This is a genomic window from Kitasatospora sp. NEAU-CNBT7 (genome assembly GCF_057220535.1).
Genome location: NZ_JBXQQB010000003.1, coordinates 113,910 through 169,623, shown reverse-complemented (window position 1 = coordinate 169,623; position 55,714 = coordinate 113,910). Strand labels below are relative to the sequence as shown.

The window sequence follows — 55,714 nt, the reverse complement described above, 5'->3', positions numbered from 1 at the left end:
CCGCCGCACAGGAACGAACCCCGTGACCCCAGCACCCTTCCCCCGCCCGGACCACCGCGCGCACGTCCGCGTCCACGCCGCCGACCCCCGCGAACGCGGACGCGCCCGCGGCCGGCAGCTCGCCGACACCCTCCACCTCGCGCTCGACGGCTACGACCGCCTCTTCGCCCTCGCGGGCGTCGGCCCGGCGACCGTCCGCGACGACGCCGAGCGGGCCCTCGAAGCGATCGACGCCTTCCGCCCCGCCCTGAGCGCGCAGATCGAGGGCATCGCCGCCGGCGCCGCCGTCGAGCCCTGGCGGATCGCCGCGCTCAACGCCCGCACCGAGATCCTCGCCCGCAGCCGTACCGTCCCGCCCGGGGAGTGCTCCACCCTCGTACGGCGCCTGCCGACCGCCGCCGGGGGCACCACCCACCTCGGCGTGCAGACCTGGGACTGGCACGTCGAACTCAGCCACGCCTGGCACACCGTCGACTCCGGCGGCGCCGCGCACCGCTACACCGGGATCACCGAACACGGCATCCTCGCCAAGATCGGCGTCAACAGCGCAGGCGTCGCCCTGCACTTCAACATCCTCGGCCACCGGGACGACCGCGTCGGCGGCCTGCCGGTCCACGTCCTGGCCGCGCTCGTCCTGGAGGAGGCCGACAGCGCCCGGCACGCACGGGAGCTCCTGCGGGAGGCGCCCCTCACCTCGTCCGGGTCCTTCCTGCTCTTCGACGAGCGGGAGGCCCTGCTCCTCGACCTCAGCCCGGCCGGCATCTTCGAGGCGCCCGGAATCGCCCCGGGCACCTTCCTGCGCACCAACCACTTCCTCACCGCCGTACCCGCCGGGCAGGAGAAGACCTGGCTGTACCAGCCCGACTCGGGCGAGCGGTACGCCTTCCTCCGCGACCGGATCGCCCGCGAACCCGTCGAGCGGGCACAGGACCTGGTCGAGCGGCTGGTGACCGGCGCCGGGGAACCCCCCGTGACCTGCGTCCCCGACCCGGACGGGCCGCCGGGACACCGCTGGGCGAGCCTGGCCACCGTGGTCCTCGACCCGGCCGCCCGCACCGCCCGGGTGCTCGACGGCACTCCCGCCGAGCACGCGACGCGGCCCTGGCACACACTGCACGCGTGACCGGCCCCCGCCACCCCGCGCGGGGTGGCGGGGTGGCGGGGGCGGGGGCGTCCCACGGGGCGGGTCAGGCCCACCCGGCCGCCGCGGCTCAGACCGGCAGGTCCACCGTGTCCAGGCCGCGGGCCGCGACCACGTGGGCGCTGCCGTCGACCAGCCGGTAGGACAGGCCGACCACGGCGGCCCGGCCCGCCTCGACGGCGTCGGCGAGCGCGCGGGAGCGGTCGAGCAGCAGGTCGACGGTGTGCCGTATGTGCTCGGCGATGAAGTCGGCGTCCTCGGTGTGTCCGGCGGCGCGGGAGGCCAGCACGCTCGGGGTCACGCGCTCGATCACGTCCCGGACGTACCCGTCGGCGGTGGTGCCGTCCTGAACGGCGGCGCGGGTCGCCGCGACGGCGCCGCAGGAGTCATGGCCCAGGACGATCACCAGGGGGGCGCCGAGCACGCCCACGCCGTACTCGATGCTGCCGAGCACCTCGGATCCCACCACGTGCCCGGCGGTCCGGACCACGAACAGGTCGCCCAGGCCGCGGTCGAAGATGATCTCCGCGGCCAGGCGGGAGTCGGAGCAGCCGAACAGCACCGCGAACGGGCTCTGGCCCGGGGCGGTCTCGGTACGCCGGGCGGCGTCCTGGTTCGGGTGCTCGGGCGTGCCGTCGACGAACCGGCGGTTACCCGCCAGCAGCATCGCGAAGGCGTCGTCGGGCTTGGTGATCGGGGCGATGTCCATGGCGGCAGCCTACGATCCCGCTCGCGGCGCAGCCTGCCGGGGTCGGCTTCGGCCGCCGCCCCACCGCCGTCAGACCGCGGTGAGGTCGGCCGCCCCGAAGCCGACCGAGAAGCGCTTGCACCAGATGACCGCGCTGTGGACGGCGGCGAGATCGGTCCCCGGCGGGATGGCGTAGTTCTGGTTCCCGTGGTTGCCCTTGAGGCGGTCGAGCTCGATCGGCCCGTCGCCGAGGCTGCTCAGGTGGGACTGCTCGGCCGGCAGCGCCGAGAGGTACACCCGGACGTCAGGGCCCTCCGAGGTGTCGAGGTTCTCCAGGCGCAGCACCGCGGTGCCGTCGGCGAGGCGGACGATGCGCGCGGTCCCCGTGGTGGTGTGCTCGCCGGACCGGAAGCTGCCACGGGCCAGGTCGACGGGCTGCGCGGGGGCAGCGGACACCCCGGGCGCAGCGGGTGCGGCGGGTGCGGCGGCCGCAGTGGCGGGTGCAGCGGGAAGCGCCTCGTTCACGGTGGTGTCGGTGAACGCCTTCCACGGTGCGAAGAGGTACAGGCCGAGGCCGGCGCCGAGCAGGACCACGGCGGTCACCGCCGCCAGCGCGGGGCGGAGGAGTCGGCCGGGCGGGCGAGGGGCGTCGGACATCGTTGGCTCCTGGGTCGGTCGGTGGCGCGCGTACGGTGCCAGATCTACCGCAGCGCGACGGGTGCCCACCAGGAAGGCCGGGCACCCGTCAGGGACCCGTAAGACGTCGGACGTCGTCGCCGCGCTGCGGGCGGGGTTAGCAGTCCGTAAGACGTTCGGACCCGGTTGCGCGCCGGTCCCGTGCCTAGGGTGAGGCCATGAACGCTCGTCACCCCGCCCGGGGCGAGGCCGCCTGCGACGGGCCCGGTCCGCCGCACGGGGAGACCCGCCGGTACCAACTGACGCTGTACGCACTCCCCGAGGCTGTCAGGGCGCCCGGATCCGCCCGGTTCGTCACCTCGTGCACGCGGCGCTGACGGCGCTCCCCCGGTCCACCACCGCCCCACCGCCGTTCGGCACGCCCCGGGCCGGCTGCGCGCCCGCGCCCGCACCCGCTCCCTCCCCCGATCGAGAGGCTCACCATGGACACGCTCCTGACGGAGACCCAGGCCGAGGAGTACCTCCGCGGCATCTGCTTCAAGACCGGCCCGCCCGGCCGCGTCGGCATCGAACTGGAATGGCTGGTGCACGACCGCGCCGACCGCACCCGTCCGGTCGCCGCCGACCGGCTCGACGCCGCTCTCGCCGCCGTGGAGTCCGCCGGCGGACTGCCGCACCGGTCCGGCCTGACCCTCGAGCCGGGTGGTCAGATCGAGCTCAGCACCGGGGCCGCCACCGCCCTCGCCGACTGCGTCCGCTCCACGGCCGCGGACCTGGGGGCCCTGCGGGACGCGCTCTCCCGCACCGGGCTGGACCTCACCGGCCGCGGGCTCGACCCGCACCGGGACCCGGCCCGGCTGCTGGACCACCCGCGGTACCGGGCGATGGAGCAGCACTTCGACGCCGTGGGCCCGTGGGGACGGATGATGATGCGGGCCACCGCGTCCGTCCAGATCAACCTCGACAGCGGCGACGACACGGACGGCATCACCGGCTACCGCCGGCGGTGGACCCTGGCGCACCGGATCGGCCCGGTGCTGGTCGCCGCCTTCGCCAACTCCCCGCTGTGGCACGGCAGGCCCACCGGCTGGCGGTCCACCCGGCAGCAGGTCTGGGCGAACACCGACCCCGCCCGCACCCGGCCGCCCGGGCCGGACCCGGATCCGCGCGGAGCCTGGGCCCGTTACGCCCTGGACGCCCCGCTGTTGTGCCTGCGCCGCAGCGCGCCCGCCAGTTGGGCGGCGCCGCGCGGCCTCACCTTCCGCTGCTGGCTGCGCGGTGAGGCGGCCGAGCGGCCACCCACCCTCGACGACCTGGACTACCACCTGACCACGCTGTTCCCGCCGGTCCGCGCGCGCGGCTGGCTGGAGCTGCGGATGGTCGACGCCCAGGACGGTGACGGCTGGATCGTCCCGGCGGCCCTGGCGGCCACGCTGCTGGACGATCCGGCGGCGGCCGAGGCCGCCTGGCAGGCCACCGCGCCGCTCTGCCCGGACGGCGCCGACCGGCCCGACGACGGGACGTGGCTGCGGGCCGCCCGGCTCGGCCCCACCGACCCCGGGATCGGCAAGGCCGCCCGGCTCTGCTTCACCGCCGCCGTCGACGCGCTGGCCGACTCCGGCGCCGACCCCGACGGCCGGCTGCACGGCGCCCTCGCCGCGTACGCCGACCGCTACACCGAGCAGGGCCGATGTCCCGCCGACGACCTCCTGGAAGGACCGGACCACTGAACGCCCACCCCACCCGCGCCGACGCCGCCACCGCGCTGGCCTCCTCCCGGCGGCGGACCCTCGCCCTGACGGACTGCCTGGACGAGGACGAACTGCTGTCCCAGCACTCCCCGTTGATGTCACCGCTGGTCTGGGACCTGGCCCACGTCGGCAACCAGGAGGAGATCTGGCTGGTCCGCGCGGCGGGCCGACTGCCCGCGCTGCGCCCCGACCTCGACCGGCTCTACGACGCCTTCCGGCATCCGCGGGCCGCGCGTCCCGCACTCCCGCTGCTGGCGCCGGACGCCGCCCGCCGGTACCTCCGCCAGGTCCGCGAGCGGGCCCTGGAGGTCCTGGACACCGCGGTGTCCGACGGGGACGGCCGTCCGGCCGAGGGACAGGATCCGCTGCTCGCACGGGGCTTCGTCTTCGGGATGGTCGCCCAGCACGAGCAGCAGCACGCCGAGACCATGCTGGCCACCCACCAACTGCGCACCGGACCCGCCGTCCTGGACGCCCCGCCGCCACCGCCCGCCGGCTCCGGCGCGACGGCCCTGCCGCGCGAGGTGCTGGTGCCCGGCGGCCCGTTCACCATGGGCACCGACACCGATCCGTGGGCGCTGGACAACGAACGGCCCGCCCACACCGTGGACCTGGCACCGTTCTGGCTGGACACCGTCCCGGTCAGCAACGCCGACTACCAGGAGTTCATCGAGGACGGCGGCTACGCCGACCCGCGCCGGTGGACCCCGCAGGGCTGGGCGCACCGGCAGCGGGCCGGCCTGGAAGCACCGCTCTTCTGGCAGCGGGACGGCCGCGACTGGCTGCGCCGCCGCTTCGGCCGCACCGAACCCGTGCCGCCCTCGGAGCCGGTCCTGCACGTGTGCTGGTACGAGGCCGACGCCTACGCCCGCTGGGCCGGCCGGCGGCTGCCGACCGAAGCCGAGTGGGAGAAGGCCGCCCGCCACGACCCGGCCACCGGCCGTTCCCGCCGCCACCCCTGGGGCAACACCGACCCGACCCCGGACCGCGCCAACCTCGGCCAGCGCCACCTGCAGCCCGCCCCGGTCGGCAGCTACCCGGCGGGCGCCGCGCCGTCCGGCGCACGGCAGCTGATCGGCGACGTCTGGGAGTGGACCAGCAGCGACTTCCTGCCCTACCCGGGCTTCACCCCCTTCCCCTACCCGGAGTACTCCGAGGTGTTCTTCAGCCCGGAGCACAAGGTGCTGCGCGGCGGTTCGTTCGGCGTGGACCAGGTCGCCTGCCGGGGGACCTTCCGCAACTGGGACCTTCCGATCCGCCGTCAGATCTTCAGCGGTTTCCGCACCGCGCGCGACGTCACCCCGGCCGAGGGTGCCTGATGTGCCGCCATCTCGCCTACCTCGGGCCGGAGACCACCGCCGCCGCCCTTCTGCTCGGCCCACCGCACGGCCTGTACGCGCAGTCCTGGGCGCCCCGGCAGCAGCGGCACGGCACGGTGAACGCGGACGGGTTCGGGCTCGGCTGGTACCCGCCGTCCGCGGACGAGTTGCCGGCCCGCTACCGGCGGGCGGTCCCGGTCTGGGCCGACCCCAACCTGCCCGACCTCGCACGCAGTGTCCGCACCCGGGCACTGCTGGCCGCCGTCCGCTCGGCCACCGAGGGAACCGCTCTCGACGAAGCGGCGGCCGCCCCCTTCCGCGACGGGCCGTGGCTGTTCAGCCACAACGGGGCCGTCCCCGACTGGACCAGGCTGCCCGCCGCGCTGGGAGCGGCCTGCGGGCTCGGCCCGGCGGACCTGCTCGCCCTGGAGGCCCGCAGCGACGCCGCCCTGCTGTGGGCGGTCCTCGGTCAGCGCCTGCGCCGCGGCGAACCGGCCGCCGCGGCGCTGGCCACCGTGGTACGGCAGACCGCGGCCGTCCGCCCCGGCGCCCGGCTGAACCTCCTGCTCACCGACGGCCGCACGATCACCGCCACCCGCCACGGCGACACCCTCTGGTACCGGACGGCCCCCGACAGCGTGCTCGTTGCCTCCGAACCGGACGGCGAAGGGGCCTGGCACGAGGTTCCCGACCACTCCCTGCTGGTCGCCGTCCCCGGTCACGTCCGGGTGACCCCACTGCGGCCCGCCGCCCCACGCCCGTCCCGCACCACCGAAAACCCCAGCGCCGAGAACCGCACCGCCAAGGACCGCACCACCGAGGAGCGCAGCACGATGACGAACCGCTTCACGCTCGACCACCGGCTCCCCCACGACCACCTCGCCACCACGCTGCGCGCGGACGTCCTGCACGGCCTCTCCGAGGCGCCCAGGACGCTGCCGTCCAAGTGGTTCTACGACGCCCACGGCAGCGAGCTCTTCGAGCAGATCACCCGTCTGCCCGAGTACTACCCGACCCGGGCCGAGCAGGAGATCCTCGCCCGGCGGGCGCCCGAGATCGCCGCGCTGACCCGGGCCCGTACCCTGGTCGAGCTCGGCTCGGGTTCCTCCCGCAAGACCCGTCTGCTCCTGGACGCGCTCACCGCCGCCGGCACCCTGCAGCGCTACGCGCCACTGGACGTCAGCGACTCCGCGCTCGCCGAGGCCGGGGAGGCGCTCTGCCGCGACTACCCCGGCCTGCAAGTCGCCGCCACCGTCACCGACTTCGAACAGGACCTGGCACTCGGCGACGAACCCGGCCCCCGCCTGCTGGCCTTCCTCGGCAGCACCATCGGCAACCTGGACCCCGCCCAACGCCGGTCGTTCTACACCACGCTGCGGCACGGGCTCGGCGGCGACGACGCCCTGCTGCTCGGCGCTGACCTGGTCAAGGACCCCGGAACGCTGATCCGCGCCTACGACGACGGCCGAGGCGTGACCGCGGCCTTCAACAAGAACGTCCTGAACGTCCTCAACCGCGAACTGGGCGCCGACTTCGACCCGGCCGCGTTCGACCACGTGGCGGTGTGGAACGAGGCCGCGGAACGGATCGAGATGCACCTGCGTTCGCGCAACGCCCAGACGGTCAAGATCCCGGCCGTGGACCTGGTCCTCGAACTCGCGGCCGAGGAGAGCGTGCGGACCGAGATCTCCGGCAAGTTCCGCCGCGAGGCACTCACCGCGGAGCTCGCCGACGGCGGCTTCACCGTCAGCCACTGGTGGACCGACCGGTCGGCCCGCTTCGCGCTGCTGCTCGCCATCCCCACCCGCTGACCGCGGGTCACCACCGAGCTCCCCGGCCGCCGACGCGCCACGTCTCCGTCCTGCCGTTCGGCCGGAGGCGTCGGTGCCGTCGGTGCCGTTGTTGCCGTTGTTGCCGTTGTTGCCGGAACGGCAACGTTTCTCGCGTCGAGCGCCCGGTCCGACGCATGATCGGCGGGAACCCGTGGCCCCTGCACACCGAGGAGAAGCCCATGCAGCAGCGCACCGAGTCCTCCGGTCTCCGGCACCGCACCATCGACGCGCCCGCCGGGCGCCTGCACCTGGTCGAGCAGGGAACCGGCCCGCTGGTCCTGCTGGTCCACGGCTTCCCCGAGTCCTGGTACTCCTGGCGCCACCAGCTCCCGGCCCTCGCCGCCGCGGGATTCCGGGCGGTCGCGCCCGACGTGCGCGGCTACGGCCGCTCGTCCCGGCCGGCCGCCGCGGACGCCTACCGGATGCTCGACCTGGTGGAGGACAACGTCGCCCTGGTACGAGCCCTCGGTGAGGAGCAGGCGGTGATCGTCGGACACGACTGGGGCGCCACCATCGCCGGCGCATCCGCCCTGCTCCGGCCGGACGTCTTCCGCGCCGTCGCGCTGCTGAGCGTCCCCTACGCGCCGCCCGGCGGCCCGCGGCCCAGCGAGGTCTTCGGCCTGATCGGCGGCCCCGAGCAGGAGTTCTACGTCTCCTACTTCCAGGAGCCCGGCCGCGCCGAGGCGGAGATCGAGCCCGACGTCCGGGGCTGGCTCGCCGGCTTCTACGCCGCGCTGTCCGCCGACACCATGCCCGCCGGGGACCGGCCCGACCCGCACTTCGTGACCCGCGGCCACGGCCTGCTGCGCGACCGCTTCCCGGTGGGCGAGCTCCCCGCCTGGCTCACCGAGGACGATCTCGACGTCTACGCCGGGGAGTTCGAGCGCACCGGCCTGACCGGCGCCCTCAACCGCTACCGCTGCATGGACCGCGACTGGGAGGACCTCGCGCCCCACCGCGGGGCCCCGATCAAGCAGCCGTCCCTGTTCATCGGGGGCGCCCTGGACGCCTCGACGACCTGGATGGCCGACGCCATCGACGCCTTCCCCACCACCCTCCCCGCCCTGGCCTCCTCCCACCTCCTGGACGGCTGCGGGCACTGGATCCAGCAGGAGCGCCCCGACGACGTCAACCGGCTCCTGACCGGCTGGCTCGCCGCCCTCCCGGACTGAACTCCCGGGCCCGGGCCGCCTCGACGACCGACAGCCGGCAACCGGCAACCGGCAACCGGGGACAGCGGGCACGGAGCGGGGGCCGTTCACGGCTGCGCGGTCACGGTGATCACAGGCCCCGGGTGACGGTCGACAGGACCGAGGAGAGCGCCACCCGGACCTCGGTGTCGGGCAGACCCCGCAGCGGCCCCTCCACCAGCAGGTCCGACAGGCCGTGGACCGCGGACCAGGCCGCGTACTCGGCGCCCGGCCGGCGCCCGGCCGGGACGGCGCCGCACCGGACCAGGTCGTCGAGGTGGGAGGACAGGATGGCGAAGGGGTCGGCGCCGGGTCCGCCGCCGGTCGCCTCCTTCCGCGGGGGCGCGGCGGCACCGCAGAACGCGGTCCGGAACCAGCCCGGTTCGGCGATGGCGAAGTCGACGTACGCCTCGCCGATCGCCGACAGCCGCGCCCAGGCGGCCGGCACCTCGTCGGCCAGGTCCACGGCGCCGGACCGGCTGATCATCAGCAGCCCCAGCTGCTCCATGCAGCGCCCGGCCACCGCCGCCAGCAGGTCCTCGCGGTTGGCGAAGTGCCGGTAGGCGGCGTTGTGCGAGACGCCCGCCCGTCGGCCGACGGCCCGCAGGACCACCGCGGCGGGCCCGCCGGTGCGCGCGAGGTCCACCCCGCCGGCCACCAGGGCCTCCCGCAGATTGCCGTGGTGGTAAGCCCGGCTCATGGCCACGTCTTCGTCCCTCCGGTGTTGACAATGTCCACTTTGCGGTGGAATGCTGGCAAATGTCCACATGTTCCCACTGTCAACATCAGTCCCGCCAACATCGGCCCCACCTGGTCGGAGGCAGTCATGCCCCACCGCCCCGCGCCCCGGCGCTCCCTGGCCCTCGCGTCCGTCTGCCTCGCGGCCTTCGCGATCAACCTGGACACGACGATCGTCAACGTCGCCCTCCCCGACCTGGGACGCCAGTTGAACGCGACGACCCGTGACCTCCAGTGGATCGTCGACGGCTACAACCTCGCCTTCGCGGCCCTGGTCCTGACCGCCGGCTCGCTCGGCGACCGGTTCGGCCGACGGCCCGCACTCCTCGCCGGACTCGCGGGCTTCGCGCTCACCAGCACGGTGGGGGCCGCCGCCGGGTCCTCCCAGGCGCTGATCGCCGTCCGCTTCGCGATGGGGGCGTGCGCGGCGGTCATCTTCCCGACGACCCTGTCCGTCATCACCAACTGCTATCCGCAGCGCGGCGAACGCGCGAAGGCGGTGGGGCTGTGGGGCGCGGTCACCGGCCTCGGCGTCGCCATCGGCCCGATGGCCGGCGGGCTCCTGCTCGCCCACTTCGCCTGGCCGTCGGTCTTCCTCGCCCTCGTACCGGTCGCGCTGATCGCCCTGGCCGCCTCCTGGCTCTGGGTACCGGAGTCCCGGGACCCGTCGAACGCCCGCCTGGACCCGCCCGGACTGCTCACCGCGTCCACCGCCGTCGGCCTCCTCGTCTACACCATCATCGAGGCCCCGAACCGCGGTTGGAGCACGCCCGCCACCCTCGCCGGCTTCGCGGGCGCCGCCGCCCTGGGGATCCTGTTCGTCCTGGTCGAACGCGGGCGCCGCCACCCGATGGTCGACGTCTCCCTGTTCCGCACCCCGGCCTTCTCCGCCGCCAGCGCCGCCGTCACCGTCGCGTTCTTCGCGCTGTTCGGCTTCATCTTCCTGGTGACGCAGTACTTCCAGTTCATCCGCGGGTACGGCGCCCTCGCCACCGGGGTGCGCATCCTCCCGGTCGCCCTGACCATCGCGCTCGGCTCGCTCGGCGGCGTCGCACTCGCCGCGCGAGCCGGAACCCGCGCGGTCGTGACCACGGGCCTGCTGCTCCTCACCGCCTCGTTCGGCTGGATCGCCCTGTCGCCGGCTTTCCAGCCGTACGGCCAGATCGTCGGTCAGATGGTCCTCATGGGGCTCGGACTCGGCCTGACCACCGCTCCGGCCACCGAATCGATCCTCAGCGTCCTGCCTCCGGCCAAGGCCGGTGTCGGATCCGCCGTCAACGACGCCACCCGCGAGACCGGCGGCACCCTCGGCGTCGCCATCATCGGCAGCATCTTCACCTCCCTCTACGCCTCCCAGCTGGCATCCACGGCCTTCGCCACGCTTCCGGCCGGGACCGCGACCGCGGCCCAGGGGTCCGTCGCCGCCGCCCTGCACACCGCGGACTCCACGGACGGAACGGCCCGACAACTCCTGCGGACAGCGGTGCAGAGCTCCTTCATGGACGGGTTCCACCTCGCCTGCACCGTCGCGGCCGGCATCTGCCTGCTCGGCGCCGCGGTCGCGCTGGCCCTCCCGGGCGCCCGCCCGCGGCCCACCGGCCGCGGAGCGCCGCAGCCCGCCGCCGCGCTCACCCGGTGACCGCGCTCCCCCGGACCCACAGCTGACGGACAGTCACCGACCGAGATCACACGCCCGACCGCCACCTGCACCCCGGCCGCGACCCACTCCGCCCCCGCGATCCGCCGCTCCGGACCGACCGGCGCCCAGCAGGCGACCGGCACTCAGCGGGCAGGCGGCGCCCAGCAGGCGGCCGCCGGCGCTCAGCGGGCGGACGGCCCGTCCGACCAGGCCAGCGTTGCACCGGCCGCGCACAGTTCGCGCAGCGCCGCCAGGGTGTACCCGGCGAGCTCCTCGTCGGCGTCGCGGTCACCCTCGGACCACTCGGCGAACCCTCGTTTGAAGGCGAGGACGCCCAGCTCACCGGCCAGCGCCGCGGCCGCGTCGGGGACACCGCGGGCGACCAGAGCGGTCGTCATCGCCGCGGCGAGGCCGACACTCTTGAGCGCGTCGCGCTCCTGGAGTTCGACGCTGGCGGCGACGGCGGCCCTCACCCGCGGGGCGAGTTCACGGTTCATCGGCCCCATCGCACCCGAGGCGCGTTCGAGGCCTGCGGCGATCGCCTCGATCGGGCCGGCGCCGGCGGGCGCATCGGCGATGCCCTCGGCCAGCAGCCGGCTCAGCGTGTCCTGCCCGGCCACCAGCAGTTCGCGCTTGTCGGGGAAGTGCCGGAAGAACGTGCTCTTGGTGACCCCGGCGCGCTCGGCGATCTGCGTGACGGTCGTGACGTCGTACCCCTGCTCGGCGAACAGGTCGACGGCGGCCACGACGAGACGTTCGCGCGCCCCCGGTTCCCACCTTCCCATGGGCTCATCCTAGCCGATGGGACTTTTGTCCCATCACCTGTAGAGTGATGAGACAAGAGTCCCATCACTCGAGGGAGTTCCCCATGCGCGTTTTCGTCACCGGTGGCACCGGGCTGATCGGGGCCCCGGTCATCGCAGAACTGCTCGGCCACGGCCACACCGTCCTCGCCCTGGCCCGGTCGGCCGCCTCCGCGGCGGCAGCCGAGGCGGCCGGCGCCGAGCCGCTGACCGGAGCCCTCGCCGACCTGGACGTCCTGCGCACCGGCGCAGCCCGGGCCGACGGGGTGATCCACCTGGCGTTCGGCAACGACTTCAGCAGCCGCGACGCCCTCGCCAACTCGGTCGCCGAGGAGAGCGCCGCCCTCGCGGCCCTCGGCGAGGAACTGGTCGGCAGCGACCGCCCGTTCGTCACCGTCTCCGGCACGCCCCTGGTACCCGGCCGCGCCTCCGTCGAGACCGACCCGCTGCCCACCGACGGGCCGGTCGGCGGCCGCGGCCGCGCGGTCAACGACGTCCTGGGGCTGGCCTCGCGCGGGGTCCGCAGCACGGCCGTGCGGATGCCGCGCACGGTTCACAACCAGGGCGCCGGCGGGTTCGCCGGCCTGCTGACCGACATCGCGCGCCGCACCGGCGTGTCCGGCTACCCCGGCGACGGGTCTCAGCGCTGGCCGGCGGTGCACGCACTCGACGCGGCCGTCCTGATCCGGCTCGCCCTGGAGCAGGCCCCGGCCGGCACCTCCTGGCACGCCGTGGCCGACGAGGGGGACGAGGTGCGCGACATCGCGGCGGTCATCGGCCGGTGCCTGGGCCTGCCGGTCGCATCGGTCCCGGCGGAGACCTACGGCCCCCTCGCCCAGATCTTCGCGAACGACCAGCCCGCGTCCAGCACCCACACCCGGCAGGTGCTCGGCTGGGAGCCGAGGCACCCCGGCCTCCTGGCGGACCTGGAGAACCTCCGGCCCTGACCGCCGACCGGCCGGTCCGGCGCCGCCGGCACCCGGGCGGGCGGCGCGGGACCGACCGCGGGCGGGCGGCGGATCACCGGCGCCCGGACGTCAGGCCGGCCGTCGCCTGTCCCGGCCGCCGTCGCCGCCGGCTCCGCCTTGACAGTGGCGTCCGCCGGACGTAGAGCGGGAAGCATGAACCGGCACCAACCGGTGGGGCGAGCGGGACCGCAGGTCGGGAGCGGCACGGCCACCCCGCCGGACACGGCCGCCCCGCCGGACGGCGGCCGCCCCGGCGGGCCGCACGGACCCGGCGGGCCGGCCGGGGCCGCGGCGGCCGACGGTGTGACGGCGGAGTGCGAGGACGCCCTGGTGGCGGCCGTCGTCAAGGCCATCCGGGAGACCGGCGGCCATGCTGCGAGCGTCTTCCTCCGCTCCCGGGACGACCGTTCGATCGTGCTGGCCGCCACCTGCGGGGCCTCGCCGTCGCTGCTCGGCGGCTGGCGGCTCATCCCGGTCAGCAGCCCCATCCCGGTGGCCGCGGCCTACCGGTCGGGACGGACCGTCCACCTGGCCGACGCGGACGAGACGGCGCGGCGCTATCCGCAGCTCGCGGTGGCCCTGCCGTACGCGTTCGGCTCGGCATCGGTACCGGTCAGGGCCGGGCCGGAGAGCCTGGGAGCGCTGGCGGTGGTCTGGTCGGCGCCACCCGGCCACGCGGGACTGTCCAGGGCCCAGCTGCGCCACCTGCGGGCCATCGCCAACCGGCTCGGCACCGCCCTCGCCGCCCTTCGGGAGCGCGGCGCCGCGTTCGACTACGACGGCTCGACGGTGCCCATCGAGGTCCCGGCCCCGACCGCGCCGGCCGTCCGCGTCGGCCTGTTCGACTGGCGGCTCGACACCGGGACCGTGTCCGCCGACGACGAGCTGTGCGCGATCTTCGGCCTGGCACCCGGTGCGTTCGACGGGCGGGCCGACTCGCTCGCCGCCCGCCTGCACCCCGGCGACCGGGTCTCGCTCCGGGCGACGGCCCGCGCGGCCGCCGCGGACGGCAGGGTGCTCGCCCGCCGCCTGCGGATCCGCGCGGACGACGGGTACCGCACTGTCGAGCTGTGGGGCCGGGTGCCCGAGGCGACCGGCGAGGAGGCCCGCAGTCACCTGGTCGGCTGCGTGCTCGACGCCGCGGCCGGTGCCGCGGCCGTCACCGCGGTGGAACGGCTCCGGGACGGACTCTTCTCGCTCGCCCCGGACGGTCGGGTGACCTACGCCAATCGCAGCCTGGAGGAGCTGCTCGGGGTCCCGGTCCCGGACCTGCTCGGCCGCCGCCCGTGGGAGGTCCTGCCCTGGCTGTCCGACCCCATCTACGAGGACCGGCACCGGGCCGCGATGGTCTCGCAGCAGCCCACCACCTTCCTGGTCCGCCGCCCGCCGGACCGGTGGCTCGCCTTCTCCCTGCACCCGGACGAGAACGGCGTGACCGGCCGGGTGGTGCCGTCCGGGCCGCCGCAATCACCGCCGGAGGTGCCCGGCCCGCCGAGTGCCGCCCGAGGGACCACGGCTTCCCCCGGCTCCGGGAGCCCCGTGCCGGACCCGCCGACGACCACGGCGGCGCCCGCGCGCCTCGGCGCCATCTACCGGGTCCTGCAACTGGGCAGCGCCCTGACCGAGGCCGTCACCACGGGTGAGGTGTGCGAGGTGGTCGGCGACCAGCTGCTGCCGGCCTTCGGCGGACAGCACCTGGCCATCTACGTGATCGACGAACGCCGTCTGCACCTGCTGTTCAACACCGGCCACCACGACCGCTTCCTGCACTGGCTGGAGGGCAAACCGCTCGACACCCCGCTCCCCGGTACGGAGACCCTGGCCCCCGGCGTTCCCCTGTTCGTCGAGTCGCGGCAGGATCTCACCGACGCCGGGCCCACCGGGGCCGCGCCCACCGGCACCGGGCCCGCCGGCACCGCCCCGGCCCACGCCATGGAGGGCGTGGGGGCCTGGGCCTACCTGCCGCTGATCGCCTCCAACCGCCCGGTCGGCACCTGCATCATCGGCTTCGACGAGATCCACCACTTCACCACCAAGGACCGCGGCATCCTCACCGCGTTGAGCGGCCTGATCGCCCAGGCCCTCGAACGCGCCCGGCTCTACGACACGAAGTCCGCCCTCGCGCACGGCCTGCAGAACGCGCTGCTGCCCCACCGCCTCCCGGTCCTGCCAGGCATCCGCACCACCGGCCGGTACCTGCCCGGCACCAGCGAGATGGACATCGGCGGCGACTGGTACGACGTGATCCCCACCGCGGACGGCGTGGACCTCGTCATCGGGGACGTCGAGGGCCACAGCGTCGCCGCGGCCGGCACCATGGGCCAACTGCGCAGCGCCGTACGGGCCTTCGCCACCGCCGGCCACTCGCCCGGCGAGGTGCTGGCCGGAACCAACCGGCTGCTGGCCGACCTCGGCCCCGGGCTGCTCGCCAGTTGCTGCTACATCCGCATCGACGCCGGCACCCACCATGCGTACGCCGTCCGCGCCGGGCACTGCCCGCCGCTGCTGCGCCGACCCGACGGCAGCACCGAGGCGCTGGAACTGGCGGGCGGCCCGCTCCTGGGCGTCGACAGCGCCGGCACCTACCCGCAGACCCGGCTGGACCTTCCCCCGGGGTCGGTCCTCGCCCTCTACACCGACGGCCTGGTGGAGGAACGCGGCACCGACATCGACCTGGGCATCGACCGGCTGCGGGCCGCCCTGGCCCACGCCCGCGCCGCTGACCTCGAGGAACTCGCCGACCAGCTGCTGCGCAAGGCCCTGCGTTCACCGCACCGTACCGACGACATCGCCCTGCTGCTCACCGGCTACCGGCCCGGGTGACCCGTCCGCCCAGGTCGGCGGCACCGCCGACGCCTGCGGGAGCGGCGGTGGCGGATCAGCCGGAGTGCACCCGCCGCCGGGCGTGCTCCGCCCAGTCGACGATCTGGATCGCCGCACCGGCGGCCTCCTCGCCCCGGCACCCGGCGTGGTGGCGGCGGGCGATGGCGTCCAGGTCGAGGTGGCGGCCGAAGGCGGGGTGTCCGGCCAGCCGGCGGGCGTGACCCCAGAGCCGGGGGTGGTCGGCGATGAGCCGGACGGCGGCGGCGTCCAGGTGCCAGCGGTGCACGGTGTCCAGCCGCACCAGGGCCACCCAGAGCTCCACGTCCGCGAGGGTCAACTCCTCGCCCAGCAGGTGGCTGCGGGTACCCAGCCGCCGCTCGAGCTCGCCGAGGCCGTCCAGCAGGCTCCGCAGCGCCGTCGCGCGCTCGGCGGGGGTGGCGTCGGAGCGGCCCGCGCGCTGCGCCGGGTCGTTGATGCTGCGTTCACACAGCTGCCGGACGGTCTCGACCGCTGTCTCCAGGCCGTGCGGGTACAGGTCCGGATGAACGTCGGGACCGCGGTCGGGGTCGCGGTCGGGGTCGCGGTCGGGGTCGTGGTCGGGCTCAGCGCCGACGCCGGGGCCGATGCCGATGCGGGGACCGACGCGGGGACCGGGGAAGCGCCGGGCCAGGTCGGTGAGGATCTCGACGGGGTCGGTGCTGACGATCCGTCCGCTCCAGCTGTCGCTGAGCACCGGCGCCCCGGCCGGGCCGCGGTACTGGTGCGCGCTCGCCTCGTACAGCGGTCGCAGCGCCAGGTACCCGCCGTCACCGTCGTCCGGCAGTGCGGGCAGAACGGTCACCGGGAGGGTGTCCTCGAGGCCGAGCAGGCTGTGGGTGACGGCGATCTGCAGACAGTGCGGACAGGACGGTGTCAGGTGGAGCCGGTAGCGGTGCGGCACCGGGTAGTAGCCGCTGCGGGCGTCGTGGCCGATCCTCCCGCGGAGGGCGGGCACGGCGGACGGGGACGTGGCGGACATGGGTCTCCCAGGGTCGGGGGTACGCGGACGCGCGCGTACGACGCATCGGGTGGGGGGAGGCGCGGGCCTCGGGGCGGGCGAGGGCGGGCGGCTGCCCGAGGGGGAATCAGAAGAGCGTGGCCGCCGGGCCGTGGGGAGCGGCTGCTCGACCCATGCTGCTGCAGACCCGCTGCAGGTCGATGTGGCGACGGCTCGTCAGCGTCGGGAGCAGGCGGACAGCGTGGGCCGAGCCATCGGTGACCGGCTCCGCACGCCTCACGGCTCTCCCACCCAGGTTCGACGAGTCCTGTGTCGGAGTGTCATCCCCCGCCCGGGCCGCGTCAAGGGCGCCGACAGCGGCGGCCGGGCCGTCCCGCATGGTGGGACGGCCTACCGGCTACGGCGGCGCGTCCGGCCGGGTGTCACCCCCGCCGCCTCGGCGCCGATGACATCCTGGTCCAACCACTCACCCGTCCCCAGCCCCGTTCGCCCCACCGCCTCCGAGGAGCCGCATGCGCGCCGAACCCGCCGACCTCCACCGCCTCGATCTCGGCGAGGGCCCCACCTGGGACGCCGCGACCGGCCGCCTCTACTGGATCGGCATCCCGGACCGCCGGCTGCGCTGGCTGGACCACCGCACCGGCGCCACCGCGGGCCTCGAACTCCCCGTGACGCCAGGCGCTTTGACACCGGCCGGCGACGGCCGGGTCCTGCTCGCCACCGAGCGCGGCTTCGAACTCCTCGACACCGCCGACGGCACCGGCCGCCTGCTCGCCCCGGTCGAGGCCGACCGGCCGGAGCGGCGGATGAACGACGGCGCCTGCGACCCGTACGGGCGGATGGTCGCCGGCACCATGCGGACCGCCGAACCCCACCTCGACGGCCGCCTCCACCGCCTCGAGCCCGACGGCACGGTCACCACCATTCTCGGCGGCCTCGCCATCCCCAACGGCCTCGCCTGGCCCGAACCCGACCGACTCTGGTACATCGACAGCCCCACCCGCCGGATCGACCTCTACGAGTACCCCGAACACGGCCCGGTCGGCCCCCGCATCCGCTCCCTCGACGTCTCCCACCTCCCCGGAGTGCCCGACGGCATGACCCTGGACGCCGACGGCAACCTCTGGGTCGCGTTCTGGGACGGCGCCGCCGTCCACTGCCTCACCCCGACCGGCCACCTGCTCGCCACCGTCGAGTTCCCGGTCCCCCGCCCGACCAGCTGCACCTTCGCCGGCCCCGACCTGACCACCCTCTACATCACCACCGCCCGCACCACCCGTACCGCCGTCGACTCCCCTGACGACCCGTCCGGCCGCCTCTTCCGCCTCGACCACACCACCCCCGGCCGCCCGGACCACCCCTGGCACGGGTAGCGAGCCGCGCGATCCGTACGCCGACCTGACCATGGACCAGGTGCTCCGGCCGACCGGCAGGGCGGGCGGTACGCCGTGCGACGCCGGCTCCGCGGGCCACCTCCCGACGCTGACCGCCACTGCACAGGCATGGGCGCTCTCCGGCCCGGTAAGCGCCGGGGAGAGCGGGTGAAGGGGACCGCCTTCCGTCGTGGGAGCCGCGCGCGCAGGGTTCGCAGCTGGAGTGATCTCGACACCCACCATGTTGAACGCGTTCAAATCTGCTGGCATGATGGGGCCGTCCATGAACAGCCGGTCACTCCGTGCGCCGGGCGGTGGAAGGGGGTGGCCGCGCGTGAACACGGCAGCGCTGCGCGCGCGCTCGAGGCGCGGCGCGCGTGCCGCAGCATGGGTGCTGGTCCTGGTGTCCTGCGTCGCGGCGGCGCCGGGTTGCGGAGTTCTCGGCTCGCGGCCCGACGAAGTCCTGATCAACCAGGGCGACCTGGTCGGCACCTGGACGAACGGCGACGGCGTCACGCTGCGGTTCGATCCTGACCACCGCGTTGCCGTCAATGGCCTGGTCGAGCCCTGCGGACCCGAAGGAACCTGGCAGTTTGACGTCCGCGACTCCGACCTCTCCGCCCACTCCGACCCTGCCGCCACCGAGGGCTACGGACTGTCCACCCGATTCCCCGTTCCCGCCGAGGGGCGCTCCGACTGCCTCCTCCACCCGAGCGCCTTCCGCGATCACACCGGCTATGTGCTCTGCCTCGTCGATGATCCGGACACCTACTGCACGGACGCCGAACTCCTGCACAGAACCGCGGAGCCCGGCACACAGGCGACGACCGCACCGCCCGCTCCCGTTCGCAGCCCTTCCTGACTGCACAAACGCAGTTCCAGCTCTGCGCTCACCCCGGCGGGGCCGCGCCCGCAGGCCGACGGCCGGGTGGCCTGTGGTGAATGATGAGATCGTGATCTCCGAGAAACGCGCTGTCGAGCTCGTCGAGTCCTTCCTGGCCGGCGAGCTGCCGACGTGGCCATGGAGCGGGCCCGCCCCCACTCCGGACATCTACCACGTGCAGGAACGCGCGGTCGGTTGGCTCGTCTTCTGGCGCTCGGCGGAACAGGCCCGCGCGCGTGACGTGCGTGGCAGCTTCGTCGGCGGTCACTACCTGGTGGACCGCCACGACGGGAGCATCCACTACGTGCCCGCCGTCACCCGCGACGAGGAGGGCTGGGAGGAGCAGTACCTTCTGCAGGTCAAGGGCATCAGGCGGCCCGATCCGCTGGCGTCGGCCGTTCGCGATCTCGTCCGTTCGGCCAGTGTCGCGGCCGCCATGAAACACCTCCGCAAGCAGGCCCCGCGGCTGAGCGTGCGGGACGCGAAGGCGTACATCACGGCCGTTCGCGATGGTGCCGAACCACCGGAGGAGCTGGCGTGCCTCACCCGGGAGGAGCCGCGGTGGCCGTTCCTGCCCATCGAGACGATGTCCGGTCCGGTCCAGCAGGGGACCGGCTGACGGGTCGAGGCCGGAATCTCCTTTGACCAGGGCTTTCTCGTCCGTCACCATGCTCGGATGACAGTCGGGACCACCCTCGCCAAGGTTGACGCGGACCTCCGCGCCGGCCGGATACCCGTCGCGCGCCAACGGCTGCGCGGCCTGGTGTCGTCCTTCCCGGCGGACCTCACGGTCAGGCGGCGGCTGGCCGAGGTGTACCGGTTGTACGGCGAGTCGGCCGAGGCGGGTCGCTGGGCCTATCTCGACGCGGACCGGGATCCCGCCGAGACGGCGGCGTTCGAGGCCCGTCACCCGGATCCGCTCGGCCGGATGGCCGCCATCGCCTGGCGCGACCCCGAGCGGGCGGCACGGACGGAGACGGCCCGGGCCAGGTTGGCCGGGCTCCGGGAGGCGGCGTCCGAACAGGCAGGCCGCCCGATCCAGTGGCACACCGTGGACGAGGACGAGACCCAGCAGACCCCCGAGAACGACGTGGCCGGGTCCCTGTTCTGTGCAGGTCTGGCCCTCGTGGGTCTGGCGCTCGCGGGTTTCGCGGCCCTCGGGGTCGTCACCTTCGTCCGCTGGTGGCTCTGACCCTCCGCCGCCGGGCGTGAACAACGAGCACCGGCTCAGCGGATCGCTCCCGCCGGGTCCGTCCAGTGCGCGGCGGTCGCGTCGTCGTGCGGTTTGAGGCGGGGCCGGCGGCGGCCTCGCGGGTCGGCGTGTTCGGCCGCGCGGACGGCGTCCAGGAGCGCGGCGGGGCCGTCGCGGGCGAGGAGGGTGACGGCCTCGGGCCAGGTCGCGAGGTGGTAGGTGTCGACCAGGTCGGCGGCGCCGTCGCTGAGCAGGGACACCGAGTGCAGGTCCGCGGCGGGGGTGGTACCGGTGAGGGCGTGCGCGGCGGCGCGGGGGTCGCTGCCGGCCACCCAGTAGCCGCCGACCGTGTTGCGGTGGCCCAACTCCGCTGCGATGTAAGCCTTTCGGGCAGCAGCCTGCCGGTCGGTGCCGAGGGCGCAGCGGTGGGCGGCGGCGCGCAGCGGGTGGAGCTCGGGGATGTGGTGCAGGCGACGGTCGCTGACCGTCTCCGTCCCGGTGGCGTCGGCGTGGGTGAGGAGGAGGGTGGAGTCGTGCAGGACGAGGTGCTCGATGTCCTCCCCGCGGTGCCGGGCGACCGCGACGGTGGAGGAGGGGGTTCCGGGGTGGCGCAGGTCGCAGGTGGAGCGGTGGCTGTGGGCGACGGCATCGATGGCGTCGGCCAGCAGGCCGGCGATCGGCCGGTCCGTGGTGAGCAGGCCGGTGAGCAGTCGGCTGCCCAACTGCCGTACGTACCAGTGGACTCCGTGGCGGCAGCCGCCGCCGTCCTCGCTGGGTCCGCCGGCGCCGTCGAGCAGGACGAGGACGCCGGGGGCGGAGAGCAGGAGGTCCTGGTTGGGGATGTCGGGGCGGCCGGGCAGACTGGCCCAGGTGAGGCTCATGGTCTCCTTCAGAGCAGTGCCACATCCGCGGACATGCCGGGCATGAGGGCATCCTGCCCGCCGTCCAGGCCGATCGTGACGTTGTAGTAGGTCGCGCCCGGCACCCGCGCGGGTTGCAGCAGGATGTGGTCGACCCGTCCCGTGACGCTGCGGCCGGTGGCGGGGACGGTGACGGTGGCGGCCCGGCCCTCGCGTACGTCGGCGATCCGGGATTCGGGCAGCTGGGCGGTCACACCGATCGGTCCGGAGTGGAGTGTGACCAGGGCGGTGTAACCGGAGCCGCCCACCTGGTTGGTGCCCGGGGCGGGGGTGGGGACGAAGAGCTGGATGCCGGGCAGCTGGTCGACCAGGGTGCCGGACTGCGCGGCCGGGCCGGCGTAGGTGTGGACGCCCTGCGGGCCGACGATGTCACCGGCGGCACCCGCGGTCCCGGCGACGGTGCCGTCGGCGGGGGCGGTGATCGTGGTCTGCCGCAGGGCGAGCTGGTCGGCGGCGAGTTGGGCCTGCGCGGAGGCGAGCCGGGACCGCGCCTGGGCGATGGCGGCCGGGGTGAGCGGTGCGCCTTGGGCCGCCACCGTGGTCCGGGCCGCCTGGAGGACGGACTGGTTCTGCGTCAGGCGTGCCTGGAGCTGCTGGGTGTGGGCCTGCCCGGCGGACTGCAGGGCGCCGAGCTGGGTCCTGGCCTGGGCGAGTCGGGCCGTGTCCTTGTCGATCTGGCTCTGCAGGCTCTGGCAGGACTGCGGTGAGGCGGGCGGGGTGGTGGCCGCGGGCGGGGTGGTGGCGGGTGGAGCGGATGCCGTGGCGTTCGGTTCGAGGGAGGCGGCGACCGGGGCGGCGGCGACCGGGGCGGCGGCGGCCGGGGCGGCGGCGGCCGGGGCAGCCGGGCAGGACCGGGCGAAGCGTGCGGTCTCGTCGTCCAGGGTGGCCTGGTCGGCGGAGATCACGGCGTTCTGCGCGGCGATGGCGTTCTGCGTGCCGACCTGGGCCAGCGCGAGGGCGCTGCGGGTGCTGTCGGCGGCGGCCTCGGCCTTGGCGATGTCCAGCTGGTTCCGGGCCTGCCGGTCGGCGGTGGTGGCCGGGTCGGCGGCCTCGGCGAGCAGCGCGGTCTCGGCGTCGACGGCGGCCTGGGCCGCGGCGAGGTTGGCGGCCGCCACGCTGCTCACCTGGGTGGCGAGCACCTGACCTGCCGTGACGTGGTCGCCGGGCTTCACGGTGAGCGTCTCGACGGTGCCGGTGTTCGCGAAGTTGAGGTAGTACGCGTGGGCCGGGGTGACCTGTCCGCTGAAGGTCACCGGCCGGGACGCGACCGCCTGGTAGGTCCGGATGCCGGCGAAGGTGGCGGCGACCGCGAGGACCAGGGCCAGGGCCACTCTCCACAGGCCCATCGGGGGGCGGGCCGGCCTGATCTCTCCGACGCCTGCCTCGCCGCCCGCGAGCGCGGCGTTCATCCCGCGCACGGGGTGGGAGGAACGGGCCATCATCGCCTGCCTTCCTGTGTGGGTTCGCACCGGTCGTTCCGGCGGCATCGGCCGTTCGTTTCGGGACATACCGGTCGTTCGGGTCGTACCGATTCCGGGCCGCTCGGCTAGGACGGGATGCGGGAGGGCGGGGCGTCCGGCAGGCCGGTGAGCAGGTCGTCCGCGGTCTCCATGCCGGGGCGCCAGACCGAGCGGGCGATGATCCTGCGGGGGTCGATCCGGGAGCGGTAGCGGCCCGCGATGTTGGTGCACTCGTCCAGCAGTCCCTCGCTGAGGCTGGTCGGCTGCAGTCCGAGGGCGAGGAACTGGTCGTTGCTCACCCGGAGTTCGTTCTCGATCGCCTCCTTCCGCGGGTTGGGCAGGTTGGCCGTCCCCACCCCGGTCAGGTTGCTGACGAGCTTGGCCAGGTCGCGCACCCGGTGGACCTCGGTGACCTGGTTGAAGACCTTGGGCCGGTCGCCGGCGGCGGGCGGGTTGGCGAGGGCGATCTCGATACATCGCACGGTGTCCTGGAGGTGGATGAACGCGCGGGTCTGGCCGCCGGTGCCGTGCACGGTGAGCGGGTGGCCGATCGCGGCCTGGGCGAGGAAGCGGTTGAGCACGGTGCCGTAGTCGCCGTCGTAGTCGAAGCGGTTGACCAGCCGGTCGTCGCGGACGGTCTGGGCGGTCTGGGTGCCCCAGACGATGCCCTGGTGCAGGTCGGTGATGCGCAGCCCGTCGTTGGCCGCGTAGAAGGAGAACATCAGCTGGTCGAGGGTCTTGGTGAGGTGGTAGACGGAGCCGGGGTGCGCCGGGTGGAGGATCCGGCGTTCCAGGTCGCCGTCCGGGGTGGGGACCTTGACGGTCAGGTAGCCCTCCGGGATGGGGGCGGATCCGGACCAGCCGTACCCGTAGACGCCCATGGTGCCCAGGTGCACCAGGGCCGCGTCGGTGCCGGTGGCGACCAGGGCGACCAGCAGGTTGTGGGTGGCGCGGACGTTGTTGTCGACGGTGTAGCGCTTGGCGGGGATCGAACGCATGGAGTACGGCGCGGCGCGCTGTTCGGCGAAGTGCACGACGGCGTCGGGGCGCAGTCCGGCGAGCAGCGCGGCCAGCCGCTCGTACTCGGTGGCGAGGTCGAGGCGGACGAAGTCGATCTCCCGGCCCGACACCTCGCGCCAGGCCCGCAGACGCTCGCCGATGGGCCGGATGGGCGTGACCGACTCGGCCTCCAGCTCGAGGTCGATGGCCCGGCGGCTGAGGTTGTCGACGATGGTCACCTGGTGGCCGCGGTCGGAGAGGTGGAGGGCGGTCGGCCAGCCGCAGAACCCGTCGCCGCCCAGAATCAGGACATGCATGTGCCTACTCCCTTACGGAAATCGGAGAACAGGGCAGTGCCATGCGGATATGTCTCGCGTGAATGCGGCCGGTACAAGAAGGTGCCCGAAGTAGTTGCAGCGCAGTCCGGCGCACGGGGCGCCAAGGGCACCGGAGAAGAAAACCGAAGAACGATCAGAAGCTGGCTCGGCGCAGGTGAGTGCGGCCGTGAGGCGGCAGGCCGTGGGGAGTGGCCACCGGATGCTGCACGACCCTGCCACAGTCGATCTGACATGTCCAGTACACATCATCTGCGAACCGGGCCCGCCACGGCCCACTCGGACTGGCATCACCACAGGTCAACGCAGCTATGTGAGCCGGGCTCAAAAACCCGGACCGCCGGATCCGCAGGGCCGGGCGCCGGCGGGCCGCCCACGCCGGGCCCCTGTTGCGCGTTCAACATCTCCGCCCGGCGCGCTTCGTAATGGATCCACAAAATCTCCCGCACAGCTCTGACGCCACGTCAGGTGGTCGGGTATATCTGGTCCGGTTCCGAGCCGCGAAAGGACCGGGGTCATGGAATTGGGCATTCCGCGCACGGCCGTCGGCGAAGCCGCCGCCGGGCCGCCGGCGTCTGCCGTCGGGATCGTGGGCGAACTCCCGATTCGTCCGGCATGCCCGGCTGGTCCCGCGCGTCCGGCCGGACCGGCTCGTCCGGCGCGGCCGGCTCGCACCGGCCGCCACCGGACGGAGGGCTGAGCGATGCTGCACCCGGACGTCGTCGCGCTGCTCACCGCCGACACCCTGCTGCTGGTCCTGGTGGTCCGCTGGCCGCTGGCCCGCGGCTTCGACGACTCCGACCGCGGCCGGGACCGGGTGGTGCGGCTGCCGCCGAACCGCCGCCCGTCCCTGCCGCGCGCGCTGGCCTTCCTGTCGGTCGCCACCGCCGTCAGCACGGCGATCGTCGCCCTCCGCCACCCCCGCCTCGAGCAGGCGTACCGCTCCCTGGTCGCCGACGTCCTGTCCGCCGCGGACGGCGATCCCCACCTGGCGGCCGGGTACGCGCACAGCCTCCCGCCCCTCGTGCCGGCCGCCGTGGTCGGCTACCTGATCACCGTCGCGGTGGTCCTTCCGGCCACCCCCGGCCGCCGGCTGCTGATCCTGGCGCACGCCCCGCTGTTCCTCGGGATGTCCGTCCTCGCCGAGTGCTGCGCCGCGCTGCTCGCGACGGCGACCGGGCTGCCGCTCGGCCCCGTCCCGCTGGTCGCCCTCGTCCTCCAGTCCACCCTCGGCTACCTGCTGGTCTACCGGTTCGCCTTCACCACCTTCCGGCTGCCCCGCCCGACCCCGCTGCCCGTACGGCGGCGCCGGGACTGGCCGGACAGCGCGGTCCTGACGCTCTGCCTGCTCGCCGCGCTGGCGCTGGTCGGCAGCGCGGCGCTGGTCCTGCTGCGACAGGTCGCCGGCCATCCACTCGCGGGGTTCCTCGTCCTGGCCGCCCTCCGCTTCTCGGTCTTCGACGTGATGCTGATCCTGCTCGCACTCGTCAGCCTCGCCGGCCCGCGCCGGTCACGCCCGCCCACCGACGACCGTCCGCGCTCGGACGACCGTCCGGCCGTCGGCGACCGCCCGGCCGTCGAGGTGATCGTGCCCGCCTACAACGAGGCCTCGGTGATCGAACGGCTGCTGCGCTCGATCGACCGCGCCGCCACGGCGTACGGCGGGCCGGTGCGGGTCGTCCTGTGCGACGACGGCTCCACCGACGAGACCCGGGCGCTGGCCGAGGCCGCCGTCGCGGCCTTCACCACCGCCACCGGCGAGGTGATCCAGGGCCCCCACGCGGGCAAGGCCCGGGCCCTGAACCTGGCGCTGGAACGCTGCACCGCCGAGTTCGTCTACCGCGTCGACGCCGACTGCGCGCTCGACCCCGACGCCTTCGTCCGGTCGGTCCCGCGCTTCCTCGCCGACCCCCGGATCGGCGTGCTCGGGGCGCTCACCCTGCCCAAGGAGCCGCACACCACCTGGATCGACCGGATGCGGGCGATGGAGCAGCTGTTCACGTACGGGTTCAGCCTGGCCGCGCTGAGCACCGTGGACGCGGTGCCGTGCGTCCCCGGCACCTTCTGCGGCTTCCGCCGGGAGGCGGCCGTGGAGCTCGGCGGCTTCGTCGACGGCATGTTCGGCGAGGACGCCGAGTTCACCTGCGCGCTGGCCAGGTCGGGCTGGCGGGTGGTGATGGACCCGCGCACGGTCTCCTACGAGGACGTGCCCGTGAAACTCGGCCAGCTGCGGGTCCAGCGATTCCGCTGGGGGCTGGGCAACCTGATGAACTTCGCCCGCTTCACACCGTTCGGCCGGGGCGCGCCCGGACCGCGGTTCTGGTTCCAGCTGCCGAGGGCGGCCGGCGGCAGGCTGCTCTCCCCGATCCACTTCTTCGTCCTGGTGCTGACCGTGCTGCACTGCACCCTGCAGCCGCTGCCCCGGCACAACCTGGCCCGTTTCCTCGTCGTCTTCCTGCTGGCCCAGCTGCCGGCGCTGGTACCGCGGATCTGCCTCGTCCTCTACTACCGCAGGGCGCGGCTGCTGCTCTGGGCGCCGCTGTGGCCGGTGTTCGCCTTCCTGAAACGGTTCTTCCAGCTGGAGTCGCTGCTGGCCTGCGGGGTCCGTCCGGTCCGGCTGCCGGCCTGGCTTCGCGCACCCGCGCACGCCGAGGTGCTGCCCGCCCGGCCGGCCGGGCCGGCCCGGTGAGGCGCTCGTACGCGACGGCGACCGCCCTGCTCGCCGCGGCCGCGGTGCTGCTGGCCGGGTACCTCGTGGCCGACGACCGGACGGGCGCACCGGACCGGTCCCGGCCGGGCAGCCCCTCCCCCGCACCGGGCGGCGCCGGTGCGGCGGCCGGTTCCTGGATCATCAGCGGCCGGACCCTGGGAAGGCTGCTGGCCGCCGACCCCACCGGCCGGACCACCGCCCGGACCTTCGACACCCCGGACGCCTACGTACTCACCGGGGACGGCGGCTGGGCCGTCCCCGACGGCTGGCGCTCCACACCGACCGCCAGTTTCGACAGCTACACCGCCCTCGAGTCGGCCCTGACCGGCAACCGGCTGGACCCGCGGATCCGGGCGGTGCTCTACGACAACGAACACTGGCCGCAGACCCCGGCCACCGAGCAGGCCGACCCGGTCCGCTACGACCGGATGGCCGCGGACCTGGTCCACCGTCACCACCTGCTGTTCATCGCCGCACCCGCCACCGACCTGGTCGAAGCGCTGCGCCCGGGCGCGGCCGGCGGCGCCTTCGACACCTTCCTGAACCTCGGACTGGCCGGCGAGATCGCCCGCGACGCCGATGTGCTGGACCTCCAGGCCCAGGGCGCGGAGGACAACCCGACACTGTTCGCCTCCTTCGTGGCGGCCGCCACCGCCCAGGCCCGCCGGGCCAATCCCCGGATCAAGGTGCTCGCCGGCCTGAGCACCAATCCTTCGGGGCGGGCCGTCGGCGCCGCCCAGCTCGACCGGGCCGCCCGGGCCGTACGCGCCACGGTCGACGGGTACTGGCTCAACGACCCGGCCGCCTCCGCCGCCTGCCCCGGCTGCACGGGCCCCTACCCCCGCACCGCCCTGGACACCCTGCGCAGGCTCGGCGAGGAGCCGCGGTCACCGTAGGGCCCGCTTGCCCCGCGACCGCCGGGCCGGCCCCGGCGCGCCATCGCCGCGGCGCGGTCGCTGCCGTGCGGGCCGGGTCAGTGGCCGAGGGCCGCCTTCGCGGCCACCAGGACCAGCCCGAGGACCAGGTTGGCCAGGCCCTCGATCGCGACCTCGGTGCGGGAGGCCCCCGCGTGGACGGCTCCCAGGCAGGCCCACGCGACCAGCTGCGCCACCGCCACGCTCAGCGCGAACCACGCGGCGCCGCTCAACCCCAGCCCCAGCACGGGGCTCACCGCCACCGCCGCCGCCGGCAGCACCGCCGCCTCCACGATGGGCCACTCGTGCCGCCCCACCCGCCGGATCTCGGCCCAGCCGGGCCGCCGGCCGACCCGGCGCTCGCCGGCCAGGCTCGCGTAGGCGTGGGCGGCCCAGAACACCAGGCCGGTCACCAGGAGCAGCACCACGGTCTGCAGCCGGGGGAAGTCGCCGACCGCGCCGGCCGTGGCGATCACCGAAGCCGCGAGGAGCGACCCGTACAGGGCCCCGGCGTAGTCGCTCCGCGATGGTGCCCGGCCCGTCGGGTCGGGCCTGCGCGGCCAGGGGATGATGCGGTGCACCACCTCAATCTACGCACGCGGGCCCGGGCCCGACCGCGCCACACGCGGGGAGGTGTCCGCGGACCCGGACCACCGCCGCACCCGAGCGGCCGCGCCCCCGCCCCCGCCCCGACGTTCCGGGCGGGGCGCCGCGGTGCCCGCCCAGCGGTGAGCTCGGGCGCCGTCCGTCCGGCGGGGTGCGTCGGGCGCGGCCTACGGGTGCGGGTCGGTGCGCACCGCGTACGGGACGAAGGTGCTGGTGTGCTCGTCGGCGGCCAGGGCCCGGCCGATGGCGGGGGCGGAGCGCTGGGGGCAGGCGGGGCGTTCGCAGACCTTGCAGCCGAGGCCGATCGGGGTGGCGGCGGCTTCGTCGCCGAGGTCCAGGCCGGCCGCGTACACCAGCCGGCCGGCGTGCCGGAGCTCGCAGCCCAGGCCGACGGCGAAGGTCTTGCCGGGGCGGCCCCAGCCGCCGGGTGAGCGGGTGACGGCGCGGGCGGTCCACAGGTAGCGGCGGCCGTCCGGCATCGCGGCGACCTGGACGTGGACCCGGCCGGGCGCGGCGAAGGCGTCGTAGACGTTCCACAGCGGGCAGGTGCCGCCGGTGCGGGAGAAGTGGAAGGCGGTGGCGGACTGCCGCTTCGAGACGTTCCCGGCGCGGTCGACCCGGACGAAGGAGAACGGCACCCCGCGCCGGCCGGGTCGCTGGAGGGTGGAGAGCCGGTGGCAGACCGTCTCGTAGCCGACGCCGAAGTGGTCGGCGAGGTGCTCGATGTCGTAGCGGGCGGTCTCCGCCGCGTCGTGGAAGACCCGGTAAGGCAGGACGAGGGCGGCGGCGAAGTAGTTCGCGAGGCCGATCCGGGTGAGCGAGCGGGCGGTGGAGCCGTCGGGGCTGTCCTGGGCGGCGAGTTCGGACAGCAGGGCGTCGTGCTCGAGGTAGGCCAGCTGGGTGGCCATCCGGAAGGCCTGCTGGCCGGGCCGCAGCCGGTCGGACAGGTGCAGGGTCCGGGTCCGCCCGTCGTAGCGGTGCAGGTCCCCGCTGCCGGTGGCGATCCGGACCCGGTGGCCGTCGGCCAGCCGTTCGGCCAGCGCCTCCCGTACCCCGCCGCGCCTCAGCTCGATCGTCTCGGCCAACTCCTCTGCCGCGGTGTCGAGTTCGTGGAGGTAGTTCCGGCGGCGGTAGAAGAACTCGCGGACCTGTTCGTGCGGGGTGCGGGCGTCGGCCCCGGCGCCGCGGTCCCCGGCGAGGACGGCCAGCTGCTCGGCGGTGTCCCGGCGGCCGCGGGCCAGGTCGGTGAGCAGCCGGGCGACGGCGGGCAGGCGGGCGGCGACCTCGCCGAGGTCGCCCGGGGTGATCCGGCCCGCCGCCAGTTCCTCGCCGAGGGAGTCGCGCAGTTCGGCGGTGAGCCGCGCGCTGTCGGGCGGGGCGAAGTAGCCGGCCTCGACGCCGAACGCCTCGGTGAGCCGCAGCAGCACCGGCACGGTGAGCGGGCGGGCGTCGTGTTCCAGCTGGTTGAGGTAGCTGGGCGAGAGTTCGAGCAGCCGCGCCAGGGCGGCCTGGCTGAGGCCGCGGTCCTCGCGGAGGCGGCGCAGCCGGGCGCCCGCGAAGGCCTTCGCCATGGTGTCACTCCCCGGTCCGGTCGAGCCCGTCTGGTGCGGCAGCTTAGCGGGGGATCCTCCGGCCGGGCCTTCGCAGTCTTCGCAGGATCGGCGGCCGCGATTCGCAGAAGTTGGCACCGGTCCACCGGTGACGGCCCGCAGCGCCGGGTGGCACAGTCGGTGCTGCGGCCGGAAGGCGCCTCGGAAACCGAGAAGTACCAGGTCGGTGACGCTGGTTCGGTTTCCCGGGCGACCACGTCCCGCGGTCCCGTACCGCCGCCCGGCGCCGGCCGGCCGCCCGCGCACCCCCCTCGGTGAGGTGCATCACACCCTTCGCAACGGCACTCTCGGGAGCAGATCCATGACGCAGTCGGTTCGGCAGCAGCAGGAGCAGCAGGCGGCGCAGCTGGCCGCCCGGTGGGCGTCCGACCCCCGCTGGGCGGGCATCGAGCGGACCTACACCGCGGCGGACGTGGTGCGCCTGTCGGGCACCGTCCGCGAGGAGCACACGCTGGCCCGGCGCGGCGCCGAGCGGCTGTGGTCGCAGCTGCACGAGCGGGACTACCTCCACGCCCTGGGTGCGCTGACGGGTGGCCAGGCCGTGCAGATGGTGAAGGCCGGCCTGCAGGCCATCTACCTGTCCGGCTGGCAGGTCGCCGCGGACGCCAACCAGGCCGGGCAGACCTACCCGGACCAGAGCCTGTACCCGGCCAACTCGGTTCCGCAGGTGGTGCGCCGGATCAACAACGCGCTGCTGCGGGCCGACGGGATCGACGCCGCCGAGGGCAACGACGGGCCCGACTGGCTGGTGCCGATCGTCGCGGACGCGGAGGCCGGGTTCGGCGGTCCGCTGAACGCCTTCGAGCTGACCAAGGCCATGATCGCGGCCGGCGCGGCGGGCATCCACTACGAGGACCAGCTGGCGTCCGAGAAGAAGTGCGGCCACCTGGGCGGCAAGGTGCTGGTGCCCACCTCCCAGCACATCCGGACCCTGAACGCGGCCCGGCTGGCCGCGGACATCGCCGACGTGCCGACCGTCGTCGTGGCGCGCACCGACGCGCTCGCCGCCAACCTGCTGACCACCGACGTCGACGAGCGCGACGCCCGGTTCTGCACCGGGGAGCGGACCGCCGAGGGCTTCTACCGGGTCGAGCCGGGCATGGCGCCGGTGATCTCCCGCGGCCTGGCGTTCGCGCCGTACGCCGACCTGATCTGGGTCGAGACCGGTACCCCGGACCTCGCGCAGGCCCGGGAGTTCGCCGAGGCCGTCAAGGCCGAGTACCCGGACAAGATGCTGGCCTACAACTGCTCGCCGTCGTTCAACTGGAAGGCGGCCCTGGACGACGACCGGATCGCCAAGTTCCAGCGGGAGCTGGGCGCAATGGGGTACCGGTTCCAGTTCATCACGCTGGCGGGCTTCCACGCGCTCAACCACTCGATGTTCCAGCTCGCCAAGGGCTACGCGGAGAGCGGTATGACCGCCTACGTCGACCTTCAGGAGGCCGAGTTCGCGGCCGTCCCGGACGGCTACACCGCCGTCAAGCACCAGCGTGAGGTCGGCACCGGCTACTTCGACCAGGTGAGCACCGCGCTCAACCCGAACGCCGAGACGCTCGCCCTGACCGGCTCCACCGAGGCCGAGCAGTTCCACTGACCGAACCCGGCCGGCCGGCGCCCCCACCGCCGGCCGGCCGCCCCGGACCTTCGCCCGGGGTCCCGTTGAGGGACGGGGCCCGCAGGCCAGCACCGCCCGGGGCCGCGTAGGGAGACGCGGCCCCGGGCCCCACCTTCCTGGAGAGCCGGATGACCCTGACCAGCCGTACCGAGATCCTCGGCGCCCCCGAGGACCGGTTCGAGGAGATCCTCACCCCCGAGGCGCTGCGCTTCCTGACCCGGCTGCACGACGCCTTCGCCGCGCGCCGGGACGGCCTGCTCGCCGAACGCGTCCGCCGCGCCGCCGAACTGGCCGCGACCGGCACCCTGGACTTCCTCCCGGAGACCCGCGCCGTCCGGGAGGACCCCACTTGGCGGGTGGCCGGCGCCGGTCCCGGGCTGACCGACCGCCGGGTGGAGATCACCGGCCCGCCGGAGCGCCGGATGACCGTCAACGCCCTCAACTCCGGTGCCAGGGTCTGGCTCGCCGACTTCGAGGACGCCACCTCCCCCACCTGGCACAACCTGGTCTCCGGCCAGCTCAACCTGCTCGACGCGGTCGAGCGCCGGATCGACAACACCACCCCGGACGGCAGGCGCTACCGGATCGGCGACACGCCCGCGACCATCGTGGTCCGCCCCCGCGGCTGGCACCTGGACGAGGCCCACCTGCTGGTCGACGGCCGCCCGGCGATCGGCGCCCTGGTCGACTTCGGCCTCTACCTGTTCCACTGCGGCCAGCGGCAGATCGACCGCGGCCACGGCCCGTACTTCTACCTCCCCAAGCTGGAGAACCACCTCGAGGCCCGGCTGTGGAACGACGTCTTCACCTTCGCCCAGGCCGAACTCGGCATCCCGCACGGCACCGTCCGCGCCACCGTGCTGATCGAGACCATCACCGCCGCGTTCGAGATGGACGAGATCCTCTTCGAGCTGCGCGAGCACGCCGCCGGGCTCAACGCCGGCCGCTGGGACTACCTGTTCAGCCTGATCAAGAACTTCGCCGGCCGGGGCCCGCGCTTCGTGCTGCCCGACCGCTCCTCGCTGACGATGACGCAGCCGTTCCTGCGGGCCTACACCGACCTGCTGGTGCGCACCTGCCACCGGCGCGGCGCGCACGCCATCGGCGGCATGGCCGCCGCCATCCCCAGCCGCGACCCGGACGCCAACGAGGCCGCCCTCGCCAAGGTCCGCCTCGACAAGGAACGCGAGGCCGGGGACGGCTTCGACGGCTCCTGGGTCGCCCACCCCGGCCTCGTCGCGACCTGCCGCACCGCCTTCGACGCCGTCCTCGGCGACCGGCCGGACCAGCTCGACCGGGCCCGCGAGGACGTCGAGGTGACCGCCGCCGACCTGCTCGCCGTGCACCGGCTCACCGTCGGCCTGCCGAGCGAGCAGGGCCTGCGCTCGAACGTCGCCGTCGCCCTGCGCTACCTGACCGCCTGGCTCGGCGGCTCCGGCGCGGTCGCCGTCTTCGGCCTGATGGAGGACGTCGCCACCGCCGAGATCTCCCGCTGCCAGATCTGGCAGTGGCAGCACCACTGCACGCGCCTGACCGGCGGCTCGCTGGTCACCCCGGACCTGGTGCGCCGCCTGGTCGACCGGGAGCGGTCCGCCCTGCTCGCCGAGGGCGCCGACCCGGCCCTGGTGGACGACGCCGTGCGGATCCTGGAGGAGACCGCGCTCGGCGCGGACCTGCCGGCCTTCCTCACCACCGAGGCGTACGCCCGCCACCTGGTGCGCACCGCCGCCCCGGCCGTCTGACGGGCGTCTGCCACCGCCACGCCGCCACGACCACCACCGACCCGCCCCGACCCGAAGAGGCAACCGCATGAACGACCTTCGCCGTGTCGCCGTCGTCGGCGCCGGGCAGATGGGCTCCGGCATCGCCGAGGTCTTCGCCCGCGCCGGACTGGACACCATCGTCTGCGAGAAGGACCCGGCCGCCCTGCGCGCCGCCCGTGCCCGGATCGACCGCTCCCTGCACCGTGCGGCCGACCGCGGCCGGATCGGCGACCGGCAGCGCGCCGAGGCCTGGGGCCACCTGATCTTCGCCGACGACCTGGAGGCGCTCGCCGACCGCCAGCTCGTCGTCGAGGCCGTGGTCGAGGACGAGGGGGTCAAGACCGAGATCCTCACCACCCTCGACAAGGTCCTGGCCGACGAGCAGGCCGTCCTCGCCACCAACACCTCCGCCATCCCGGTCACCCGGCTCGGCATCGCCACCACCCGCCCCTCGCACGTGCTCGGCCTGCACTTCTTCAACCCCGCCCCGGTGATGCCCCTGGTCGAGCTGGTCGCCTCGCTGCACACCGACCCGACCGTCCTGCACCGGATCGCGGCGTTCGCCGAGGAGACGCTCGGCAAGCACGTCATCCACTCCCGCGACCGGGCCGGCTTCGTCGTCAACGCCCTGCTGGTCCCCTACCTGCTGGCCGCGATCAGGATGGCCGAGGCCGGCCACGCCACCGCCGCGGACATCGACGCCGGCATGGTCCACGGCTGCGCCCACCCCATGGGCCCGCTCCAACTCGCCGACCTGATCGGCCTGGACACCGTGCAGGCCATCGCCGAGTCGATGTACGAGGAGTACAAAGAGCCGCTGTACGCCCCGCCGCCGCTGCTCGCCCGGATGGTCGAGGCCGGGCTGCTCGGCCGCAAGACCGGACGGGGATTCCACCGCCACCGTCCGGCGTGACCGAACGCGCCCCGCCGCCGCCCCGGCCCCCGTCGCGGAGGGCCGGAGAGGGGGGGGGGGGCATGTGGGGCCGGAGGGTAACCCCTGGGTCCCGGGCGGGTCCGGCGGGCCCGGATCGGTCGCCGACGACCGATCCGGGCCCGGCGGGATGTGACGTACGCGCCATTGACCGGGCCTTTCACCCGTCGCCATGATGGGCCGTCATGTTGTGACTCCGCCGCTGGGGGAAGCCGGTCCGAATCCGGCGCTGACCCGCAACGGTAGGCCGCCGACGGCTGTCGGCGGCGAGCCCGAGTACCCGGCGGCGGAGGTGTGTTCCCTCCTCCCGTCGTGGTCTGCGGGCCGGAGCTCCGAGGGCTGCCCGGACCCGCTCCGGCCCCCTGCGGCCGCCCCTGCGCCCAGGCCCGGAAAGGCCTTCCATGCCAGCGCTCCGCCGTTCCCTCGGCCTGCTCGCGGTACCCGCCCTCGCCGTCGCCACCGTGCTCCCGGCTGCCACCGCCGCCCAGGCCGCCCCCGCCGCCCCCGCGTCCGCGGCCACGTCCGCCACCGTCCGGCCGGACGCCGCCGCAGCCGGCTGGCTCGCCCGCCAACTGGTCGACGGCGACCACTTCGAGGCCGTGTTCGACGGCGTCCACTACCCCGACCAGGGCCTGACCGTCGACGCCGTGCTGGCCTTCGCCGCCTCCCACGGCTCCGACCAGGCCGCCGCCCGGGCCACCGCCTGGCTCGCGAAGCCCGAGATCCTGACCGGCTACCTCGGCGACGGCACCACCGAGGCGTACGCCGGTGCCACCGCCAAGCTGCTGCTCGCCGCCGAGGTCCGCGGCGAGAACCCGGCCGCGTTCGGCGGCGTCGACCTCCCCGCCCGGCTCCGCTCGCTCCAGACCCCGAGCGGCCGCTTCTCCGACCGCTCCCAGTGGGGCGACTACAGCAACGCCTTCGGCCAGTCCCTCGCCCTGATAGCGCTCCAGCGCACCCACGCGGGCGCCCCGGCCGCCGCGGTCGACTTCCTCGCCGCCGCCCAGTGCGCGGACGGCGGCTTCCCGCTCTCCTTCGGCCAGCCCACCTGCACCGCCGACCCGGACGCCACCGCCCTGGCCGTCCAGGCCCTCGCCGCCACCGGCCGCCCCGCCAAGGCCGCCGCCGGCCTCACCTGGCTGACGGCCCACCAGAACGCCGACGGCGGGTTCGCCGCCGCGGGCGCCACCGCCTCCAACGCCAACAGCACCGGCCTGGCCACCGAAGCCCTGCTCTCCTCCGGCCGCCTCGGCGCCGGCCTCAAGGGCTGGAGCAGCCTGGTCAAGCTCCAGCAGGGCTGCGCCACCGACCCGGCCGTCCGCGGCGCGGTCGCCTACGACGCCACCGGCTTCAACACCGGCAACGGCGCCCGCGCCACCGCACAGGCCGTCCTCGGCCTCGCCGGTACCCCGCTGGCCGCCCTCTCCGCCCACGGCGCCCGCCCCGCCGCGCCCGTCCTCGCCTGCCCGGCGACCACCCGCTGAACGACCTGACCCCGCAAGGAGCTTCCCGATGAGCGACACCCTCGCCCCGGCCCGCGCGGCCCGCCGGACCGCCCGCCGCACCCTCGGCTCGATCGCCGCCGCGGCGGCGCTGACCGCCGGCCTGCTCGGCGTCTCCGCCGCCCAGGCCCCGCAGGCGCAGGCCGCCGCCTGCACCGGCACCACCGGCGTCACCGTGGTGGTCGACTTCACCGCCGTGGGCGGCGGCATCCAGACCGGCTGCGCCCCGGGCGATCCCGCCACCGGCCTGGCCGCACTCACCGGCGCCGGGTTCTCCTGGGCCTTCCACCCGCGCTTCCCGGGCTTCGTCTGCAAGATCAACTCGCTGCCGGCCACCTGCACCAACCCCACCGGCAGCGCCTACTGGTCGTACTGGCACGCCCAGCACGGCGGCGCCTGGTCGTACAGCAGCCTCGGGGCGGGCAGCTACAACCCCGCGCCCGGCGACGTCGAGGGCTGGGCCTTCGGCGCGGGCACCCAGCCCGGCATCACCGCGCCCTGACGTCCCGTACGCCGCCGGTGTCCCCGCCCGACACAAAAGGCCGGGGACACCGGCGGGCAGGGGACACCGGCGGGGCCCGACAGCGGCTCGCCGCAGAACCGACGGCGCCCGCGGGCCGGTCGCAGCGTCCGAACGGGCCAACGCCGCGAACCGGGCCACCGGACTCGAAGCCGGACACTTTCGGCCGACCGGGGCGGAACACCTCCCCGGCGGGCCGAACCGCCGGTCGGCCCGCCCGCCCGACCCGCCGTCAGCGAGACGCCGCGAGGCCGAATCGGGGCCGCGGGTGTGACTTCGGCCACATCCACTCCGTCCACGCCCGACTGACGGACCATCAGAACACCGGAATCCGCAGGTCAGAGGCGTAGTGGACAGCCTCCGGCAGCTCCGGCGGCGAACAAACGATCTGGCTACGCACGGGGATTTGAGCCTAACCTGCCCGCCATGTCCCAGAACACGAACACCCCCGGTATCCCCGGGCAGCCGGCCGCTCCGGCCGGCGACTCCGCCAAGGTGCAGCGCCAGGTGCAGCAGCAGGCGGGCGTCGGACCGGTCGCCGGTGGCGGCGGCACCCTCTTCTCCGAGCCGGTCCTGGTGGTGAACCAGAAGGCCAAGCTGATCGAGCTGACCAACGAGTACTCGGTCTTCGACCAGCAGGGCGCCACGCTGGGCTCGGTGGTCCAGGTCGGCCAGAGCGGTCTGCGCAAGCTGATCCGGCTGCTCTTCTCCATCGACCAGTACCTGACCCACAAGCTGGAGATCCGGGACGCGCACGGCACCCCGGTGCTGCTGCTGACCCGCCCGGCGAAGTTCATCAAGTCGCGGGTGATCGTGCAGCGTCCGGACGGCCAGGAGGTCGGCCAGATCGTCCAGCAGAACGCCATCGGGAAGATCAACTTCGCGATGGAGGTCGGCGGGCAGAAGGTCGGCGCCGTCAAGGCGGAGAACTGGCGCGCCTGGAACTTCTCCATCGTCGACGCGGCGGACACCGAGATCGCCCGGATCACCAAGACCTGGGAGGGCCTGGCGAAGACCATGTTCACCACGGCCGACAACTACGTGCTCCAGATCCACCGCCCGCTCACCGACCCGCTGCTGAGCCTGGTCGTGGCGACCGCGCTGACCGTGGACACGGCCCTGAAGCAGGACGCCCGCGGCCTCGGCTGACCGGCGCCCGCACGCTCCTCCCGGCCCCGCCCCCGATCACGTCGCCCCGAGCGACGGACCCCGGGGCGGGGCTCCGCACGTCAAGGGCCCGGTCGGCCGGGTTCGCCACCCGGCGCCGCGGCCGGGCGCCGGGCGCGGTCGAGGTCCGCGGGGAGCGCCCGACGCCCGCGGGCCACCAGGCCCCCGGGGTCGCTGGTCAGGGTGCACTCCGGCCTGTCCCCGTGCGCCCGACCGGCTCGGGGGCCGGACGCGCCCTACGTTGGGTCCGACACGATCCCGGCGGGACGGCCGCCGGGATCCCGGCCCTACGGAGGCATGTCCATGACCGTCAGCATCCCCGAACTCACCGGGGACTACGTCCTCGACCCCACCCACACCCGGATCGGGTTCGTCGCCCGCCACGCCATGGTGACCAAGGTCCGCGGCGCCTTCCACACCTTCGAGGGCACGGCCCACCTCGACGGCACCGACCCGTCCCGTTCCACCGGCGAGATGGTGATCAAGGCCGAGAGCGTCGACACCGGCGTCGAACAGCGCGACCAGCACCTGCGCACCAACGACTTCCTGGACGCTCCCCACTTCCCGGACATCATCTTCCGCACCACCTCGGTCGAGCCCCGCTCCGACGCCGAATACCGCGTCACGGGCGACCTGACCATCAAGGACACCACCCGCCCGGTCACCATCGACTTCGAGTACACCGGCAACGCCGTCGACCCCTACGGCAACCTGCGGGTCGGCCTGGAGGGCACGGTCACCATCTCCCGCAAGGAGTTCGGGGTGACCTGGAACGCGGCCCTGGAGGGCGGCGGCGTCCTGGTCGGCGACAAGATCGTCCTGGAGTTCGACATCTCCGCCATCAAGCAGAAGAACTGACCGTCCGCCGACGGCGGCCGTGACCGACCGGGCGGGGTACGGCCCGCCCGGCGGGCCCGGCTCCGCCGGGCCACACCTCCCCGCGCGTACAGCCGGCCTCCGTGGTCACTCACGATCGGTGGACGCTCACGCCCCCGCCCCGGTCCTCCAGCTCGAGGGTGCAGGACAGTCCGAGACCCGAGAACGTGGACAGCAGCTCGTGGAGCCGTTCGGGAACCACGACGCCACGGAAGCGCAGGGGCGTCTCCGCAGACAGCTCCAGCTGGGCGTAGGTGTGCTCGACCTCGAAGTCGGTCCAGCTGGATCTGCGCACCCGCCAACCCGCGCCGTACAAGGCATGCGCGGTGTCCGGGGCGCTCACGGCCGTGGGGAGGAAGCCGCGGACGTTTTCACCCAGGTCCAGGTCGTACCCGCCCTGGTCGAATCGCGGGCCTTCGGTGCCGCCGGAGGTGAACCTCATGGCGGCCAGTATGGCCGGCGGGCGGTGACAGGCGGTCCGCAGGAGCGTCAGCAGGCCCCGCCGGCACCGCATTCGGTGACCGGCGGTCCTCCGGTGGTGCCGAAGCCGGTCACACGGACCGAGATGGCGGGACACGGGTAAGCAGTTCGCGGGCGGCCCGGGTCAGGAGTTCGGCGGCGGGGTCCGCGCGGCGCGAGGAGCAGCCACCGGCCCCGGTCCGACCTGATGTCCGGCGCGCGAAACCTGCTCCAGCGGGCGACCAGCCGAACGGGTGATTCCGGCGACCGCTGCAGGCGGCTCCCCGCTCCCCGCCCGCAGCCGCCTCCGGCTCCGCCCGGAACCCGGCTGCGCCGGTGCTCTCGAACGGGCGCTCGCCTTCTGCGCACTGGGCTCCGCCACCCCCGCCCGGCCCGTCCGCGGCCGACCGGCGGCCGACCCGCGGAGCCGTCGACGGACCCGCACTGCGCCCGAAATATCCCGTTCGACCCGGGCTCGCCCGGAGGATATCCGCTTGAACACCCGATTCGAACAGCACCATCATCGGACCCCGCCGACCGGCAACGCGACCGCCAACTCGACCTGGACAGTGGCTACTTGCTGCCCGTCCCGGGCCGATTCCGGCGCCCTCGCACGTCCACGCACCACTCCGCGTCTGGAGGATCTGTGGCCCGTCACCCCGCCCCGGAAGCCCACCTGCCGTACCAGGAGGCGCACGCGTGAGCGCCACGACGACGTCGGCCGAGGCCGCCGACGAGGAACTGCAGTGGCTCGCCGACGGGCGCCGCGTCGAGGCGATCGAGGCGATCAGCGTCAGCGCGATGGCCCGCCGCCTGCCCGCGCTCGTCGTCCGCGCCTTCCGCCTCGGCTGGCGCATCGACCGCGCCTCCGTCGCCCTGCTCCTCGCCTGCCAGGCCGTCTCCGCCGTACTCGGCGCGGCCGGCCTGCTCGCGACCACCGGCACCATCGCGGCCCTGTTCGGCCCGGGCCAGGTCGGCGACAAACTCGCCCACGCCGCGCCGTCGATCCTCGTGATCGCGACGGCGGCCGGTGCCCGGTCCCTGCTCGGCATCACCATCCAGACCGTCACCATCCATCTCTCGCCGCGCATCTCCCGGGAGGCGGAGGCGGCGGTGCTGCGCGCCACGGTCGCCGCCGAGCTGACCGCCTACGACCACGCCGGATACAACGACGAGCTGGAGGCCGCCGACCGCGGCGCCGAGGTCTGCGTCGACATCGTCGGGGAGGCGCAGAACCTGCTCGCCTCCCTCGCCTCGCTCGTCGGTGCGGCCGGCGTGCTGACCGTGCTGCACCCGGCGCTGCTGCCGTTGCTGGTGCTGGCCGCGCTGCCCCAGGGGATCGCGTCGGTGCACGCGGCCCGGGTGCAGTTCCTCGCGAACCGGGCCGCCATCGGCGACCGCCGGATCATGGCCAACCTGCGCTGGTACATCCACCTCAAGCGCAACGCCGACCAGGTCCGGTCCGACACCATGGGCGGCTTCCTGCTCGACAAGTACGAGCAGGTCGGCCGGCGGCTGGACGCCAGTTCGCGGCGCGCGGCGATGCAGAGCGCCCGGGTGTCGGTGATCGGGGCCGCCGCGTCCGGCCTCGGCACCGCGCTGGTGTGGGCGGCGATGCTGTGGCTGGTCAGCACCGGCCGGATGAGCCTGCCGCGCGGCGGCGCGGCGGTCTTCGCGCTCGGCGCGGTCGGCACCAGCCTGCGCGGCATCGTCGGGTACGGCGCGGACCTCTTCCGCACCGGGATGTACCTGGACGACTGGTCGACCTTCCTGGACACCGCCGGCGGCCACCGGCCGAGACGCGGCACCCACCAGCCACCGGCGCCGGTCCGGATCACGGTGGAGGACCTCAGCTACGGCTACCCCGCCTCCGACCGCAAGGCCCTGGACGGGGTCAGCCTGCACGTCGAGCGCGGCGAGATCCTCGCCCTGGTCGGCGAGAACGGCTCGGGCAAGACCACCCTCTCCAGGCTCCTGGCCGGGCTCTACCTGCCCGACGGCGGCTCGGTGCGGTGGGACGGGCGCGACACCCGCGACCTCGACCCGCACGCCCTGTGGCGCCGGGTCGCGGTGGTCCCGCAGGACTACGCGCGCTGGCCGCTGACCTGCCGGGAGAACATCACGCTGGGGCAGCCGGCCGACGACGGCGACGCGGCGGTGATGCGCGCCGCCGACGCCTCCGGGGCCTCCGACGTCGTCGCCAAGCTCCGGCGGGGCCTGTCCACCCTGCTGGCGGTGGAGTGGATGGGCGGTGAGGAACTGTCCGGCGGCCAGTGGCAGCGCCTCGCCATCGCCCGCGCCTTCCACCGCGAGGCCGGCCTGCTGGTCCTGGACGAACCGACCGCGGCGCTCGACCCGCGGGCCGAGCACCGGATCTTCGAGAACCTGCGCGCCGTCGCGCGGGAGCGGGCGGTGGTCCTGGTCACCCACCGGCTCACCAACGTCGCCGTCGCCGACCGGATCGTCGTCCTGGAGGACGGAAAGGTCCTCCAGGAGGGCACCTTCGCCGAGCTGGTGGCCGACGAACGCGGCCGCTTCCGGGAGTTGTGGGACCTGCAGAACGAACGCACCGGCGTCCCGGCGCAGCGCCGCCCGGCCGCCGGGGAGCCCGCGGACGGCGACGAGAACGAGGAGAGCAGGCTGTGACCGACTTCGAGGCACCGACCGGCGCGGCCCTGCCCGAGCGCCGGGAGAACCCCGTGAACCCGCCCGACCACACCGGCCGTTCCCCGGACGCCGCGCACCGCGCGCCCGGGGCGGACCCGCGGACGCTGACCGTCGGCGTCCACCTCGTCCTGGTCGACGACGGCACGGTGCTGCTCGGCCGACGTCGCAACACCGGCTTCGCCGACGGCCTCTGGCACCTCCCGGCCGGGCACCTGGAGCGGGGCGAGCCGGTCACCCGTGCCATGACCCGCGAGGCCGAGGAGGAACTCGGCATCGCCATCGACGAGTTCGACCTCGCGCTCGTCCACACGCTGCACCACCTCGACCCCGACGACGGCCGCGACCGGCTCCAGCTCTTCTTCCGGCCCGCCCGCTACGACGGCCGGCTGCGCAACGCGGAGCCGCACAAGTGCGCGGAACTGCGCCGGTGGCCGCTCGACCGCCTCCCGGCCGACATCGTGCCCTACACCGCACACGCCCTCGGCGAGATCACCCGCGGCAACCCGCTCTCCACCGTCGGCTGGCCGGCCTGACGGCGCACCCGCCGCACCGGCCCCGGCCCGGCCCCTTCGCCGCCCTCGGCCCCGTCCCTGCTCCTTCCGTGCCGCTCGCCGCCCGGACCGCGTGATCCCCTGGCAGCGCAGGCTCAGAGCGCCGGCTTCCAGCCGAGGGCGGGGCCGAGGCCGGTGGCGATGTCGGTGAGGATCTGCACGTAGTCCTCGTGGTCGAAGGTGAACGGCAGCGCGAAGACCGCCTCGTCGACCTCCCGGAACGCCGCATGGGAGTACAACTGTTCGGCGATCTCGGCGGAGGTCCCGATCAGGTCCCGCGCGAACAGCACCCGCGAAGATCCCTGCGGGGCGGCGGTACGCGGGGTGCGGTTCCGCACGTACTCCTGGTACTTGGCGCGCTGCGCCGCCGACGCGCTGTCGGTGGGGATGACCACCAGGCCCTGGGAGACCCGCGCGCGGGCGCCCTCGGGGTGGTGGGCGCGGAAGGCCGCGATCTGCGAACGCTGGATCTCGGCGAAGTCCTCCGACTCCTCCGCGCGCACCACGTTGCTGGTCATCAGGCTCAGGTGCTGCTCGCCCGCCCACCGGGCCGAACGCAGGCTGCCGCCGCCGTACCACAGGCGGTCCGCCAGGCCGGGCGCGACCGGCTGGACCCGGTCCGAGTACACCTCGATGCCCTCGGAGCCGCTGAAGTCGGTGGCCCGCTCGCCACGGACGAAGTCCAGCAGCCGCCGCGCCCGCCCGTAGCCGAAGTCCTCGGCCTCCGCGGTGTCGGGGTAGAGCGCGGGGGCGACCCGGTCGTAGTGGCCGGGGCGGCCGACGCTGATACCGGGGTTGAGCCTGCCGCCGGACAGCAGGTCGACGGTGGCCAGATCCTCGGCCAGCCGCAGCGGGTTCTCCCAGCCGAGCGGGATGACCGCGGTGCCCAGCTGGATGCGGCTGGTGCGCTGGGTGGCCGCCGCCAGCACGGCGACGGGCGAGGATATGCCGTACTGCAGGTGTCGGTGGCGCACCCAGGCGCTGTCGAATCCCAGCTGCTCGCCGAGTTCGATGATCCGGAGCGTCGACTCGTGTCCCTGGCCGGGGTCGGCCGGGTCGAACAGCCCGATGGTCAGGAATCCCAGCCTCCGAAGCGGCTGCGAGGGCGACGGCACCGTGTTCTCCTCCGTCCTCCGCGACCGGCCCGGCAGGAACGGCGCGGTTCGGCTTCCACCGCCCGGATCCCGCTCACCGGACGCCCGCCCCACACTCACACACCGGCCGACCGCCCTCAAGAGCGCCTCGGAAAACGCAATCCGGGGCAACACGCCCGTGATCTCCCGGCCAGGATTCACCCGGCACCCGTGCACACCGCACGGCCCTCCAGCACCCGCACGGCGGCCGCGCCGCGGCTCAGCCCGAATCCGCCGCCTGCGGAGCCCCGGATCCCCCCAGACGGTGCCACGCGTGGCTGCACCCGCCGACGCAGAACCGGGCCCGCCGCCGCTCGTCCGCCACCGCGAGCAAGGCGACCAGCAGCCGGAACGCCTTGACCCGCTCGTCCGCCGGCAAGTTGATGATCTTGTCCAACTGGGTGGTCAGGCGCCCGCGCACGACCAGCACCGCCGGGGTGTGAGTGGCCCGGATCCCGGCCCGGCGGATGCTCTCCGGCCCGTCCTCCCCGGTCGCGCGGGCCTGGATGCAGAACCCCGCCAGGTCCCGCAGCACCTCGAACTGCTCCGCCCCGCCGAGGCGATCGAACCAAACGACGCCCTCACCCAGCGGCCGGATCCCTTGTGCCAGCTCATTCAGTACGACGTCGCGCTCGCGCATCCCCACCTCCACCCCACGGCTAGCGTCGGCCTCGGCCTCGGCCTCACAGCGTCATCGAAGCAGATCACAAGGCGCGTAGGCTCAGGAATTTCCGAATTTCTGGGCGAGTACGCACATGTCATCGATGAACCGGCTCGGCGGCAGGGGGTTGAACCGGGCGTCACTCCACTGCTGCCACAGGCGTCCGGGGGCGAGGAAGCGGTCGGCGTGTTCGGTTCCGGCCTGGCTGTCGATGTGGAGGAGCGCACTGATCGCCCAATGCTGGTCGTCCTGGCAGTCAGGCTGTTGGAGATAGCGCTCCAGGTAGGCCACCAGATGCAAGGCAGCTTCTTCGGTGGAGAAGCGTGCGAGAGCGAAACGGTAGCGTCGACCGGCCTGGAGTTCCGAGGCAACGGCCCTGGCGAGGTTTTCGTGGCCCCACCGGTGTGGAAGGTCGCACGGCTACTGAACCGGACCGGCCAGCGTTTCGATCGACAGCGGCGGCCAGGTCTCCTCTGCCCGGGCAAGGCTTGCCAGCGCCTCCGATGGTTCGTCACCATCGCGAAGCGCCAGGACGTATGCCTTTGCATCTCGCAGGCTCAGCCGCGGGGCCTGCTTCCGCAGGTGGCTCATCGCGGCCACGACCCCGGCAGCGTGAACCAGTGCGCGAACGGACGAGGCCAGTGAGTCGGGCGGTTGGATGCCTTTCACCTGCTGGAGGTAGAGCTCGGTCCAGTTCTCGCACATCCACGTGGTGGCGGGGATGTGATGGATGCTGCCGTCGTGCCGGTCCACCAGGTAGGGGCCGCTACCGACAAGGTTGTCGCGAAGATCACGGGTGCGGGCGTACTCCGCCGAGTTCCAGAAGACGAGCCAGCCGACCGCGTGCTCCTCCACCGCGCAGACGGCGAGTTCGCGGAGCGGGCCTGGCCACGTCAGCCGTTCGCGGGCCAGCAGGGATTCGACAAGCTCGACGGCGTGGTCCTCGGAAATCACGCTTCCATCATTCACCGCACGTCAATCAGGTTTCGGGAGCGTGGAACCTGCCCCACGCCCACGCCGGGCGGGCGGGCGTCAGCCGACCCAAGGACCTGGGAGCACTGCACGGACGGTCGCAAGATCGGAGACCGTTCGCCCCCGGGTATGAATCCAGGACCGGTCCTGGACGCCGTCCCGGCGGACCAACAGGCCGGGAGCCGCGTACCAGCGGACCGGTGAGTCGTCCTCGCTCGCCCACATCGGATGGTCGGGCAGGCCGACCCGGGCGTAGCGGGCGTGGAGTTCCGGCATCAGCCTGTCGGGCAGCTCGCAGGCGTCGTAGAGGCTACCTGCCGCGAAGAGCGACTCGCTCAGCACGAGCTCGACCCAGGCCAGGGACATCCGGTCGAGGAAGGGAATCCAGCCCCGGTGCGATTCCACCACCACCGGCGGATCGTCCTGCCCGATCCGGCTCAGGGGGATTCCCCAGGCGGCGCAGTCCTGGTTCTCACGGCGGAAGACCAGCACGCCGCCCAGGGCGTCATCGACATGGAGTGCAGACGGCCCGACCAGAGGGTCCTGCTGCCGGGTCAGGTCGTCCCGGCGACCGAAGAGCGCGTACCCCTCGCTCAGTGCGGCCGGCAGCGGGAATCCCAGATCGGCCTCCGCCGCCGCCAAATCGTCCGCGGCAGAGCCGTCTTCCGGCCGCAACGGACGGCCCTGCCAGGCGTCGGCGTACCAGCTCACGAACTCCCATGCCGCGGCGCGGGTCGGCACTCCGCCTCGCAGGGCCACCGCCACATCAGGACTGTCCGGCATGCCGGTGAACATTACCGGCTTCCTCGGTCGCGGTGGGATGCCGTGCGGCGTGCCGCGCGGCGGCGTCCGAAGGCGAACCAGGCGAGGCTGCCGAGGAAGGGGGCGACGAGGACGATCACCAGCCAGAGGATCTTCGTGGCGGTGCAGTGCCGGGAGCGCAGGATGCTCACGACGGCGGCCACCGCGAGGAGGAGGGCGGCGAGCGCGGCGGCCAGTGCCGCGGTCATGGCTCCTCCGGCCAGGACGAGTCGGCCGGTGTCCCCGATGGCCTGGAGGTGGGCGGGCTGGAGGGCGGAGAGTGCGTTCATCGGTGTGTTCCTTGCTGGGTGTGGTGTCGGTCGGCCGGTTCTGTTCGACCTCCCGAATCGTGGCCCCGGGCCGCCACCGGGCACGTCCGTCTTTGCGGTCGCCGGGGGTTACCCGAAAGTCGTACCGGGCCTGCCCGGTGGGGTGATGTGCCGCCCTCCCGGTGGGGCGGAGCCTGGAGGCCGTTCGTCCGATGGGGGCGAGCGACCGGCGGGAAGGGAACGGCATGATCCGGGTACAGGGGTTGCGGAAGCGGTACGGCGACACGCTCGCCGTGGACGGGGTGTCGTTCACGGTCCGGCCGGGGGTGGTCACGGGGTTCCTCGGGCCGAACGGCGCCGGGAAGTCGACCACGATGCGGCTGATGGTCGGTCTGGACGCCGGGGAGGGCAGCACCACCTTCGGCGGTGCCCGCTACGGCGAGCTCGGATCGCCGGTCGCGACGGTCGGTTCGCTGCTGGACGCGGGCGCGGTGCACCCGGCCCGCAGCGCCGACCACCATCTGCGGATGGTGGCGGCCGGCGCGGGCCTGCCGGCGCGTCGGGTGCGGGAGGTGCTGTCCCTGGTGGGTCTCGACGATGTGCGGCACCGCCGCACCGGCGGCCTCAGCCTGGGGATGCGGCAGCGGCTGGGTCTGGCGACGGCGCTGCTCGGCGATCCGGAGTACCTGATCCTGGACGAGCCGACCAACGGCCTCGACCCGGAGGGCGTGCTCTGGATGCGCGGCCTGCTGGTCAGGCTCGCCGAGGAGGGACGGGTGGTGTTCGCCTCCTCGCACCTGCTGTCGGAGGTGGCCCGGTTCGCCGAGGACCTGGTGGTGATCGGACGGGGCCGGCTGATCGCCGCGCAGCCGGTCGCGGACTTCATCGCCGCCCACACTCGCTCCGAGGTCGTCGTGCGCGCCGACCGCCCGGTCGAACTGGCCGCCCTGCTGCGGCAGGAGGGCGCGCAGGTGTGGGCCGACGCGTCCGAGGTGCTGGTCGTGGCCGGGCTCGACGCCGGGCGCGTCGGCGCGGTCGCCGCCCGGCTCGGTGTGACGGTGAGCGAGTTGCGTACCCGCCGCAGCAGTCTGGAGGACGCCTTCCTCGCGGCGACCGCCGACCACACCCAGTTCCGGGGGGCGGCCGCATGACCGCCCTGAGTGCGTCCGGCCGCGAGGCGGTCCCGTCGCCCGGTGCCGTGGCGGGCCGGGGTGGGGTGTTCGGCCGGGCCCTGGCGTACGAATGGGTCGCCCTGCGGTCGCTGCGGACGCCGTGGCTGCTGTGCGGTTCGGCGGTGGCGGCGCAGGTCCTGGTGGACCGGGCGGTGGGCCGGGACGGGGTGTCCGGGGTCCGGCAGCTCGCCGCCGGTATGACGGGTGTGACGCTCGTCGGGTTCGCGCTCCTGGCCGCGCTCGGCGTCACCGTGCTGGGCGGGGAGTACCGGCACCGCACCATCACCCGGACCGTGCTGACGCTGTCCGACCGCCGCGGGATCCTGCTGGCCAAGGCGGCGCTGACCGGCGCGGTCGCGGCGTGCGTCGCCGCGGTCATGGCGGTGGTGAACGCGCTGAGCGTGCCGCTGCTGGGAGGGGCCTCGCTGCCGGTGGGCCGGGCGGTCGAGCTGGGCGGCGCCGCGGTCGTCTATGGGGTGTCGGGTGCGCTGGTCGGCCTGGCGCTGGCCGGGGTGACCCGGAACCCGACGCTGTCGATCGCCGTGGTGATCCTCTGGCCGGTCCTGCTGGAGAACCTGGTGGTCGTCACCACCGGCGTCAGCCAGGACCTGCTCCCGTTCGGCGCGGCCGCGGCGCAGGTCCAGGCGGGCGGCGGCACGGGACCGCAGTGGCTGCTGATGCTGCCGCTGGCCGCCCTCACGGCGGTGCTGCTGACCGGCGCCGGCGTCCTGTTCGCCCGGCGGGACGTGTGACGGCCCGGCACCTCCCACTAGGATCCGGCCGGTGAAGTTCTTCGAGCCCCGGCCGGACCGCCGCCGGCTGTCCTGGTGGGAGGGCAGGCCCGGGTACCTCGCGGCCGATGTCGCGGTGGCGGCGGTCTGTGTGCTGCCCGCCCTGTCCGCCGGGGGCGGCCGCTGGAAACTCCTGGTGTTCCTCACCGCCCTGCCGACCCTGCTGGTGCGCCGGCGGTTCCCGTGGCTGCCCGTGGTGGCGACGCCGCTGTTCTGCTGGAGCTGGGGAGTCCTCCCGGTCCTGGTGGTCTGCTACACGGTGGCCCGGCAGTGGGGGCCGCGGTGGCGCACCCTGCTGTCGTTCCTCCTCGCGGCCGGCTGCGCGGTCACCGCGGCCTGGGACCCGGGGCCGAACGACGGCGTCCTGTACCAACTCCTCGTCCCGCCGGCCTGGTTGGTGCTTCCGGCGCTGGCCGGGCTGTGGCTGCGCCAGCGGCAGACGCTGGTGGACGCGCTGCGTGAACGCGCCCGGCAGGCCGAGCGGGAACGGGACCTGCTCGCCGAGCGGGCGGTCGCCGCCGAACGGCGGCGGATCGCCCGGGAGATGCACGACGTGGTCGCCCACCGGGTCAGCACCATCGCGCTGCAGGCCGGCGCGCTGAGCGTGACCGCCCCGGACGGGCGCACGGCGGAGACGGCCGAGGTCATCCGGTCCGTCAGCGCCCGGGCCCTGACCGAACTGCGGGAGATCCTGGACGTCCTGCGCCACGATCAGCAGGAGCCGTCGGACGGCGTGCACGGCGTGCACGGCGTGCAGTCGGACGGCTCGGTGCGGGCGGACGTGGCCGAGCTGGTGCGCGACTGCGTCGCCACCGGCGGGAACGTCCACCTGCACGCCCCCGCCGAACTCCCGGTGGCCGCCGGGGCCGTGCGCCGGGCCGTGTACCGGGTGGCCCAGGAGGCCCTCACCAACGCGGCCAAGCACGCGCCGCACGCCCGGGTCGACATCCGTCTCGCCGAGGAACAGGGCGAGTTGCAGCTCACCGTGACCAACCGGCGCGCCGGCCGGCGCCCGTCCGGCCACCCGGTCCCGGGGTCCGGGTACGGGCTGCTCGGGATGCGGGAACGCGTCACGCTCGTCCAGGGCACCCTCCGTACCGGCCCGACCCGGGAGGGCGGCTACCGTGTGCACGCAGCCTTTCCGCTCGGGTCCGCCGTGACCGGCCTGCCCGCCGTGTCCGAGGAGTCCGTGTGATCGACGACCGTCCCGACCCGCCGGTGAAGGTCGTGGTGCTGGAGGACGAGGAACTCGTCCGCAGCGGCGTGCGGATGATCCTCGACGCCGACCCGGGGATCGAGGTGGTCGCCGAGGGCGGCGACGGGGACGTCGCCGTCGAGCTGGTCACCCGGCACCGCCCGCACGTGGTGCTCACCGACATCCAGATGCCCCGCGTCGACGGTCTGGAGGTCACCAGGCGGCTGCTCGCCACACCAAATCCGCCCGTGGTCGCGGTGCTCACCACCTTCGACCTCGACGAGTACGTGCACGCGGCGCTGCGCGCGGGCGCGGCGGGCTTCCTGCTCAAGGACACCCCGCCGCGCGAACTGGCGCGTGCCGTCCACGTCCTGGCCCGCGGGGAGGCGATGCTGTCGCCGCGGGTCACCAAGCGGCTGCTCAGCACCTTCTCCGCCGGCGACGCGGCGGAGGCGGCCCGCCGCCGGCTGAGCCTGCTCACCGACCGGGAGCGCGAGGTCGCCGCCGCGGTCGCGCGGGGCCTGACCAACGCCGAGATCGCCGGCGACCTGTACCTGAGCGCGTCGACGGTGAAGGTCCACATCGGACGGATCATGGCCAAGCTGGAGGCGGCCAACCGCACCCAGGTCGCCATCATCGCCCACGACGCCCGCCTAGCCTGATGGGATTTGCTGAGGACGACACAGCACGCGGCACATGGACGGGCCAGGGAGGCGGAAAAAGAGGATGGACCGGGGTGTCCGTCGGCGTTGACATGTCATAACCGAATCCTGACGACACATTCGAGGAAGTCATGGGTTACTTCACAGAGTCAGGAGAGTAAAACGGACGACGAAGAGTACAAGCTAAATCGCAGCAAAATCATCGAGGTGATCCGAGATTGCTGGATCTCTGAGACCGCGTTTGAGATCTCGCTCCGTGGCCACCCAGGGAGTGTTCTAGGCTCAGCGGGGTGAACCTCGACAAGCTCCCCTTCGTCGGCAACTTCAGGGAACTGGAGGGCGGACGGCCGGACGGACCGTCGCTCCGGGCTGCTGTGCGAGCTGACGGGTCAGAGCATGAACGTGACCTCGTCCGTTACCTGCGCGGCGGATCGGTCTTGTTCGCCACACCCAGTGCCGTCCCCGACGTGCTCAGTTCCACGGGGGCTGTCATCGGAGGGTTGCATCTGCTCACCGATGGACGGTGGCTCTGGCATTCCGACCTCGCCTACTACGTGGAGCACTACCACGTAGCGGTCGATCCCGAGTTTGTCGCGCACGTACAGAGCAACGACTGGACCGTGCCGGAGCTCAGCGACAACGATCTGGACGCGATACTGACGGCGCTGATCGAGGACGAGTCGGCGGACTGATGTAGGCGTCAGGGGTCGTGTCTGGTCACGTCAGGCGGAGGTCTGCGTCAGCGGGCGAGGGCCTGGCCGAGATGCCGGCCCGCCCCGAGTGAGTCGGCGGACCATGATGCCGATCATCGCCCAGCGGATCATCGTCTCGGAGTGGGCAGGGCTGGTCTCGTAGTCCCGGGCGAGGCGCCGGTTGGCGGTGAGCCAGGAGAAGGTGCGTTCCACCGCCCACCGCTTGGGTTGGACCTGGAAGCCGCGCTGGTCAGGATACTTGCGGACGATCTCCAGGTCGCGGCCGAGGATCTGGGCGGTCCAGTCGACGAGGCGGCCGGCGAAGCCCTGGTCGGCCCAGACCTTCTTGACACCGGGGTGGTCGAGCCTGGTCCAGAGCAACGGCCGTTTCGCGCCGTCGCGGTCCTGGATGCTCGCCGCGACGACGTGGACTGCCAGGAGCAGGCCGAGGGTGTCGGTGACGATGAACCGCTTGCGACCCTTCACCTTCTTGCCCGCGTCGAAGCCCCGGGTGGCCGCGGGAACCGTGTCCGCCGTTCGGACAGACTGCGAGTCGATCAGGCCCGCGCTCGGTTCCGCGTCGCGGCCGTCCGCCTCACGGACCTTGCCGCGCAGGACGTCATGGATGCGCTCGACGGTGCCGTCGTCGTGCCACCACGTGAAGTACCAGTAGACCGTCGGCCACGGCGCGAAGTCCTTCGGCAGCTGCCGCCAGGCACACCCGGTCCGCACCACGTAGAAGATCGCGTCCACGATCCGCCGCCGCGGATGCTTCTCCCGCCGGCCACCCTTCGGACCCACCCGCGCTGGCGGGAGCAACGGCTCCACCAGCGCCCGCTGAGTAGGCCCGGGGCGCGGTACCGGGATTGCTCCCGGCCCGTTTCCCGGACCTCTCGCCGAACCCGCCGTGCGCCTCTCAACGCAACGGGCTCTCCACGGTCTTGCCGTCAGGCTTCTTGCAAGGGCCAGGGACTGGGGATCGATTTGCTGCGGTAGCGATACCGGGTGACCGGGATCGCGCTGATCTTCCGCAGTTCGATCTCGCCCACCGCTATCGGGAGCCACCGCCCGGAGGGGGTGACGAACCGGCGGCGGACGTCCGACCACGTCCAGTGGTGCCGCTCGCGCAGCATCCGGATCAGCCTCCACCAGGTGAAGTTGTCCAGCATGCCAAAGGTGTTCTTCGCGACGGCGTGCCGGAAGTGGTTGGCCCATCCGCGCATGACCATGTTCAAATTGGTCAGCACGTAACCCAGGTCCTGCTGCGACGTCTTGCGGGTCAGGGCACGGATCTTCGACTTCACCGACCGCTGGGGCCGTTGAGCGACGAAGGTGTAGACGTACCACTTGCTCGTTCCTCGCTTGCGGCGCCACTGGATGTGGAACCCCAGGAAGTCGAAACCCTCGCTCATGTGGACGACGCGGGTCTTCGCTGGTGACAGCCGAAGACCCATCGGCCGCAACACGTGAGCGATCTCCTCACGCAGGATCTCGGTGTCCTGCTCGGTCCCGTGGACCAGAACCACGAAGTCGTCCGCGTAGCGGACGACTCGCCAGTTCGGCAGACCCAAGATGCGCCGCCTCCTCTCCCGCTGTCGCTGGGTCGACATCACACCCTCTGGTTCCCATCCCCGGTGAAGGTGCTCATCGAGCACCGACAAGGCGATGTTGGCCAGGAGAGGTGAAATGACGCCTCCCTGCGGTGTCCCGGTGTGAGTGTCCTGAAGCTCTCCGAGTTCCGTGAGGACCCCGGCCTTCAAGAACGCCTTCACCAGGGCCAGGACCCGCTTGTCCTTGATCCGCCTCCGGATGCGGTCCATCAACGGGGCGTGTTCGATCTCGTCGAAGCACGCCTGGATGTCCGCGTCCGGAACCCAGCGGTATCCGCGGGTTCCGAAGAAGTGGATCTCGGCAATCGCATCCTGGGCCCGCCGGTTGGGCTGGAACCCGTAGGAGACCGGCTTGAAGTCGGCCTCGAAGATCGGCTCCAGCACCAGCTTCAGCGCGGCCTGGACGACCCGGTCGGCGACGACGGGAATCCCCAGCCGCCGGACCTTCCCCGACCCACCCGGCTTGGGAATCATCTTCTCCCGCACCGGAAGGGCCCGAAACGTGCCCGCCTTGAGCTGGGCACGCAAGTCGTCCAGAAGCCCCGGAACTCCGATCCGCTCCTCCACGTCGGCGACCGTTAGGTCATCAACGCCGGCGGTTCGAGCTCCCCGGTTGCCGGCCACCCGGTCGAACGCCACGATCAGCGTCGCCGGGTCGTGCACGAGGTTGAACAAGTCGTCGAACCGGCGACCGGGATCGGCCACCGCCCAACGGTGGAGCTTGGCCTGCATCTCCGATACCCGCTGGCGAGGCCCCAACGGGGCCTGTCCCAGCAGGGCACCGGTGTTCACCAGTGCTTCTCTCGGCATTGCAGCCTCCTCCCTCCTCAAAGCCGCTGCCGCCCTTCCCCATGTGCCGGGCTTTCCCCGGCTCGGAGTACTACGGCGGCTCCGCCCCACCCGTCCCGTTCGACAGTCGATGTGCCTATCCCGGCCCGCGAGTTGGAGGTCCGCCGACCGGGAGCCGTGGACAGGCGGTTCCCGTGCTCACTGTGATTCGCCCGGTGGAGCAGGAGCCCGGCTGTATCCCAGCGGCATCGCCATGAGTACGCCGCAGACCTTCCTCATGGCCTCCCGGGCGCAAGCAATAAGACGCCCCAGGAGTTCCGGCCCCCGAAGGCAACCGTGCGCACCGCACCCGACCCATATCCACCAGATTGGAGTCGGTGACGAAGTTAGGACGTAACGACGCCGGTTCCTCTCGTACTCCTCGCCACCACGCTTACCGGACCCGCACCATCTGGCAGTACTGGCACGTCCCGACGTTGTCAGGGCCGCTCCCGCCCTCCCCGGCATCACCCGGATCAGGCTGCCCTCAGCTTCGCCGCCTTGCTGCGACAAGGTCAGCGGCGAAGGTCTCCCACCTCCGCTCGAACCAACAGCGCCTCACGGCGCAAACTGCTCATCCGTCAGGTCCGACGGATACCCACCCCCACCACCGCTCACGGTGAGCTCAACGAACGCCTCAGCAACGGACACGGCAGATCTCAAACGCGGTCTGAGACGGAAGACCGCGGCACCAAGGGCCTCCTGTTGCTCGGCTGGATTCGACACCCACGAGCTGTGCGGGAGGCCCCACTTTCATGCCCAGGCGACCAGAAGATCACCCGACCGAGTCGGCAGACTCGAACGTTAGGTCACCAGCCAGAGCCAACCGTTGACCGTGTTCGCGGGATCACTCCCAGAGCTGCTGTGACCAGTCACCCGAAAAGCGATAATCGCGGCCGTCACCAACCTGCTTCTTCCCGCCGGGAACCACGTCCTCGTGGTACGGATACTGTTCCGTCACCGCCGCCAGCAGGAACTCGAGGAAGCCGCCCTCGAACAGGTCCCACTCCCGCATCGAGTCGAACTTGGCAGCGACCGGCCACCGGTCCGGGTCCGGGCCCCGCATCAGCCAGAAGAACTGGTCGGAGTTCCAGTTGTTGCCCCACTTCAGCAGCCCGCCCTCGGCCGGGAACAGCGGATACGGGCACTCGTCGTAGTCCCCGTCCTGGTAGGCCTGGGCCAGCATGCCACAGTATCCGTAGGGATCCGTCGTGTAGTACAGGAATCCCTCGAAGCCGAGCGGCTGCTCGGTCTTTGGAGTGGGCGCTGTCGATGGTGTGTAGATGTGGAGTTCGCCTCTGATGCTGACCGTCCCGTACCGGTCCGCGAACGCCCGGTAGTCTGCGGGCAACTGGAAACCGAGCACCTCGGGCGCGAGCTCCCACGGAACCGGGACCACGCCGTCCGCAGGCGGCGGCCCGATCACCGCGCCGAGCCGGTCCAGCATCTCCTCGATATTCACGTCCACTCCTGTCAGCCGCCCCTTCTCGCGGGAGGCTATCCGTTTCCGGTGACACCGGAGGCGATAGAGCCGGCCCAGCCCCACGGTGTCCTGGCACCCAGGCTGTGCGGGAGGCCCCCACTTTCATGCTCAGCCGACCAGAGGATCACTCAACCGAGACAGCAGACTCGAACTCACGATCACCAAGCTCGATTGAGCAACGGCTAAGGGTCGTCCCGTAATTGATCTCCGGTGGATCGGGGTTGGGTGATCCGCCTCAGGGTTGGCTTCGCCTACGCGGCCTGGAGGAGGTTTTGGAGGCGGGCGATGCCGAGCATGGCGTGGTGGACGCCGTCGCCCTTGAGGCGGCAGTCGCGGAGGATCTTCCAGGTCTTCAGCCGGGCGAAGACATGCTCGACGCGGGCGCGAACCTGCTTGTGCTCACGGTTGTGCTCGACCTGCCACTCGACCAGCTCGCCGCCGCGTGGCCTCCGGTGCGGGATGACCAGGCCGGTGCCGGGATGGCCGCCGTCGGCGATGGTCGTCGTCCGGCCGACGGCGGCCTTCGCGCCGGACTCCTCCCAGGCCTTGCAGTCGTTCCGGTTGCCGGGCAGGGGCTTGCCGACCACGACGACCAGTCGGGTGTGGGCATCGATCACGACCTGGTGGGGTGGAGTACCGGTAGTTCTTCGACGGCTGCTCGGCGATCGTGTGGTCGCGGGTGGGGACCAGTGTGCCGTCGACGATCAGCACGGTACCCTTCCGGAACCGGCGCCGAGGGTTGAGCGCGACGAGGGGGCCGATGGTCGACGATCCGGCCGGCAGCGGACTTCGACACCCCGAACAGCGGCGCGAGCTGCCGCAGTGTCAGGTTGGTATGCCAGTATGCGGCGACCAGCAGGACCCGGTCCTCCAACGGCAGGCTCCACGGGCGACCTCGGCGCATCGCGCTGGCGCCCTCGCGGCGGAGCATCGTGATCAGCTTCTGAAAGTCGCGCGGGCCCAGCCCGGTGAACGGGGATATCCAGGACGGCTCCGAAGCCGTGATCACACCAGTCATCACAAGATCGTTCCACAATGCCCGGCGCAACATCGTTATCCCCTGTCTCCTTGCCCTGGCCGCGCCGAATCCTGTGGCAACGCCCCCGCTCGGCCTCTACAGTCACCGCATGGCCACCGGAGACGCGCCCCCGCACCGGCCCGACATCGCCGCGATGCTCACCGACCAGACCAGCGCCTGCAAGCCGGCACGCGAAGCCATCGCCGCCGGCGCCGACGTGAAGATCTTGGACAGGGAGGTGCCCCAGTGGATGGTCGCCGGTATCGCCGCAACAAGGTTGAAGCGGTCCTTGGCCCGTGGCCTGCAGGAGATCATCGGTCTGGACGAGACCGTTGAGATCCTTGCACGGCACCGCGGTGAGCAACTGCGCACCGGGATCATCGACTCAGCAGACGGGCTCTGGTCCTTCACTCTGTACTTCGACGCCACCGGGACCGAACTCTTGGCGTGCAGCGGTGTCAAGCGCCCTCGGCGGCACAGCGCGAAGGACTCATTGGAGTCCTGAGCCGACTCGCGGAGCAGGCGTTCTGGCGAGATCTCAAACGAGGTCAGGCGTTACGGGACAAGTCTTAGTCAATGAGCCCTCCTATAGCTGCGGTCAGGTGAAGGCGAAGGTCGTCCCGGACCAGCACGATCGGGCCGCCGAGCTGGATGCGGGCGCGGACGATCAGTCGCACGGCAGCACGGCCCACCCGTGCCGGCCCGCAGTAGGCCGAACGCTGCTCCTCGACCGGGCCGGGGCGGCCATGGGCGGCGCCGGGACCGGGCCCGGGGTGGGTCCGGGCTCAGTGCGATCCTGCTCGCGCCCGGCCTGACGGTGGATCGCGGCCCGGTGCTGGAGACCCTCGA

At 73.4% G+C, this 55,714-nt stretch carries 51 protein-coding genes, 3 pseudogenes and 1 riboswitch (1 of these 55 running past the window's edge); of the genes and pseudogenes, 32 read left to right on the top strand and 22 right to left on the bottom strand.

Annotated elements, in window-relative coordinates; genetic code table 11:
• Both AC2TEW_RS05655 and AC2TEW_RS05650 read left to right on the top strand, forming a co-directional pair.
• Positions 1-26: the 3' portion of an amidohydrolase gene (locus tag AC2TEW_RS05655; protein WP_484622192.1), read on the top strand. Its footprint begins 1,627 nt before the window's first position; the window shows 26 of its 1,653 coding nt (coding positions 1,628-1,653); the start codon falls outside the window, past its left edge; it ends in the stop codon at positions 24-26.
• Positions 23-1,123, top strand: a complete 1,101-nt coding sequence (locus AC2TEW_RS05650) for a C45 family autoproteolytic acyltransferase/hydrolase (protein WP_484622191.1) — start codon at positions 23-25, stop codon at positions 1,121-1,123. The genes AC2TEW_RS05655 and AC2TEW_RS05650 overlap by 4 nt, the downstream gene beginning before the upstream one ends.
• Positions 1,124-1,211: 88 nt before the next feature.
• Here AC2TEW_RS05650 and AC2TEW_RS05645 read toward each other — a convergent pair whose 3' ends face one another.
• Together AC2TEW_RS05645 and AC2TEW_RS05640 are read right to left on the bottom strand one after the other, a co-directional pair.
• Positions 1,212-1,850, bottom strand: coding sequence for a carbonic anhydrase (locus AC2TEW_RS05645; protein WP_484622190.1), 639 nt, complete (start codon positions 1,848-1,850; stop codon positions 1,212-1,214).
• Between the two features lie 69 nt (positions 1,851-1,919).
• Positions 1,920-2,486, bottom strand: a complete 567-nt coding sequence (locus AC2TEW_RS05640) for a DM13 domain-containing protein (RefSeq protein WP_484622189.1) — start codon at positions 2,484-2,486, stop codon at positions 1,920-1,922.
• Between the two features lie 197 nt (positions 2,487-2,683).
• Between AC2TEW_RS05640 and AC2TEW_RS05635 the strand changes: the two genes are divergently transcribed.
• The 6 genes and pseudogenes from AC2TEW_RS05635 (at position 2,684) to AC2TEW_RS05610 (ending at position 8,539) form a co-directional block, all read left to right on the top strand.
• Positions 2,684-2,842, top strand: a complete 159-nt coding sequence (locus tag AC2TEW_RS05635) for a hypothetical protein (protein ID WP_484622188.1) — start codon at positions 2,684-2,686, stop codon at positions 2,840-2,842.
• 105 nt (positions 2,843-2,947) lie between these two features.
• Positions 2,948-4,195, top strand: a complete 1,248-nt coding sequence (gene egtA / locus AC2TEW_RS05630; RefSeq protein WP_484622187.1) for an ergothioneine biosynthesis glutamate--cysteine ligase EgtA — start codon at positions 2,948-2,950, stop codon at positions 4,193-4,195.
• Complete coding sequence (egtB, locus tag AC2TEW_RS05625) at positions 4,156-5,535, top strand: ergothioneine biosynthesis protein EgtB (protein WP_484622186.1); 1,380 nt, start codon at positions 4,156-4,158, stop codon at positions 5,533-5,535. The genes egtA and egtB overlap by 40 nt, the downstream gene beginning before the upstream one ends.
• Positions 5,535-6,215, top strand: a pseudogene (egtC, locus tag AC2TEW_RS05620) (ergothioneine biosynthesis protein EgtC); the annotation flags it as partial. The gene egtB and the pseudogene egtC, both read left to right, overlap by 1 nt.
• Positions 6,216-6,368: 153 nt before the next feature.
• A complete protein-coding gene (gene egtD / locus AC2TEW_RS05615) occupies positions 6,369-7,346 on the top strand; it encodes an L-histidine N(alpha)-methyltransferase (protein WP_484622397.1) in 978 nt (325 codons plus the stop codon).
• 200 nt (positions 7,347-7,546) lie between these two features.
• Positions 7,547-8,539: an alpha/beta fold hydrolase gene (locus AC2TEW_RS05610; RefSeq protein ID WP_484622185.1), complete on the top strand. Its 993-nt coding sequence runs from the start codon at positions 7,547-7,549 to the stop codon at positions 8,537-8,539.
• A gap of 109 nt (positions 8,540-8,648) precedes the next feature.
• On the opposite strand, the gene AC2TEW_RS05605 is transcribed toward AC2TEW_RS05610, so the two are convergent.
• Complete coding sequence (locus AC2TEW_RS05605; protein WP_484622184.1) at positions 8,649-9,257, bottom strand: TetR/AcrR family transcriptional regulator; 609 nt, start codon at positions 9,255-9,257, stop codon at positions 8,649-8,651.
• A 126-nt stretch (positions 9,258-9,383) separates the two neighbouring features.
• Here AC2TEW_RS05605 and AC2TEW_RS05600 point away from each other — a divergent pair, with 126 nt between their 5' ends.
• Positions 9,384-10,934 carry an MFS transporter gene (locus AC2TEW_RS05600; RefSeq protein ID WP_484622183.1) on the top strand — a complete coding sequence of 517 codons (1,551 nt, stop codon included), beginning with the start codon at positions 9,384-9,386 and terminating at the stop codon, positions 10,932-10,934.
• A 182-nt stretch (positions 10,935-11,116) separates the two neighbouring features.
• On the opposite strand, the gene AC2TEW_RS05595 is transcribed toward AC2TEW_RS05600, so the two are convergent.
• Entirely contained in the window at positions 11,117-11,719 is a 603-nt protein-coding gene (locus AC2TEW_RS05595; RefSeq protein ID WP_484622182.1) for a TetR/AcrR family transcriptional regulator, read from the bottom strand.
• Positions 11,720-11,802: 83 nt separating this feature from the next.
• Between AC2TEW_RS05595 and AC2TEW_RS05590 the strand changes: the two genes are divergently transcribed.
• Together AC2TEW_RS05590 and AC2TEW_RS05585 are read left to right on the top strand one after the other, a co-directional pair.
• Complete coding sequence (locus tag AC2TEW_RS05590; protein ID WP_484622181.1) at positions 11,803-12,684, top strand: NAD-dependent epimerase/dehydratase family protein; 882 nt, start codon at positions 11,803-11,805, stop codon at positions 12,682-12,684.
• Between the two features lie 174 nt (positions 12,685-12,858).
• Positions 12,859-15,528, top strand: a complete 2,670-nt coding sequence (locus tag AC2TEW_RS05585; protein ID WP_484622180.1) for a SpoIIE family protein phosphatase — start codon at positions 12,859-12,861, stop codon at positions 15,526-15,528.
• A 55-nt stretch (positions 15,529-15,583) separates the two neighbouring features.
• On the opposite strand, the gene AC2TEW_RS05580 is transcribed toward AC2TEW_RS05585, so the two are convergent.
• Together AC2TEW_RS05580 and AC2TEW_RS05575 are read right to left on the bottom strand one after the other, a co-directional pair.
• Positions 15,584-16,546: a glutathione S-transferase C-terminal domain-containing protein gene (locus AC2TEW_RS05580; RefSeq protein ID WP_484622179.1), complete on the bottom strand. Its 963-nt coding sequence runs from the start codon at positions 16,544-16,546 to the stop codon at positions 15,584-15,586.
• Positions 16,547-16,652: 106 nt separating this feature from the next.
• Positions 16,653-16,904, bottom strand: a complete 252-nt coding sequence (locus AC2TEW_RS05575; RefSeq protein WP_484622178.1) for a putative leader peptide — start codon at positions 16,902-16,904, stop codon at positions 16,653-16,655.
• Between the two features lie 133 nt (positions 16,905-17,037).
• On the opposite strand from AC2TEW_RS05575, the gene AC2TEW_RS05570 reads away from it, so the two are divergent.
• The 4 genes from AC2TEW_RS05570 (at position 17,038) to AC2TEW_RS05555 (ending at position 19,973) form a co-directional block, all read left to right on the top strand.
• On the top strand, positions 17,038-17,898 hold the full coding sequence (locus AC2TEW_RS05570; protein ID WP_484622177.1) for an SMP-30/gluconolactonase/LRE family protein: 861 nt from the start codon (positions 17,038-17,040) through the stop codon (positions 17,896-17,898).
• A 334-nt stretch (positions 17,899-18,232) separates the two neighbouring features.
• Positions 18,233-18,760: a hypothetical protein gene (locus AC2TEW_RS05565; RefSeq protein ID WP_484622176.1), complete on the top strand. Its 528-nt coding sequence runs from the start codon at positions 18,233-18,235 to the stop codon at positions 18,758-18,760.
• Between the two features lie 76 nt (positions 18,761-18,836).
• Positions 18,837-19,400, top strand: a complete 564-nt coding sequence (locus AC2TEW_RS05560) for a YrhB domain-containing protein (protein ID WP_484622175.1) — start codon at positions 18,837-18,839, stop codon at positions 19,398-19,400.
• A 57-nt stretch (positions 19,401-19,457) separates the two neighbouring features.
• Positions 19,458-19,973, top strand: coding sequence for a DUF6584 family protein (locus AC2TEW_RS05555; RefSeq protein WP_484622174.1), 516 nt, complete (start codon positions 19,458-19,460; stop codon positions 19,971-19,973).
• 35 nt (positions 19,974-20,008) lie between these two features.
• On the opposite strand, the gene AC2TEW_RS05550 is transcribed toward AC2TEW_RS05555, so the two are convergent.
• The 3 genes from AC2TEW_RS05550 to AC2TEW_RS05540 form a co-directional block, all read right to left on the bottom strand.
• The gene (locus AC2TEW_RS05550; protein WP_484622173.1) at positions 20,009-20,854 is read right to left on the bottom strand and encodes a protein phosphatase 2C domain-containing protein; all 846 of its coding nucleotides are present in this window, start codon (positions 20,852-20,854) and stop codon (positions 20,009-20,011) included.
• An 8-nt stretch (positions 20,855-20,862) separates the two neighbouring features.
• Positions 20,863-22,335, bottom strand: coding sequence for an HlyD family secretion protein (locus tag AC2TEW_RS05545; RefSeq protein WP_484622172.1), 1,473 nt, complete (start codon positions 22,333-22,335; stop codon positions 20,863-20,865).
• A 104-nt stretch (positions 22,336-22,439) separates the two neighbouring features.
• On the bottom strand, positions 22,440-23,669 hold the full coding sequence (locus tag AC2TEW_RS05540; RefSeq protein WP_484622171.1) for an NAD-dependent epimerase/dehydratase family protein: 1,230 nt from the start codon (positions 23,667-23,669) through the stop codon (positions 22,440-22,442).
• A gap of 721 nt (positions 23,670-24,390) precedes the next feature.
• On the opposite strand from AC2TEW_RS05540, the gene AC2TEW_RS05535 reads away from it, so the two are divergent.
• Positions 24,391-26,376: a glycosyltransferase family 2 protein gene (locus AC2TEW_RS05535; protein WP_484622170.1), complete on the top strand. Its 1,986-nt coding sequence runs from the start codon at positions 24,391-24,393 to the stop codon at positions 26,374-26,376.
• Complete coding sequence (locus tag AC2TEW_RS05530; protein ID WP_484622169.1) at positions 26,373-27,293, top strand: hypothetical protein; 921 nt, start codon at positions 26,373-26,375, stop codon at positions 27,291-27,293. Before AC2TEW_RS05535 ends, AC2TEW_RS05530 begins: the two co-directional genes overlap by 4 nt.
• 77 nt (positions 27,294-27,370) lie before the next feature.
• Here the strand turns inward: AC2TEW_RS05530 and AC2TEW_RS05525 are convergent, their stop codons facing one another.
• Both AC2TEW_RS05525 and AC2TEW_RS05520 read right to left on the bottom strand, forming a co-directional pair.
• Entirely contained in the window at positions 27,371-27,892 is a 522-nt protein-coding gene (locus AC2TEW_RS05525; RefSeq protein WP_484622168.1) for a hypothetical protein, read from the bottom strand.
• Positions 27,893-28,084: 192 nt separating this feature from the next.
• The gene (locus AC2TEW_RS05520; protein WP_484622167.1) at positions 28,085-29,488 is read right to left on the bottom strand and encodes a short-chain fatty acyl-CoA regulator family protein; all 1,404 of its coding nucleotides are present in this window, start codon (positions 29,486-29,488) and stop codon (positions 28,085-28,087) included.
• Positions 29,489-29,828: 340 nt separating this feature from the next.
• On the opposite strand from AC2TEW_RS05520, the gene aceA reads away from it, so the two are divergent.
• The 7 genes from aceA (at position 29,829) to AC2TEW_RS05485 (ending at position 37,883) form a co-directional block, all read left to right on the top strand.
• The gene (gene aceA, locus AC2TEW_RS05515; RefSeq protein WP_484622166.1) at positions 29,829-31,121 is read left to right on the top strand and encodes an isocitrate lyase; all 1,293 of its coding nucleotides are present in this window, start codon (positions 29,829-29,831) and stop codon (positions 31,119-31,121) included.
• A gap of 149 nt (positions 31,122-31,270) precedes the next feature.
• Positions 31,271-32,884, top strand: coding sequence for a malate synthase A (aceB, locus tag AC2TEW_RS05510; protein WP_484622165.1), 1,614 nt, complete (start codon positions 31,271-31,273; stop codon positions 32,882-32,884).
• A gap of 67 nt (positions 32,885-32,951) precedes the next feature.
• A complete protein-coding gene (locus AC2TEW_RS05505) occupies positions 32,952-33,818 on the top strand; it encodes a 3-hydroxybutyryl-CoA dehydrogenase (protein ID WP_484622164.1) in 867 nt (288 codons plus the stop codon).
• A 201-nt stretch (positions 33,819-34,019) separates the two neighbouring features.
• A riboswitch (cobalamin riboswitch) is annotated at positions 34,020-34,138 on the top strand.
• A 99-nt stretch (positions 34,139-34,237) separates the two neighbouring features.
• Positions 34,238-35,320, top strand: coding sequence for a prenyltransferase/squalene oxidase repeat-containing protein (locus AC2TEW_RS05500; protein WP_484622163.1), 1,083 nt, complete (start codon positions 34,238-34,240; stop codon positions 35,318-35,320).
• Positions 35,321-35,348: 28 nt separating this feature from the next.
• Positions 35,349-35,840 (top strand): SCO2322-related protein, encoded by a 492-nt coding sequence (locus tag AC2TEW_RS05495; RefSeq protein ID WP_484622162.1) that lies wholly within the window; start codon positions 35,349-35,351, stop codon positions 35,838-35,840.
• Positions 35,841-36,173: 333 nt separating this feature from the next.
• Complete coding sequence (locus AC2TEW_RS05490; protein ID WP_484622396.1) at positions 36,174-37,007, top strand: LURP-one-related family protein; 834 nt, start codon at positions 36,174-36,176, stop codon at positions 37,005-37,007.
• A gap of 321 nt (positions 37,008-37,328) precedes the next feature.
• A complete protein-coding gene (locus tag AC2TEW_RS05485; protein ID WP_484622161.1) occupies positions 37,329-37,883 on the top strand; it encodes a YceI family protein in 555 nt (184 codons plus the stop codon).
• Positions 37,884-37,992: 109 nt separating this feature from the next.
• On the opposite strand, the gene AC2TEW_RS05480 is transcribed toward AC2TEW_RS05485, so the two are convergent.
• Positions 37,993-38,343 carry a hypothetical protein gene (locus AC2TEW_RS05480; protein ID WP_484622160.1) on the bottom strand — a complete coding sequence of 117 codons (351 nt, stop codon included), beginning with the start codon at positions 38,341-38,343 and terminating at the stop codon, positions 37,993-37,995.
• 716 nt (positions 38,344-39,059) lie between these two features.
• Here AC2TEW_RS05480 and AC2TEW_RS05475 point away from each other — a divergent pair.
• Complete coding sequence (locus AC2TEW_RS05475; RefSeq protein WP_484622159.1) at positions 39,060-41,006, top strand: ABC transporter ATP-binding protein; 1,947 nt, start codon at positions 39,060-39,062, stop codon at positions 41,004-41,006.
• Complete coding sequence (locus tag AC2TEW_RS05470; protein WP_484622158.1) at positions 41,003-41,560, top strand: NUDIX hydrolase; 558 nt, start codon at positions 41,003-41,005, stop codon at positions 41,558-41,560. The genes AC2TEW_RS05475 and AC2TEW_RS05470 overlap by 4 nt, the downstream gene beginning before the upstream one ends.
• 113 nt (positions 41,561-41,673) lie before the next feature.
• On the opposite strand, the gene AC2TEW_RS05465 is transcribed toward AC2TEW_RS05470, so the two are convergent.
• From AC2TEW_RS05465 to AC2TEW_RS05440, 6 genes and pseudogenes are all read right to left on the bottom strand, one after another.
• Positions 41,674-42,693 (bottom strand): LLM class flavin-dependent oxidoreductase, encoded by a 1,020-nt coding sequence (locus AC2TEW_RS05465; protein WP_484622157.1) that lies wholly within the window; start codon positions 42,691-42,693, stop codon positions 41,674-41,676.
• Positions 42,694-42,931: 238 nt separating this feature from the next.
• Positions 42,932-43,351 (bottom strand): DUF5958 family protein, encoded by a 420-nt coding sequence (locus tag AC2TEW_RS05460; protein ID WP_484622156.1) that lies wholly within the window; start codon positions 43,349-43,351, stop codon positions 42,932-42,934.
• 81 nt (positions 43,352-43,432) lie between these two features.
• Positions 43,433-43,720 (bottom strand): annotated as a pseudogene (locus tag AC2TEW_RS05455) (DUF6000 family protein); the annotation flags it as partial.
• 72 nt (positions 43,721-43,792) lie between these two features.
• Positions 43,793-44,326, bottom strand: a complete 534-nt coding sequence (locus AC2TEW_RS05450; RefSeq protein ID WP_484622155.1) for a YrhB domain-containing protein — start codon at positions 44,324-44,326, stop codon at positions 43,793-43,795.
• Between the two features lie 78 nt (positions 44,327-44,404).
• Entirely contained in the window at positions 44,405-45,139 is a 735-nt protein-coding gene (locus tag AC2TEW_RS05445; RefSeq protein WP_484622154.1) for an SMI1/KNR4 family protein, read from the bottom strand.
• The gene (locus AC2TEW_RS05440) at positions 45,139-45,435 is read right to left on the bottom strand and encodes a PLD nuclease N-terminal domain-containing protein (RefSeq protein ID WP_484622153.1); all 297 of its coding nucleotides are present in this window, start codon (positions 45,433-45,435) and stop codon (positions 45,139-45,141) included. The genes AC2TEW_RS05445 and AC2TEW_RS05440 overlap by 1 nt, the downstream gene beginning before the upstream one ends.
• 224 nt (positions 45,436-45,659) lie before the next feature.
• Between AC2TEW_RS05440 and AC2TEW_RS05435 the strand changes: the two genes are divergently transcribed.
• From AC2TEW_RS05435 to AC2TEW_RS05415, 5 genes are all read left to right on the top strand, one after another.
• Positions 45,660-46,565 (top strand): ATP-binding cassette domain-containing protein, encoded by a 906-nt coding sequence (locus tag AC2TEW_RS05435; protein ID WP_484622152.1) that lies wholly within the window; start codon positions 45,660-45,662, stop codon positions 46,563-46,565.
• Positions 46,562-47,338, top strand: a complete 777-nt coding sequence (locus tag AC2TEW_RS05430; RefSeq protein ID WP_484622151.1) for a hypothetical protein — start codon at positions 46,562-46,564, stop codon at positions 47,336-47,338. The genes AC2TEW_RS05435 and AC2TEW_RS05430 overlap by 4 nt, the downstream gene beginning before the upstream one ends.
• A gap of 31 nt (positions 47,339-47,369) precedes the next feature.
• On the top strand, positions 47,370-48,572 hold the full coding sequence (locus AC2TEW_RS05425) for a sensor histidine kinase (protein WP_484622150.1): 1,203 nt from the start codon (positions 47,370-47,372) through the stop codon (positions 48,570-48,572).
• A complete protein-coding gene (locus AC2TEW_RS05420) occupies positions 48,569-49,234 on the top strand; it encodes a response regulator (RefSeq protein ID WP_484622149.1) in 666 nt (221 codons plus the stop codon). The genes AC2TEW_RS05425 and AC2TEW_RS05420 overlap by 4 nt, the downstream gene beginning before the upstream one ends.
• A gap of 290 nt (positions 49,235-49,524) precedes the next feature.
• Positions 49,525-49,926, top strand: coding sequence for a hypothetical protein (locus tag AC2TEW_RS05415; RefSeq protein WP_484622148.1), 402 nt, complete (start codon positions 49,525-49,527; stop codon positions 49,924-49,926).
• Positions 49,927-49,956: 30 nt separating this feature from the next.
• On the opposite strand, the gene AC2TEW_RS05410 is transcribed toward AC2TEW_RS05415, so the two are convergent.
• From AC2TEW_RS05410 to AC2TEW_RS05395, 4 genes and pseudogenes are all read right to left on the bottom strand, one after another.
• Complete coding sequence (locus AC2TEW_RS05410; protein ID WP_484622395.1) at positions 49,957-50,793, bottom strand: IS5 family transposase; 837 nt, start codon at positions 50,791-50,793, stop codon at positions 49,957-49,959.
• Positions 50,794-50,873: 80 nt separating this feature from the next.
• On the bottom strand, positions 50,874-52,346 hold the full coding sequence (gene ltrA / locus AC2TEW_RS05405) for a group II intron reverse transcriptase/maturase (RefSeq protein ID WP_484622147.1): 1,473 nt from the start codon (positions 52,344-52,346) through the stop codon (positions 50,874-50,876).
• Between the two features lie 865 nt (positions 52,347-53,211).
• Positions 53,212-53,826, bottom strand: coding sequence for an SMI1/KNR4 family protein (locus AC2TEW_RS05400; RefSeq protein ID WP_484622146.1), 615 nt, complete (start codon positions 53,824-53,826; stop codon positions 53,212-53,214).
• 272 nt (positions 53,827-54,098) lie between these two features.
• Positions 54,099-54,865, bottom strand: a pseudogene (locus AC2TEW_RS05395) (transposase).
• Positions 54,866-54,974: 109 nt separating this feature from the next.
• Between AC2TEW_RS05395 and AC2TEW_RS05390 the strand changes: the two are divergent.
• Positions 54,975-55,370, top strand: a complete 396-nt coding sequence (locus AC2TEW_RS05390; RefSeq protein WP_484622145.1) for a hypothetical protein — start codon at positions 54,975-54,977, stop codon at positions 55,368-55,370.
• The last annotated feature ends 344 nt before the right edge of the window (positions 55,371-55,714 follow it).

Excerpts from the sequence above, each read along its gene's own strand:
- AC2TEW_RS05645 (WP_484622190.1), bottom strand. The coding sequence starts at position 1,850 with ATGGACATCGCCCCGATCACCAAGCCCGACGACGCCTTCGCGATGCTG.
- AC2TEW_RS05640 (WP_484622189.1), bottom strand. The coding sequence starts at position 2,486 with ATGTCCGACGCCCCTCGCCCGCCCGGCCGACTCCTCCGCCCCGCGCTG.
- AC2TEW_RS05635 (WP_484622188.1), top strand. The coding sequence starts at position 2,684 with ATGAACGCTCGTCACCCCGCCCGGGGCGAGGCCGCCTGCGACGGGCCC.
- egtA (WP_484622187.1), top strand. The coding sequence starts at position 2,948 with ATGGACACGCTCCTGACGGAGACCCAGGCCGAGGAGTACCTCCGCGGC.
- egtB (WP_484622186.1), top strand. The coding sequence starts at position 4,156 with ATGTCCCGCCGACGACCTCCTGGAAGGACCGGACCACTGAACGCCCAC.
- egtD (WP_484622397.1), top strand. The coding sequence starts at position 6,369 with ATGACGAACCGCTTCACGCTCGACCACCGGCTCCCCCACGACCACCTC.
- AC2TEW_RS05610 (WP_484622185.1), top strand. The coding sequence starts at position 7,547 with ATGCAGCAGCGCACCGAGTCCTCCGGTCTCCGGCACCGCACCATCGAC.
- AC2TEW_RS05605 (WP_484622184.1), bottom strand. The coding sequence starts at position 9,257 with ATGAGCCGGGCTTACCACCACGGCAATCTGCGGGAGGCCCTGGTGGCC.
- AC2TEW_RS05600 (WP_484622183.1), top strand. The coding sequence starts at position 9,384 with ATGCCCCACCGCCCCGCGCCCCGGCGCTCCCTGGCCCTCGCGTCCGTC.
- AC2TEW_RS05595 (WP_484622182.1), bottom strand. The coding sequence starts at position 11,719 with ATGGGAAGGTGGGAACCGGGGGCGCGCGAACGTCTCGTCGTGGCCGCC.
- AC2TEW_RS05590 (WP_484622181.1), top strand. The coding sequence starts at position 11,803 with ATGCGCGTTTTCGTCACCGGTGGCACCGGGCTGATCGGGGCCCCGGTC.
- AC2TEW_RS05585 (WP_484622180.1), top strand. The coding sequence starts at position 12,859 with ATGAACCGGCACCAACCGGTGGGGCGAGCGGGACCGCAGGTCGGGAGC.
- AC2TEW_RS05580 (WP_484622179.1), bottom strand. The coding sequence starts at position 16,546 with ATGTCCGCCACGTCCCCGTCCGCCGTGCCCGCCCTCCGCGGGAGGATC.
- AC2TEW_RS05575 (WP_484622178.1), bottom strand. The coding sequence starts at position 16,904 with ATGCGGGACGGCCCGGCCGCCGCTGTCGGCGCCCTTGACGCGGCCCGG.
- AC2TEW_RS05570 (WP_484622177.1), top strand. The coding sequence starts at position 17,038 with ATGCGCGCCGAACCCGCCGACCTCCACCGCCTCGATCTCGGCGAGGGC.
- AC2TEW_RS05555 (WP_484622174.1), top strand. The coding sequence starts at position 19,458 with ATGACAGTCGGGACCACCCTCGCCAAGGTTGACGCGGACCTCCGCGCC.
- AC2TEW_RS05550 (WP_484622173.1), bottom strand. The coding sequence starts at position 20,854 with ATGAGCCTCACCTGGGCCAGTCTGCCCGGCCGCCCCGACATCCCCAAC.
- AC2TEW_RS05545 (WP_484622172.1), bottom strand. The coding sequence starts at position 22,335 with ATGATGGCCCGTTCCTCCCACCCCGTGCGCGGGATGAACGCCGCGCTC.
- AC2TEW_RS05540 (WP_484622171.1), bottom strand. The coding sequence starts at position 23,669 with ATGCATGTCCTGATTCTGGGCGGCGACGGGTTCTGCGGCTGGCCGACC.
- AC2TEW_RS05535 (WP_484622170.1), top strand. The coding sequence starts at position 24,391 with ATGCTGCACCCGGACGTCGTCGCGCTGCTCACCGCCGACACCCTGCTG.
- AC2TEW_RS05520 (WP_484622167.1), bottom strand. The coding sequence starts at position 29,488 with ATGGCGAAGGCCTTCGCGGGCGCCCGGCTGCGCCGCCTCCGCGAGGAC.
- aceA (WP_484622166.1), top strand. The coding sequence starts at position 29,829 with ATGACGCAGTCGGTTCGGCAGCAGCAGGAGCAGCAGGCGGCGCAGCTG.
- aceB (WP_484622165.1), top strand. The coding sequence starts at position 31,271 with ATGACCCTGACCAGCCGTACCGAGATCCTCGGCGCCCCCGAGGACCGG.
- AC2TEW_RS05505 (WP_484622164.1), top strand. The coding sequence starts at position 32,952 with ATGAACGACCTTCGCCGTGTCGCCGTCGTCGGCGCCGGGCAGATGGGC.
- AC2TEW_RS05500 (WP_484622163.1), top strand. The coding sequence starts at position 34,238 with ATGCCAGCGCTCCGCCGTTCCCTCGGCCTGCTCGCGGTACCCGCCCTC.
- AC2TEW_RS05495 (WP_484622162.1), top strand. The coding sequence starts at position 35,349 with ATGAGCGACACCCTCGCCCCGGCCCGCGCGGCCCGCCGGACCGCCCGC.
- AC2TEW_RS05485 (WP_484622161.1), top strand. The coding sequence starts at position 37,329 with ATGACCGTCAGCATCCCCGAACTCACCGGGGACTACGTCCTCGACCCC.
- AC2TEW_RS05480 (WP_484622160.1), bottom strand. The coding sequence starts at position 38,343 with ATGAGGTTCACCTCCGGCGGCACCGAAGGCCCGCGATTCGACCAGGGC.
- AC2TEW_RS05460 (WP_484622156.1), bottom strand. The coding sequence starts at position 43,351 with ATGCGCGAGCGCGACGTCGTACTGAATGAGCTGGCACAAGGGATCCGG.
- AC2TEW_RS05445 (WP_484622154.1), bottom strand. The coding sequence starts at position 45,139 with ATGTTCACCGGCATGCCGGACAGTCCTGATGTGGCGGTGGCCCTGCGA.
- AC2TEW_RS05440 (WP_484622153.1), bottom strand. The coding sequence starts at position 45,435 with ATGAACGCACTCTCCGCCCTCCAGCCCGCCCACCTCCAGGCCATCGGG.
- AC2TEW_RS05435 (WP_484622152.1), top strand. The coding sequence starts at position 45,660 with ATGATCCGGGTACAGGGGTTGCGGAAGCGGTACGGCGACACGCTCGCC.
- AC2TEW_RS05430 (WP_484622151.1), top strand. The coding sequence starts at position 46,562 with ATGACCGCCCTGAGTGCGTCCGGCCGCGAGGCGGTCCCGTCGCCCGGT.
- ltrA (WP_484622147.1), bottom strand. The coding sequence starts at position 52,346 with ATGCCGAGAGAAGCACTGGTGAACACCGGTGCCCTGCTGGGACAGGCC.
- AC2TEW_RS05390 (WP_484622145.1), top strand. The coding sequence starts at position 54,975 with ATGGCCACCGGAGACGCGCCCCCGCACCGGCCCGACATCGCCGCGATG.